Annotated in this window: 44 protein-coding genes and 2 pseudogenes; 23 read left to right on the forward strand and 23 right to left on the reverse strand. The window is 72.7% G+C overall.

Annotated elements, in window-relative coordinates:
* From ACFRMQ_RS02855 to ACFRMQ_RS02865, 3 genes and pseudogenes are all read right to left on the reverse strand, one after another.
* Positions 1-859 (reverse strand): annotated as a pseudogene (locus tag ACFRMQ_RS02855) (hypothetical protein); the annotation flags it as partial.
* Positions 856-1,122 (reverse strand): hypothetical protein, encoded by a 267-nt coding sequence (locus tag ACFRMQ_RS02860; RefSeq protein WP_380726198.1) that lies wholly within the window; start codon positions 1,120-1,122, stop codon positions 856-858. The pseudogene ACFRMQ_RS02855 and the gene ACFRMQ_RS02860, both read right to left, overlap by 4 nt.
* A gap of 405 nt (positions 1,123-1,527) precedes the next feature.
* Entirely contained in the window at positions 1,528-2,262 is a 735-nt protein-coding gene (locus tag ACFRMQ_RS02865; RefSeq protein ID WP_380726200.1) for a TetR/AcrR family transcriptional regulator, read from the reverse strand.
* Positions 2,263-2,374: 112 nt separating this feature from the next.
* Here ACFRMQ_RS02865 and ACFRMQ_RS02870 point away from each other — a divergent pair, with 112 nt between their 5' ends.
* Entirely contained in the window at positions 2,375-3,313 is a 939-nt protein-coding gene (locus tag ACFRMQ_RS02870) for an NmrA family NAD(P)-binding protein (protein WP_380726202.1), read from the forward strand.
* Between the two features lie 324 nt (positions 3,314-3,637).
* On the opposite strand, the gene ACFRMQ_RS02875 is transcribed toward ACFRMQ_RS02870, so the two are convergent.
* Positions 3,638-4,294 (reverse strand): ScbR family autoregulator-binding transcription factor, encoded by a 657-nt coding sequence (locus ACFRMQ_RS02875; protein ID WP_380726204.1) that lies wholly within the window; start codon positions 4,292-4,294, stop codon positions 3,638-3,640.
* Between the two features lie 139 nt (positions 4,295-4,433).
* On the opposite strand from ACFRMQ_RS02875, the gene ACFRMQ_RS02880 reads away from it, so the two are divergent.
* Positions 4,434-5,360 carry a ScbA/BarX family gamma-butyrolactone biosynthesis protein gene (locus tag ACFRMQ_RS02880; protein WP_380726206.1) on the forward strand — a complete coding sequence of 309 codons (927 nt, stop codon included), beginning with the start codon at positions 4,434-4,436 and terminating at the stop codon, positions 5,358-5,360.
* A gap of 79 nt (positions 5,361-5,439) precedes the next feature.
* Here the strand turns inward: ACFRMQ_RS02880 and ACFRMQ_RS02885 are convergent, their stop codons facing one another.
* The 7 genes from ACFRMQ_RS02885 to ACFRMQ_RS02915 all read right to left on the reverse strand — a co-directional run bounded on the left by ACFRMQ_RS02885 (position 5,440) and on the right by ACFRMQ_RS02915 (position 11,709).
* Positions 5,440-6,213, reverse strand: coding sequence for an SDR family NAD(P)-dependent oxidoreductase (locus ACFRMQ_RS02885; RefSeq protein ID WP_380726209.1), 774 nt, complete (start codon positions 6,211-6,213; stop codon positions 5,440-5,442).
* Between the two features lie 117 nt (positions 6,214-6,330).
* Positions 6,331-7,065: an SDR family oxidoreductase gene (locus ACFRMQ_RS02890; protein WP_380726211.1), complete on the reverse strand. Its 735-nt coding sequence runs from the start codon at positions 7,063-7,065 to the stop codon at positions 6,331-6,333.
* 232 nt (positions 7,066-7,297) lie between these two features.
* Positions 7,298-8,146 (reverse strand): cyclase family protein, encoded by an 849-nt coding sequence (locus ACFRMQ_RS02895; RefSeq protein WP_380726213.1) that lies wholly within the window; start codon positions 8,144-8,146, stop codon positions 7,298-7,300.
* Between the two features lie 135 nt (positions 8,147-8,281).
* Positions 8,282-8,587, reverse strand: coding sequence for a putative quinol monooxygenase (locus ACFRMQ_RS02900; RefSeq protein WP_380726215.1), 306 nt, complete (start codon positions 8,585-8,587; stop codon positions 8,282-8,284).
* Between the two features lie 82 nt (positions 8,588-8,669).
* Positions 8,670-9,878 carry an MFS transporter gene (locus tag ACFRMQ_RS02905; protein WP_380726217.1) on the reverse strand — a complete coding sequence of 403 codons (1,209 nt, stop codon included), beginning with the start codon at positions 9,876-9,878 and terminating at the stop codon, positions 8,670-8,672.
* 361 nt (positions 9,879-10,239) lie between these two features.
* Positions 10,240-10,704, reverse strand: coding sequence for a MarR family winged helix-turn-helix transcriptional regulator (locus ACFRMQ_RS02910; RefSeq protein WP_380726219.1), 465 nt, complete (start codon positions 10,702-10,704; stop codon positions 10,240-10,242).
* A gap of 351 nt (positions 10,705-11,055) precedes the next feature.
* Positions 11,056-11,709: a ScbR family autoregulator-binding transcription factor gene (locus ACFRMQ_RS02915; RefSeq protein ID WP_380726221.1), complete on the reverse strand. Its 654-nt coding sequence runs from the start codon at positions 11,707-11,709 to the stop codon at positions 11,056-11,058.
* 236 nt (positions 11,710-11,945) lie between these two features.
* Here ACFRMQ_RS02915 and ACFRMQ_RS02920 point away from each other — a divergent pair, with 236 nt between their 5' ends.
* Positions 11,946-13,139, forward strand: coding sequence for a hypothetical protein (locus tag ACFRMQ_RS02920; protein WP_380726223.1), 1,194 nt, complete (start codon positions 11,946-11,948; stop codon positions 13,137-13,139).
* Between the two features lie 296 nt (positions 13,140-13,435).
* Here ACFRMQ_RS02920 and ACFRMQ_RS02925 read toward each other — a convergent pair whose 3' ends face one another.
* On the reverse strand, positions 13,436-15,040 hold the full coding sequence (locus tag ACFRMQ_RS02925; protein ID WP_380726225.1) for an FAD-dependent monooxygenase: 1,605 nt from the start codon (positions 15,038-15,040) through the stop codon (positions 13,436-13,438).
* 128 nt (positions 15,041-15,168) lie between these two features.
* On the opposite strand from ACFRMQ_RS02925, the gene ACFRMQ_RS02930 reads away from it, so the two are divergent.
* The 5 genes from ACFRMQ_RS02930 (at position 15,169) to ACFRMQ_RS02950 (ending at position 20,542) form a co-directional block, all read left to right on the forward strand.
* The gene (locus ACFRMQ_RS02930) at positions 15,169-16,119 is read left to right on the forward strand and encodes an aldo/keto reductase (protein ID WP_380726227.1); all 951 of its coding nucleotides are present in this window, start codon (positions 15,169-15,171) and stop codon (positions 16,117-16,119) included.
* A gap of 122 nt (positions 16,120-16,241) precedes the next feature.
* Positions 16,242-17,309 carry an aldo/keto reductase gene (locus ACFRMQ_RS02935; RefSeq protein ID WP_380726229.1) on the forward strand — a complete coding sequence of 356 codons (1,068 nt, stop codon included), beginning with the start codon at positions 16,242-16,244 and terminating at the stop codon, positions 17,307-17,309.
* 59 nt (positions 17,310-17,368) lie between these two features.
* Positions 17,369-18,715 carry a ScbA/BarX family gamma-butyrolactone biosynthesis protein gene (locus tag ACFRMQ_RS02940; RefSeq protein WP_380726231.1) on the forward strand — a complete coding sequence of 449 codons (1,347 nt, stop codon included), beginning with the start codon at positions 17,369-17,371 and terminating at the stop codon, positions 18,713-18,715.
* A gap of 5 nt (positions 18,716-18,720) precedes the next feature.
* Positions 18,721-19,476, forward strand: coding sequence for an HAD family hydrolase (locus tag ACFRMQ_RS02945; RefSeq protein WP_380726283.1), 756 nt, complete (start codon positions 18,721-18,723; stop codon positions 19,474-19,476).
* The gene (locus ACFRMQ_RS02950) at positions 19,469-20,542 is read left to right on the forward strand and encodes a 3-oxoacyl-ACP synthase III family protein (RefSeq protein WP_380726233.1); all 1,074 of its coding nucleotides are present in this window, start codon (positions 19,469-19,471) and stop codon (positions 20,540-20,542) included. The genes ACFRMQ_RS02945 and ACFRMQ_RS02950 overlap by 8 nt, the downstream gene beginning before the upstream one ends.
* 33 nt (positions 20,543-20,575) lie before the next feature.
* Here ACFRMQ_RS02950 and ACFRMQ_RS02955 read toward each other — a convergent pair whose 3' ends face one another.
* Together ACFRMQ_RS02955 and ACFRMQ_RS02960 are read right to left on the reverse strand one after the other, a co-directional pair.
* Positions 20,576-20,887, reverse strand: a complete 312-nt coding sequence (locus ACFRMQ_RS02955; RefSeq protein WP_380726235.1) for a hypothetical protein — start codon at positions 20,885-20,887, stop codon at positions 20,576-20,578.
* A 200-nt stretch (positions 20,888-21,087) separates the two neighbouring features.
* Positions 21,088-21,366 (reverse strand): hypothetical protein, encoded by a 279-nt coding sequence (locus ACFRMQ_RS02960; protein ID WP_380726237.1) that lies wholly within the window; start codon positions 21,364-21,366, stop codon positions 21,088-21,090.
* A gap of 169 nt (positions 21,367-21,535) precedes the next feature.
* On the opposite strand from ACFRMQ_RS02960, the gene ACFRMQ_RS02965 reads away from it, so the two are divergent.
* Both ACFRMQ_RS02965 and ACFRMQ_RS02970 read left to right on the forward strand, forming a co-directional pair.
* Entirely contained in the window at positions 21,536-22,024 is a 489-nt protein-coding gene (locus ACFRMQ_RS02965) for a GNAT family N-acetyltransferase (protein WP_380726239.1), read from the forward strand.
* 96 nt (positions 22,025-22,120) lie between these two features.
* Positions 22,121-22,655, forward strand: a pseudogene (locus ACFRMQ_RS02970) (hypothetical protein); the annotation flags it as partial.
* A gap of 102 nt (positions 22,656-22,757) precedes the next feature.
* Here ACFRMQ_RS02970 and ACFRMQ_RS02975 read toward each other — a convergent pair.
* On the reverse strand, positions 22,758-23,309 hold the full coding sequence (locus ACFRMQ_RS02975) for a hypothetical protein (protein WP_380726241.1): 552 nt from the start codon (positions 23,307-23,309) through the stop codon (positions 22,758-22,760).
* Positions 23,310-23,323: 14 nt separating this feature from the next.
* On the reverse strand, positions 23,324-23,752 hold the full coding sequence (locus ACFRMQ_RS02980) for an ATP-binding protein (protein ID WP_380726243.1): 429 nt from the start codon (positions 23,750-23,752) through the stop codon (positions 23,324-23,326).
* Between the two features lie 224 nt (positions 23,753-23,976).
* Here ACFRMQ_RS02980 and ACFRMQ_RS02985 point away from each other — a divergent pair, with 224 nt between their 5' ends.
* From ACFRMQ_RS02985 to ACFRMQ_RS03025, 9 genes are all read left to right on the forward strand, one after another.
* On the forward strand, positions 23,977-24,807 hold the full coding sequence (locus ACFRMQ_RS02985; RefSeq protein ID WP_380726245.1) for a helix-turn-helix domain-containing protein: 831 nt from the start codon (positions 23,977-23,979) through the stop codon (positions 24,805-24,807).
* On the forward strand, positions 24,804-25,016 hold the full coding sequence (locus tag ACFRMQ_RS02990) for a DUF397 domain-containing protein (protein ID WP_380726247.1): 213 nt from the start codon (positions 24,804-24,806) through the stop codon (positions 25,014-25,016). The genes ACFRMQ_RS02985 and ACFRMQ_RS02990 overlap by 4 nt, the downstream gene beginning before the upstream one ends.
* Positions 25,017-25,027: 11 nt before the next feature.
* Positions 25,028-25,240 carry a DUF397 domain-containing protein gene (locus ACFRMQ_RS02995; protein WP_380726249.1) on the forward strand — a complete coding sequence of 71 codons (213 nt, stop codon included), beginning with the start codon at positions 25,028-25,030 and terminating at the stop codon, positions 25,238-25,240.
* Positions 25,241-25,401: 161 nt separating this feature from the next.
* Entirely contained in the window at positions 25,402-25,617 is a 216-nt protein-coding gene (locus ACFRMQ_RS03000) for a DUF397 domain-containing protein (RefSeq protein WP_380726251.1), read from the forward strand.
* A gap of 159 nt (positions 25,618-25,776) precedes the next feature.
* A complete protein-coding gene (locus ACFRMQ_RS03005) occupies positions 25,777-25,992 on the forward strand; it encodes a DUF397 domain-containing protein (RefSeq protein WP_380726253.1) in 216 nt (71 codons plus the stop codon).
* A gap of 214 nt (positions 25,993-26,206) precedes the next feature.
* On the forward strand, positions 26,207-27,073 hold the full coding sequence (locus ACFRMQ_RS03010) for a ribosome-inactivating family protein (protein ID WP_380726255.1): 867 nt from the start codon (positions 26,207-26,209) through the stop codon (positions 27,071-27,073).
* A 136-nt stretch (positions 27,074-27,209) separates the two neighbouring features.
* Positions 27,210-27,476: a ferredoxin gene (locus ACFRMQ_RS03015; RefSeq protein ID WP_380726257.1), complete on the forward strand. Its 267-nt coding sequence runs from the start codon at positions 27,210-27,212 to the stop codon at positions 27,474-27,476.
* Positions 27,466-28,833 (forward strand): NAD(P)/FAD-dependent oxidoreductase, encoded by a 1,368-nt coding sequence (locus tag ACFRMQ_RS03020; RefSeq protein WP_380726259.1) that lies wholly within the window; start codon positions 27,466-27,468, stop codon positions 28,831-28,833. The genes ACFRMQ_RS03015 and ACFRMQ_RS03020 overlap by 11 nt, the downstream gene beginning before the upstream one ends.
* A gap of 51 nt (positions 28,834-28,884) precedes the next feature.
* Positions 28,885-30,141, forward strand: coding sequence for a cytochrome P450 (locus ACFRMQ_RS03025; protein WP_380726285.1), 1,257 nt, complete (start codon positions 28,885-28,887; stop codon positions 30,139-30,141).
* 63 nt (positions 30,142-30,204) lie between these two features.
* On the opposite strand, the gene ACFRMQ_RS03030 is transcribed toward ACFRMQ_RS03025, so the two are convergent.
* Together ACFRMQ_RS03030 and ACFRMQ_RS03035 are read right to left on the reverse strand one after the other, a co-directional pair.
* Positions 30,205-30,924: a hypothetical protein gene (locus tag ACFRMQ_RS03030; protein ID WP_380726261.1), complete on the reverse strand. Its 720-nt coding sequence runs from the start codon at positions 30,922-30,924 to the stop codon at positions 30,205-30,207.
* Positions 30,925-31,102: 178 nt separating this feature from the next.
* The gene (locus tag ACFRMQ_RS03035) at positions 31,103-32,533 is read right to left on the reverse strand and encodes a uracil-xanthine permease family protein (protein ID WP_380726263.1); all 1,431 of its coding nucleotides are present in this window, start codon (positions 32,531-32,533) and stop codon (positions 31,103-31,105) included.
* Between the two features lie 378 nt (positions 32,534-32,911).
* Between ACFRMQ_RS03035 and ACFRMQ_RS03040 the strand changes: the two genes are divergently transcribed.
* From ACFRMQ_RS03040 to ACFRMQ_RS03055, 4 genes are all read left to right on the forward strand, one after another.
* Positions 32,912-35,803, forward strand: coding sequence for a BTAD domain-containing putative transcriptional regulator (locus ACFRMQ_RS03040; protein WP_380726265.1), 2,892 nt, complete (start codon positions 32,912-32,914; stop codon positions 35,801-35,803).
* Positions 35,804-35,986: 183 nt separating this feature from the next.
* Positions 35,987-36,472 carry a hypothetical protein gene (locus ACFRMQ_RS03045; protein ID WP_380726267.1) on the forward strand — a complete coding sequence of 162 codons (486 nt, stop codon included), beginning with the start codon at positions 35,987-35,989 and terminating at the stop codon, positions 36,470-36,472.
* A complete protein-coding gene (locus tag ACFRMQ_RS03050) occupies positions 36,469-36,765 on the forward strand; it encodes a hypothetical protein (protein WP_380726269.1) in 297 nt (98 codons plus the stop codon). The genes ACFRMQ_RS03045 and ACFRMQ_RS03050 overlap by 4 nt, the downstream gene beginning before the upstream one ends.
* A gap of 334 nt (positions 36,766-37,099) precedes the next feature.
* Positions 37,100-40,219 carry a phosphocholine-specific phospholipase C gene (locus ACFRMQ_RS03055; protein ID WP_380726271.1) on the forward strand — a complete coding sequence of 1,040 codons (3,120 nt, stop codon included), beginning with the start codon at positions 37,100-37,102 and terminating at the stop codon, positions 40,217-40,219.
* Positions 40,220-40,339: 120 nt separating this feature from the next.
* Here the strand turns inward: ACFRMQ_RS03055 and ACFRMQ_RS03060 are convergent, their stop codons facing one another.
* The 5 genes from ACFRMQ_RS03060 to ACFRMQ_RS03080 all read right to left on the reverse strand — a co-directional run bounded on the left by ACFRMQ_RS03060 (position 40,340) and on the right by ACFRMQ_RS03080 (position 44,292).
* Positions 40,340-41,350 (reverse strand): TIGR03571 family LLM class oxidoreductase, encoded by a 1,011-nt coding sequence (locus ACFRMQ_RS03060; protein ID WP_380726273.1) that lies wholly within the window; start codon positions 41,348-41,350, stop codon positions 40,340-40,342.
* Positions 41,351-41,426: 76 nt separating this feature from the next.
* Complete coding sequence (locus ACFRMQ_RS03065; protein ID WP_380726275.1) at positions 41,427-42,263, reverse strand: aldo/keto reductase; 837 nt, start codon at positions 42,261-42,263, stop codon at positions 41,427-41,429.
* A gap of 12 nt (positions 42,264-42,275) precedes the next feature.
* Positions 42,276-42,623 (reverse strand): nuclear transport factor 2 family protein, encoded by a 348-nt coding sequence (locus tag ACFRMQ_RS03070; RefSeq protein ID WP_380726277.1) that lies wholly within the window; start codon positions 42,621-42,623, stop codon positions 42,276-42,278.
* Positions 42,620-43,042, reverse strand: coding sequence for a heme-binding protein (locus tag ACFRMQ_RS03075; RefSeq protein ID WP_380726279.1), 423 nt, complete (start codon positions 43,040-43,042; stop codon positions 42,620-42,622). The genes ACFRMQ_RS03070 and ACFRMQ_RS03075 overlap by 4 nt, the downstream gene beginning before the upstream one ends.
* Positions 43,043-43,089: 47 nt before the next feature.
* Positions 43,090-44,292, reverse strand: a complete 1,203-nt coding sequence (locus tag ACFRMQ_RS03080; RefSeq protein WP_380726281.1) for an MFS transporter — start codon at positions 44,290-44,292, stop codon at positions 43,090-43,092.
* Between the last annotated feature and the right edge of the window lie 163 nt (positions 44,293-44,455).

Consider the following 44,455-nt stretch of genomic DNA (forward strand, 5'->3'; position numbering starts at 1 on the left):
GCACCGTGCCGAGGATGCGGTGCCTGGGAGAGGCGAGGACGGACCGGCGCCCGGGGGCGCCCGGCGCGGTCGTGCGGCTCACGGGCGCGACCAGGCGCAGGAGTTCCGCGACCTCGTCCGTGACGTCACCGGCGACCGGCCGCTGGGGGGCGTCCTGGGTCCGCCTGCGGAGCGGCGCGAGGAGGTGGATGGCCGACCTCATGCCGACCCCGAACATCCCGATGCGCCCATGCTCTTGAGGAGATGGCGCGGGTGGCGACGACCACTCCTCGAAGGTGCGGTCGAGGTACCGCATGTACTCGGCGAACCACCTCTTTCCCCAGGGAACCATGCGCGCGGGGAACTGCGGCGGCGCGTCGGAGTAGGAGGTGAGGCGGTAGGTTCGCGCGGCGGCCGTGGGCGCGGTGGCCGCCACGGACTCGGCCGGCTTCCGCGCCCGGTAGGCCGCTTGGCGGCAGGCGTTGCCGCAGAAGCGCCGAGGGCGTCCGGTGGCCGGCTGGGTGAACGGAGGCGACGGGCAGCCCTTCCTCTCGCACCGGTGGATCGGCACCGCGTTCCTCGAAGCCCAGACCTCGGGTGAGTAGCGCGGCCCGTGCGGATCGCTCAACTCCTCGCGGAGCGCCTGCGCGTGCTCCGACGCGGCCAGGCGTTCGAGCTGATGCGCCGTGTAGTCGGAGATGGAGGACGCGGGGACACGCGCCTGCTTGGCGATCTGGCTGATCGGCGCACCGTGGAGGAGGTGCAGCAGCAGCGTGCGGCCACCGCTTCCCAGGACCGTCTCAAGGGCCGGGCCGATGACGTCCTCGCCCAGGTGGCGGGAGACGGGGTCGTGATCGGGCCCGTAGATCCGGCGCCTCAACGTGCTTCTCCTTCCTCTTCGGTGGCGGAAGCCTGCCCGACGGGACCGACGGAGGCGTCCCGGGGGAGGGGCACCCGGCGACTGAAGAAACCGAACAAGCCCGTCAGCGTCTTCCCGCTGTCCGCCAGGAGCCGGGGCAGGTCCTCCGGACGCGCCCGGCTCATCGCGATCCTGGCCAGCAGGCCATGGATCACCATGGCCACGACGCAGACCACTGCCAGGACTCCCACCAGCACGACACACAGGAGCACCCGAACCGACACCTCGACCTCCCCGAACCCCGGGAACGCAGAAGACCCCCGCCAGCGTGGCTGACGGGGGTCTTCTGAAGCGGAAACGAAAAAGCCCGCCATCGAGGCGGGCACCGTGCCGGGCATACGTGTGCCCGACCGCCATCAGGCTACCACGGTGCGGTGGTGGGGTAGTTGGGGCGGCATCGGCGCAGGTCAGCGCTGTTGACCGGTGAGAAGCACCCATACCGAGAAAAGGACTTGTTTCGTAACAGCCCCCGGACCCGCCTTCGTCGGCAGTCCGGCCCAGGAGCCCCCGCGTAAGCGGAAGGACTCATTTCGGCCAGTCGCGTCGTAACTGACCTGCCGCGCACGGGCGTCGGCCCCCGCCGCACGGCGCGGGCCGGCACCCCTATGCGCGTTGTCCGTCCGCGCCGCTCAGCCGGCGAGGCGCCGGCGCCGGGCCCGCTGACGGCAGGTGGCACCGCAGTAGCGCACCGGACGGCCGGTGGGCCGGACCGTGAGCGCCGCCCCGCACTCCGCGCAGCCGCTCGCGAGACCGTCACGAAAGACCGGATGTTCCGTGACGGAACCGGAAGGCCGCAGACCCTCCAGCGCCAACCGCGCGAGACCGAGACCCGCCGCCCGGTCACGACGCGCACCGACCATCGACACGCACCCGGCGGCGAACGACGCGACGTCGTCGGGGCCGAGGTCGGCCCGCACCCCGCCCGCCCGCTGCGCCGCGTGCAGCAACGCCGTCAGCACCTGGCGGAAGCGCAGCACCGAGGCCGTGAGCAGCGGGTGCGGCCAACTCCCGTCCGCCGCGACGACCTCGCACACCGGCCCGCGCCGCCCGGACGTCCCGACGACCTCCAGCAGGAACCCGAAGAACGCCTCGGTGGGCGCGGACCGTGCCATCCGCCGCTCGCCGGAGGCGACCAGCTCGTCCAGCTGCCGGGCGAACACCGCCTCCAGCAGGGCCTGTTTGCTCGGGAAGTGCCGGTACACGGTGCCGGCGCCCACCCCGGCCCGGCGCGCCACCTCGCCGAGCGGGACGTCGATCCCGTGCTCGGCGAACGCCTCCCCGGCGGCCGCCAGCACCTTCGCCCGGTTGCGACGGGCGTCCGCCCGCTCACCGCCACCACCGCCGCCATCGGTCACCGACGTCATGTCACGAAACCCCTTGTCCCCCCGGAGCCAACCGGGTTGGAGTATCCCAGATACCCCGGGCCGGCCACACCGGCTCCCCGCCGACCGCGCCCCGGGGACGAGGAAGGACGACATGACCACCGCACCCACCCGCCGCCCCGGCATCGAAACCGACACCGCCCGGGGCCTCGTCGCCGTGACCGGCGCCACCGGCAAACAGGGCGGCGCCACCGCACGCCGCCTGCTGGCCGCCGGCCGCCCGGTCCGCGCCCTGGTGCGCGACCGCACCGCACCCGCCGCCGTCGCCCTCGCCCGCGCCGGAGCCGAACTCGCCCACGCCGACCTCGACGACCCCGCCGGCCTCGGACCCGCACTGGCCGGCGCCACCGCCCTGTTCGCCGTACCCCCGGTCGCCTACGGCCCGTCGGGAACCGACACCGAACGGGAATTCGCCCGAGGCCGCGCCCTGGCCGACGCGGCAGCCGCCACCGGCATCCGCCAGGTGGTCTTCACCGGCGTCGCCTCCACCACCGGAGCCGCCTTCACCGCACCCGGCAAACGCCGCACCGAGGAGTACCTGCGCGAACGCATCCCGCTCGTGACCGTGCTGCGCCCGGTGCGGTTCATGACCAACTACCTCGGGATCAACGGCTTCAGCCTCGACGGGATCGTGGACGGCGTCCACCGCCACCTCTTCACCCCGGGCGACCCCCTCCAGGTCATCGCCCTGGAGGACATCGCCGAGTTCGCGGCCCTGGCCTTCGACCAGCCCGAGCGCTTCGCCGGACGGACCCTGGAACTGGCCGGCGACGCCCCCACCCCCGTCGAGGCCGCCGCCGCGATCAGCGCCGCCACCGGAATCCCGGTGCGCTACCGGCAGCTCACCCACGACGAAGCCGCCGCACTGAACCCGGAGTTCGCCGAGGTCCGAGACCAGTGGGCCGCCGGACACCGCTGGCACGCCGACATCGAGGCCCTGCGGGTCATCCACCCCGGACTGCGCACCCTGGCCGGCTGGCTCGCCGAGACCGGCGCCGCCGCGCTGCGCACCCAGCTCCTCGGCGCCCCGTAGACCGCCCTCGCCCCGTACGAACGGCCCACCGGTGTCCGCCTGCGCACCGCCGCCTGGCTGGTCACCGCCACCCGCCCCTGACCGCGGTTCCCGGCCGACCCGGTGTCAGCGGAGGACGCTACGGTCCTCGGCCGTGGACGCTGACGACCTGAACCGGGGGGCGGAGGCCGCGCTGTGGGCAGTGCGGCGCGACACGTCGGAGCCGGCCGCGCTGCCCTCAGGACGGGGGCGGTGCGGCCGGCTCGGAGGACGGGCGGCGCGTGCGGCGCCGCGATGCCGGCGGGCGGGCCAACGGGGGACGTCCCGCCCTGGTCTGACGCGAACTCAGCTTGCGGCTCCCGCCTTGGTGGCCTCGACGAAGTCGGCGACGATCCGCTCGCCCCGGTCCGGCGAGGTGTCCAGGCGGGCCAGCGTCCCGGATACCGCGATCGCCGGCAGCAGGTGCGCGTAGAGCAGCGCGACCTGCTCCTCCAGCGTGGGCGAGTCCGGCAGGTCCTCGGAGAGCACCTGGACCCCGGTCCAGGCGCCCACCAGCAGCCGCGCCGTGGCCTGCGGGTCGACGTCCGGCAGCAGTTCCCCGGCCGCCTTGGCCTGGACGAGCAGGTCGGTCATCAGGCTGACCCAGTCCTGCCACCGGGTGCCGAACAGGCGGCGCGCGTTCAGGTCCAGCGAGAGCTTGAGCGAGGCGCTGAGCAGCGGTTCGCGCGGCAGCCGGTAGGCGAGGGCCAGCCCCACGTCCACCCACTCCTGCAGCTTCGACTCCTGTGGCAGCACGCCTTCGGTGGTCACCGCCTCCGCGAGCACCCCGCGGGCCAGCTCCTCCTTCGAGGTGAAGTGGAAGTAGAGGGCTCCCTTGGTCAGTTCGGCCTTGGCGAGGATCTGGGCGATGGTGGCCCCCTCGTAGCCGAACTCGTTGAAGACCGAGGCGGCGGCATCGAGGATCGCACTTCTGGTCCGCCGTCCCCGCTGCTGTTGCGCCATATGCAACTCCTTTCTCCGCTTCTGGTCATTCTCTAGTCATTGACTATCAAACCGGCTGGTCCGTATCTTACGGGTGTGGCCGGGGGGCGGCATCGACCAAGTGTCGCGAGCACCGGGCCAGCCTGAAGGGGGGAACATCATGTCCGAAGTTCTTCAGCGCACACCCGAGCAGGTCGGATTCTCCCGGGAGATCCGCAAGGAACACGTCCACCTCACGTCCGAGGCGGGGCTGATCATCACGGAGTGGGGGCGCCGCGGTGACATGCGGTTCGTTCTCAAAGTCGCGTGGCCGCAGCACAATGGCGGTTTCTTCCCGCCGGGGCACGGCCTCGCGGACGGGGTGATGATCACCCAGACGGTCCGACAGTGCGGCCTGCTCGTCGCCCACGCGGCCTTCGGGGTTCCGTTCTCGCACCAGACACTGCTCCAGAGCCTCCGCTTCCAGATCAACCAGAACCATTCCCTGTCGCATAACAAACCTACCATGCTGGATGTTGAGATGATCTGTGTTGCGACGGGTCATCGCGGTTCCGTGCCGACCGGTCTGAGGCTGGACGTCTTCATCCTGCACGAGGGCCAGGCCATGGCCTGGGCGGAAGCGGCGTTCACCTGGGTCGCGCCGGCCGTCTACCGCCGGCTGCGGGGCCGTCAGGTGGCCGTCCACCGCCAGCATCCGCTGCCCGAGCCGGCCCCGGCCCCGCTGGTCGGCCGCCACGACCCGGCCGACGTGGTGCTCTCCCCGACCGGAGAGCCCGGCCGCTGGCTGCTGCGCACCGACGCCGACAACCGGACCTACTTCGACCACCCGGTGGACCACGTGCCCGGGCTGGTGCTGATCGAGGCGGCCCAGCAGGCGTCGAGGGCGCTGACCCGGGCGGCTCCGCTCGAACCGTACTCGGTCTCCACCGCGTTCAGCCGGTACGTCGAGTTCGACGAGCCGTGCTGGATCGAGGCCGCCCCGGTGTCGGCCGACAGCAGGCTGAGCAGTGCGGTCCGGGTGACCGGCCGTCAGGGCGGGGCGGTGGCCTTCTCCACCGTGCTGATCGGCCCGGCCGCCGCCGACTGACCACCCGGCGGGCCGGGGGCGCGGGTGGGGGCCGCCGGGCCTGCGGCGGCCCCCACCCGCGCGCGTTCGTCCGGCCCGCTCAGCGCACCGAGTAGCCGCCGTCCACCGGCATGGCCAGCCCGGTGACGTACGAGGAGCGGTGGCTGGCCAGCCAGAGCGCGGCCTCGGCGATCTCCTCCGGCGCGGCCGTGCGCGCCTGCGGGGTCTGCTGGTGGATCGCCTCCTCCAGCCCGGGGTTGCGGTCGAACCAGTCCTCGGTGATCTCGCTGCGGGTGGTCCCGGGGGCCACCGCGTTGACCCGGATGCCGAACGGGGCGTACTCCAGCGCGGCCGCCCGGGTCAGGCCGATCACCGCGTGCTTGGAGGCCACGTAGGGCGCCGCCGCGGGGATCGCCACCAGGCCTCCCACGCTGCTGTTGTTGACGATGGAGCCTCCGCCGGCCGCCAGCATCGCGGCGATCTCGTACTTGAGGCAGTACCAGAGGCCGCGCACGTTGGTGTCCATGATGGTGTCGTAGACCTCGTCGCCCATCAGGTGCAGCGGCACCTGGTCGCCGCCGATGCCCGCGTTGTTGAACGCGGCGTCCAGCCGGCCGTGCCGCTCCACCGTGGACGCGACCGCCCGTTCGGCGTCCTGCGGGCAGGCCAGGTCGGCCACCACGTAGGAGGCCTGGCAGCCCTTGTCGCGCAGCTCGGCCACCAGCTGCGCGAGCCGGTCCTCGCGGCGGGCGGCCAGCACCACGGCCGCCCCCTCACGGGCGAAGACGCGGGCCGCCGCCGCGCCTATGCCACTGCTGGCGCCGGTGATCAGGACGGTCTTGTCCGCCATCAGATTTCTGTGACTATCCGTCATGTGAGCGAGTATGGCAGTGGATTGAGCGAGTGGGAGGCGGAGTCGGCGCGCCCGGACGGGACGTCCCGGGAGCGCCGTTGGGGAGGCCGCGCGGCGGCCTCGGCCGCCCCGCGGTCCTCACCAGGCCACGGGGCCGCTGTCGTCGAAGAATCCGCCGGTCGGGCCGTCCGCCGCGAGCGTGGCCAGGCGGACCACCGTGCGGGCGCCCTCCTCCACGGTGCGGTTGCCCTGGTGGCCGCTGAGGTCGGTGGGGACGGCTCCGGGGGTGACGGAGTTGATCTTCAGGGGCGTGTCCGCGAACTCGCGGGCGTAGTGCAGGGTCAGCGAGTTGAGCGCGGCTTTGGAGGAGTTGTAGGCGAGCAGCGAGCGGTGCGGGGCGTCGAGGTCGGCGGCCTTGCGCAGCGAGGCCAGCCGGCTGGAGAGGTTGACCACCCGCCCGGCCTCGGCCGCGCGCAGCAGCGGCAGCATGGCGTGGGTGACGGCGATGACGCCGAAGACGTTGGTGCGGTAGATGTGCTCGGCGGTCGCCACCGTGGTCTCGCTCGGCACCTCCCCGGACTCCACGATGGCGGCGTTGTTGATCAGGACGTCAAGCTGGCCGAAGTCCCGGCCGATCTCGGCCGCCGCCTGGTCGACGGTGTCCTGACGGGTGACGTCGAGCCGCAGGAAGCGGGCGTCGAGGCCCTCCTCCCGCAGCTCCCGGGCGGCCCGCTCGCCACGCTCGTCGTCCCGGGCGCCGACCAGGACGGTCATCCCGAGCCGGCCGAGCTGGCGGGCGGTCTCCCGGCCGATGCCCTTGTTGGCTCCGGTGACCAGGGCGGTGGGCTTGGTGGGTGCGGTGGTGCTGGTCATGACGCTGGGTTCCTCCGCGGATGTGGGTGCTGGGACGGATGGCGGCACCGGTGCCCGGACCGGGCACCGGTGGTGCGGCGCGGTACGGCGGCCGGCCGCACCGCGCCGTGAGGGCCTCCCGCGAAAGAGGGGCCCTCACCCCTGGACGGACGTCACCGGCCACCCGGACCGCAGCGGTCCGGGTGACCGTGACGCCCGTCCAGGGCAGTGGCGGTCGGCCGGCGGGTGCCGGTCAGTAGATGCCGAACACCCGGCACGGGCCGGCGAAGCCCTTGCGGTGGCGGATCATCCCGACGATCGCGGTGGCTCCGAGGTCCGGCACGGAGGACAGGTTGGCGATGTTCTCCACGCCGTAGCGCTGCTCGCCGAGCACGATCCGGTGCGCGCCCGGGTCCTCGATCTGGAGGTTCTTCGAGGCGTCCAGGCTGGGGGTGTCGGTGCCCGCGGCCACGATGTTGCGCTGGGTGATCAGGAACTCGGCCGCGTCGAAGCCCAGGCCGGGGAAGTGCGGCACGCCGGACTCGTCGCGGTTGATGTAGGCGCCGGGGGTGAGGATCCGGTCGCACCAGCCGGAGTCCATGACGACCAGGGCGCCGTCCGGGATGCGGCCGTGGCGGCTTTCCCAGGCGAGGATGTCGTCGGCGGTCAGCGTGGTGTCGGGGTCCTTGGCGGCCCGGTCGGCTATCCGGATCACGCACAGCGGGGCGATCAGCTTGTTCACCGGGATCTCGTCGGTGTAGATCGGACCGTCCACCAGGTGGGCCGGACCGTCCACGTGGGTGCCGGTGTGCTCGTCGATCTCCAGCTTGTTGGCGTTGAAGCCCTCGTCCGCGATGTGCGCGAAGTGCTCGATCTTCGGCTTGAGGACGATCGGCTCCAGGACGGGGAAGTCGTTGCCGAAGGCGTGGGTCAGGTCGGCGACCCGGCTGCCGCGGATCAGCGGGCCCGGCTCGGTGCGGACCGCGGGGGCGCCCTCCTGCTCCTGCTCCTGGGCCGGCTCGGCGGCCTGCTCCTTGGCACAGCCGCAGGCGGCGCCGGCGTTCTCTCCGTACACGAGGTTCATAACCTGGGGCCCGCACATGGCGAGTTCCTCCGTCTTCGTCAGGGTCCTGCGGGACTGGGGCTGGCTCTGGATGGTGCGGGTCGTGAGGGGCTCATGGCGCCGGGCGCGACAACGGGGGGCGACGAGCCCGGCGCCATGAGCGGTCGGGGAGGGTCAGGCGGCGCTGGTGTCCGGGATCCGGTGACCGCGGATCAGCCAGGTCGGGCCCTCGGCGATGTGACCGACTCGCTCGAAGAAGCGGGCGAAGTGCGGTCCGGTCATGTGCTTGTCGAACGACGCTGCGTCGTCGTAGAGCTCGTCCAGGTAGAAGCGGTTGGGGTCCGCCTCGTCCTGGACCAGCTCGAAGCGCTGGGTGAAGGGCTCGTCCACAGCGCTTTCCCGGGCGTCTTCGTGAGTGGCGGAGATGAACTCCTCGTGGTGCTCAGGAATGACGTCGAAGGCGACGGCGACGTGGTACACGGGTTCTCCTAGGGGGATTCGGGGAACGTGGGGGGTGGTGTCGGGTGCGGGGAGGCCCGGGGGGAGCACACGGCCTGGGGGATCAGTCGTCGAGCAGGGCCGGCTGCGGGGCGACGGTCGGGGTGGACTGGACTTGGGTGGTGCGGGTGCGCGGGCGGACGAACCGCTTGCGGCTGGACATCAGACCGAGCACCAGCTCGGGCAGGGTGAAGGCCGCCAGCAGGATGAGCGAGACGGTCCAGCCCTTGGTGGCTCCGTGCAGGACGCCCAGCAGCAGCGGGCCGACGATGCCGCCGACCAGGTAGCCGATGGTCTGGACCATGCCGGACAGCCGGGCGGTGACCTCCGGGTTGGGGGAGCGCACCGCGATCAGGGTGAGCGCCATGGCGTGACCGGCGCCCAGGGTGATGCCGAGCAGGGTGACCCACAGGGCGGCCGCGCCGGGCGCCGCGAGCAGGCCGATCAGCGAGACCGCGCCGATGACGGAGATCGCGGTGATCACCGGTCCGGTGCCGCGCTTGCCGGCCAGTACGGGGGCGAACAGCGCGCCGGGGACGCTGACCACCATGGCCAGCGAGAGCAGCCCGCCCGAGGCCGAGTTGCTGTAGTGGCCGAGGTCGGACAGGACGGTCGGGAGCCAGCCGAGCGCGGTGAAGTAGACCAGTGCGCGCAGGGCCAGGTAGCCGGTGACCTGCCAGGCCATGGCGTCGCCGAGCAGCGACCCCTTGTCCTGGGCGGGCTCGGCCGACTTCGCGGCGGCCGAGGGCTGAGGGCGCGGGGCGCGGCGGGCCAGCGGCAGCCAGACCGCCAGACCGACGACGGCCGGGATGGTCCACAGGGCCAGTGAGCCGCTCCAACTGCCCATCGCGTCGTTCAGCGGGACGGCGATGCCCGCGGACAGGGCGGCGCCGGCGCTGAGGATGGCCGTGGAGATGCCGGTGTAGAGCCGGACGCGGTCGGGGAAGGTGCTGCGGACGACGGCCGGCATCAGCACGTTGCCGAGTGCCAGGCCGGCACCGGCGAGTGCGGTGCCGAGGAACATCGCCCACACCGAGGTGTCCAGCCTCAGCAGGATGCCGGCGATCAGGGCCACGAAGCCCACCACCAGGGCACCGGCGGTGCCGAGGCGGCGGGAGATGGCCGGGGTGGCGGCAGCGAAGATGCCCAGGCAGAGCACGGGCAGGGTGGTGAGCACGCTGACTGCCGAGTCCGACAGGTTCAGGCTGCGCTGGATGTCGTCGAGGATGGGTGAGACGCTGCCGATGGCCGGGCGCAGGTTCAGGGCCAACACAAACAGGCCCACCGCTACGGCAGCCGTGCTCACCGGCTTCGGGACCCCGCCTTGGCGGTGGTTCTGGGACACGGAGATCCTCCAAATCAGAGCGGCGTGACAGCCGCTGTGTCGCTTGCGCCTTATGACCATAAGAGATCTGATGAGCAACAGTCAACCGACAGTAATCAGGTCTGATGATGGAGTTGTGGGCTCGGAGGGCGGCGGAGGGCTCGTCCGGAGGGCCGGGGGTGGGGTCCCAAAGCGGGCGTGACCATGACAAAAAGGTGCCCGTGGAGAACGGGCACCCTGGGGAGTGGGGGTCGATGGTCCGGTGGAAAAATTTCCGAGCCTCCTCCGCCCGGCGGAGGAGGAGGGGGTGTCAGTGCGCCCGGGCGGTGGCCTTCATCTCGGCGCCGGCGCCTTCCAGCGCGGCCGAACAGCGCGCCAGCTGCTCCAGCAGCGCCGCGAACTCATCGGGTGTGAACGCGTCGGAGAGCCGGGCCTCGACCGCCGCCACCGCGTCGTCCGCCCTGGTCAGCAGGGTGCGCCCGGTCCGGGTCAGCCGGGTCTCCAGGATGTGGCTGTGGATCGGATGCGGCTTGCGTTCCACCAGCCCGCGCCCCTCCAGGGTGCCCAGCACCGAGGACATCGTCTGCGGCGTCACCATGCAGCGCCGCGCCAGTGCCGCGCCCGACAGCTTCGGCTCCTGGGCCACCACGGACAGCACGTTGTACTGCGGTACGGCCAGGCCGTAGGGCTTGAGCACCGCGTGCTTGAGCGCGGTGAGCTCCTGCTCGACCCGCTTGAGGTGCTGGCCGAGTCGTTCGTCGCTGGAGAGCTTCATATCCCCAGGGTATACAGAAGAAGCCTTATAGTGCGAAGGCCTCGGACACGGTGGGGGAGCCGGGTGGCCGGAAAACGCGCCCTCGATCTGCCCGGCCCGGCCGGTGACGGTCGGTTTTTGGCCGTCCGCGTCGGCGGACGGCCCGTCGCGGGCCCGTCGCCGGGGCGTCGCGTCTGCCGCGCTCCCGCGGCCGGGGGCATCCTCCGGTACTGGGCCCGGGACCGGCGCGCCGACGGGTCGGCCCCCGCGCCGAGGTGGGGTCGGCGCGGGGGCCGGGAGGGCCCCGCACGCCCGGGCGCGGCTCCGGTGGGGGCGGGCGCGTCCGGGCGGATCGGGGTGGATCGGGGTGGATCAGGGCAGGCGGACTCGGGTGCGCTCCTCGGCGGAGGCCACCTGTGGCAGCACCACGCGCCAGATCCGGGTGAGCCATTCCTGGGGGCTGTTCTTGACGGGGGCCGCCCCGTCGGGGTCGGTGAAGGCCGGCTGGCTGCGGGCCAGCGCGTCCACGCCGATGGTCGCCATCCACACCAGTGCGGCGACGGTGCGGGCGCAGGTGCCGGGCAGCGCGCTGCCGTCGGCCTCGGCGCGCTGGTAGGTGTGCCAGAAGAGCTCCAGCCAGCACAGGTGGCAGTCGACGCTCGGGTCCCGCAGGGTCTCGAACTCGCGGGCGAGCCGGGCTCCGGCCCGGGTCACCGGATCGGTGTGCAGCAGTTCGGTCAGCAGTCCGGTCATGTCGACCAGCTCCTGGAGGGCCGAGGCCTCGGGGCGGCGCAGCGCGACCAGCTTCCTGCGGCTCTCGTCGCACGCCAGTTGCTGGACGGCGTGGGCCAGTTCGGCCTTGCTGGCGAAGTGGAAGGCGAACGCCCCCTTGGTGACGCCGGCCGCCTCGCAGATCGAGGCCAGCGAGGCCCGCTCGTATCCGACCCGGTCGAACACGGTGGCCGCACCCAGCACGATCGACCTGCGGGTCCGTTCGGCCCGCTCCTGTTTCGGCTGCTTCGACATTGAACTCCCCCTGTCGGGTCGGTGGCGGTCAGGGTCGCATCACGCTAGAAACAGACCTAACGGTCTGTCAAATTGATCGAGTTGGTCGAGGTCTCCGGGGCGGCCCGGCGGCTCCTTGCCCGTGAGCCAGGCGTGAGCTGCTGATTGTCGGGAGCTTCCTACCCGAAACCTTGATTGACAAACCGTCCACCTGGTTTGGTACCTTCGAGTCATGATGCGGACTCTAAGGGGGAGTCATGAGTGTCGTGGTGTCTGAGCACCGGGGCGGGCCGTCGGCCGCACCGGTCGGCCGCATTGCATCGGACTCGTTGCGCCGGGCGCTGGCCCGGGTGGCCTGCCTCCCGTCGCTGCGCCACAAGTACGCCGAACACCTGGACGCCGCCGTGGTCCCGGTGCTCGGGCGGTTGCCGGTGCTGACCCGGGCCGAACTGGCCGGGGCGGTCGCGGAGTCGAACGGGTTGCGGCGGGCGTCGAGGGGGGCGGGGCTGTACGCGGCCGGGGGTTCGATGGCGACACCATGGCTGGCCGCGGCGCAGGACGAGGGGGTCACGGCCGAACTGCACGAGAACTGGCGGCCGTTGTGGCGCGGGGACGTACTGGCGAACCTCTACCCGGCCGGGCGCATGCAGTGGGCGCACTACTTCTACAACGCGCTGGCCGTCCGCTCCGAGGCTGATGTGCTGCCGTTCGGCAGACTGGGGGACGACGAGCTGCTCCAGTGGCTCGACTTCTTCCGGGAGCGGCGGGTCACCGCGCTCGCCGCCCCGCCGGAGACCCTGGAACGGATCGTCCAGGTCTGCGCCGTCACCGGGCGCCGCCTCGACTGGCTGCGCAAGGTGCTGTGGCACGGCGGCGGCCAGGAGCACGACCGGCTGCCGGCCGAGCGGTCGCTGTCGGCGGAGCTGTGGAGCTGCTACGCCTCCGCCGAGGTGGGGGTGGTCGGTCACGCCGGACCGTTCTGCCTGCCGCGGACCTACCACCCGCTGCCCGGACGGGTGGTCGAGGTGGCGGGGGACGGCATGATCCTGCTCACCGTCCTGGACGAGGGCGCGCCGGTGCCGCTGCTGCGGTACCGGCTCGGCGACTTCGGTGCCGTGGTGCGCTGCGCCTGCGGCAGGCCGGAGCCGGCGCTGCGGGTCGTCCACGATGCGGCCGTGGCCGGTGTGACGATCCACGGGCAGCTGGTGCAGCCGGACGAACTGGTGCGCCTGGCGTCGGAGTTGGAGGAGGTCGCGGGCGCCGAGGTGGTGCTGACCGGCAACGGGTCCGAGCCGGACCGGATACGGCTGCGGATCTCGCTGCGGTCGGGGGTGCCGGCGGACGACTACACGTGCGAGTGGGTGCGCCACCACGTGCTCAGCCGGCACCTGGTGCTCGGCGCCCTGGTGGCCGAGGACGCGGAGGCCTTCGAGGTGGTCGTCTCGGGCTGATCCGGGGCCGCCCCGCGGGGCGGGAAGCAGGGGGGACGGGTCGCCGTCGACGTGCTGGTCGCGTCGGCGGCGTTCGCACGTTCTGGGACGGGACGGGACGGGACGGGACGGGACGGGGCGCGGCGGGGCGTGGCGGGACGCGGCGCCGGGCACGGGTGGTGCCGGTGGTGGTGTCGGGGCGTGGGTGCGGCCGGTCCGCGCACTCCGGTGGGGCGGAGCGCGCGCACCGGCACGCGGTCGTGACGGTGTCCGGGGCGGGGTGGTGTGGGGGAACACCCCGCCCGGTCACCGGCGGATCAGGTGGCCGTCGAGCGCGCGGCCGCGAGGCCGGCCACGGCCCCGAAGGCGACCCGCAGTTCGGCCCGCAGCCGGGACAGGTCCTCCCGGTGCCCGTGTGCGGCAATGTGCCCGTCGGGGCGGATCAGGTGGTAGCCGGCCTCGCGGCAGCCGGTGGCCCGGGCCGCCGGGGCCGCGGGCAGCTTCACCAGCCGTACCGCCGGCCGGTCGGCGATCGCCGTGGCCAGCTCGTCGAACCAGCCGACCGGCGTGCCCGCGGGGGCGGTGGCGGCCAGTGTCCAGCCGGTGGGCTGGACCTCGGGCCCCGCGAAGCCGTGCGCCAGCGCGAGTTCGCGGGGGAAGACCGCTCCCGCCTGGAGCCGACCGGGCAGCCGCGAGCGCAGCCGGCAGGCCCGACCGGAGGGATGCTGGGTCGGGCGCACCGGCGGGTAGGCCAGGCGCCGCCCGGCCATCACCGGTGCGTAGTGCTGGGCGAGCACCCCGCTCTGGTCCAGCAGGCGGAAGGCGGTGTCCCGGGCGGCCACCTCCAGGCGGCCCTTGAGCATCCAGGCCCGGGTCTGGATGTCGGCGTCGCGCACCACCCGGCGGGCCACCGCCGCGCGTTCGGGGCCGTAGCCGAGCAGCAGTTCCGGCGGCGCCTCGCCGTGGATCACCGCGGCGAGCTTCCAGGCGATGTTGTGGGCGTCCTGGAAGCCGGTGTTGAGGCCCTGGCCGCCGGCGGGGCTGTGGACGTGGGCGGCGTCGCCGGCGATGAAGACCCGGCCGAGCTGGAAGTCGTTGGCGTGCCGGCGGTGGACCCGGAAGACGCTCTCCCAGACCGGGTCGAGGATCTTCACCCCGACGGGGCCGCGCTCGTCGACGATGGACTGCATCAGCTCGACGCTGACCCGCTGGCCCGGCGGCAGGCTGGAGAAGAACCGGAAGACGCCGTCCGGCAGCGCCACGATCACCAGCGCGCCGGCCGGTGACTGGTAGTAGAGCGCCTGGTCCGACGGCAGGCTGCCCTCGATCCGGGCGTCGACCAGCGCGAACGCGCTCTCGTAGGTGCTGCCGGAGAACCCGGTGCCGAGCTGGGCGCGCACCGCGCTGCCGGCGCCGTCGGTGCCCAGGACGTAGGCGGCGCGCGCGCGTTCGATCCGTCCGTCCGCGTGCTCCAGGACGGCGGTGACCCCGTCGGTGGCCGTGAGGCTGCCCGAGTAGTCCAGGTTGTCGAAGGTCAGCAGCCGCACGCCGCGCTCCACCGTGCCGCCCAGCTCCGACAGGCGCCGGCGCAGGATCCGCTCGGTCTCGTTCTGCGGCAGGCAGACCGGGGCCAGCGACTCCTCGAAGGGCATCGTGGCCAGCGGCTTCCGGTCGGAGAAGTAGCTGAAGGAGTTGATCTGCAGGCCGGTGGCGCGCAGTTCGTCGAGCAGCCCCAGGTCCTCGAAGAGGTCGATGCTGCGCGGCCAGACGAGGAGGGCCTTGGGGAACGGCGAGGGCTCCGGGGCCCGGTCGACGATCCGCACCGGCACTCCCCGGCGCAGCAGCTCGCAGGCGGCGAGCATGCCGGTGGGGCCGCCGCCCACGATCAGTACTCCGGACGTATCCGGCAACGAAGAGCTCATCCTTGCACCGTCCTGATCATCAGATGTCCGATGAGACAACATCCGTCGAGACCTGTTGCCTATAAGGTCTCTTATGTATATTCGATTCAAGAGAGCCTGACCAGCCCCCAGTGAAAGAGGCAACTGGCATGCGGAGAAGAGAACTTGGAGCTACCGGGAGAGAGGTCGGAGCGATCGGCCTCGGCTGCATGGGCATGAGCTTCGCTTACGGCCCGAGCCGCCGGGACGACCGGGAGTCGACCGAGGTGCTGCACCGGGCGATCGAACTCGGCGTCACCCTGATCGACACCGCCGACGTCTACGGCCCGCACTCCAACGAGGAACTCCTCGGCCGGGCCCTGGCCGGCCGGCACGAGGAGATCACCCTGTCCAGCAAGTGCGGCCTGGTCATCAAGGACGGCGAGATCACGCCGGACGGCCGCCCCGAGCACCTGCGCGCGGCCTGCGAGGGCTCGCTGCGCCGGCTCGGCGTGGAGACGATCGACCTCTACCACCTGCACCGGGTCGACCCCGAGGTGCCGGTGGAGGAGTCCTGGGGCGTGATGGCCGAGCTCGTCGCCGACGGCAAGGTACGCCACCTGGGCATCTCGGAGGCCACCGTGGAGCAGTTGGACGCCGTGCACCGGATTCACCCGGTCGCCGCGGTGCAGAGCGAGCTGTCGCTGTGGAGCCAGGACCAGCTGGCCGGCGTCGTCCCGTGGTGCGGCGACAACGGCGCGGCGTTCATCGCCTACGCCCCCCTCGGCCGCGGCTTCCTGACCGGCGCCATCACCACCGCCGACCAGCTGGAGGAGGGCGACTGGCGCACCGGCAACCCGCGCTTCCAGGCCGAGGCCGTCGCCGCCAACCAGAAGCTGGCCGCAGCCGTCGCCGAGGTGGCGGCGCGCAACGGGGCCACCCCCGCCCAGATCGCGCTGGCCTGGGTGCTGGGCGTCGGCGAGCACGTACTGCCGATCCCCGGCACCAAGCGGATCCCGTACCTGGAGGACAACGTCGGCGCCGCCGACGTCGTGCTCTCCGCCGAGGACCGCGCCGAACTCACCCGCCTGGCCGACCTCGTGGTCGGTACCCGCTACTGAAGCAGCCGCTCCCGAACCGCCCCTGCCGGAACACCCGTTGCCGGCGCGCCCCTGCTGAGACACCCCGGCACACCGCTGCCGAGCACACCGCTACCGAGCACGCCACCAAGAGGAGAACCGTCATGCGTTACCGCTACCTGGGCGACACCGGCCTGTCCGTCTCCGAGCTCTGCTTCGGCGCCATGACCTTCGGCGGCGGGGCGTCCTTCCTCGGCGCCCCCGACCGCAACTGGTCCGAGTTCGGCACCGTCGGCGACGACCACGTGCTGCGGATGATGGACCAGGCGCTGGACGCCGGCATCAACTTCTTCGACACCGCCGACGTCTACAAGAACGGCATGGGCGAGGAGTTCTTCGGCCGCACCCTCACCAAGGTGCGCGACCGCGTCATCATCGGCACCAAGGGCCGCTGGCGGATCACCGACGAGCCCAACGACATCGGTGCCACCCGCCACCACCTCTACGCCGCCGTCGAGAACAGCCTGCGCCGCCTCAACACCGACTACATCGACCTCTACCACATCCACGGATTCGACCCGCGCACCTCGCTGGACGAGACCCTGCGCGCGCTCGACGACCTGATCCGGTCCGGCAAGATCCGCTACATCGGCGTCTCCAACTTCGCGGGCTGGCAGCTGATGAAGGCGCTCTCGGTCTCCGACCGGCGCAACCTCAACCGCTTCGTCTGCTACCAGGGCTACTACAACCTGGGCGCCCGCGACCTGGAGCACGAGATCATCCCGCTGGCGGTGGACCAGAACGTCGGCATCACCGCCTGGAGCCCGCTGGCCGGCGGCTTCCTCACCGGCAAGTACCGCCGCGGCGAGGGCTTCCCCGAGGGCAGCCGGCTCTCCGAGCGCACCCCGGCCGAGTCCGCTCCGCTGACCAACCCGGACCAGGCCTACGACATCGTCGACGAGATGGCCCGGATCGCCGAGGAGCGCGGGGCGAGCGTCGCCCAGGTCGCCATCAACTGGGTCCTGGCCAAGCCGGGCATCACCTCCGCCGTCATCGGCGCCACCAAGCCGCACCAGCTGGAGGACAACCTCCAGGCCATGACCTGGACCCTCACCGAGGACGAGGTCGCCCGCCTCGACAAGGTCAGCACCACCCCCGCCCCCTACCCGTACTGGCACATCGGCACCGTCGCCGCCGACCGCAAGCTGCCGGGGGACGTCTACCCGGCATGACGCGGGGGCGACCAGCCCTCCAGCACGGCAGAGCACCAGACAACCCAAGGAGCCCAACCGTGACCATCATTCCGCTCGCCCCCGCCACGAACCAAGGGAACGTCAAGAAGCAGGTCAAGAACCAGATCATCCTGCCCGAGGCGCCGGAGGCGAAGCCCCCGGCTGCGGCCAGGACCGTGACCGCGCCCAAGACCGTGGCCCCGCCCAAGACCGTGACCGCGCCCAAGACCGTGGCCCCGCCCAAGACCGTGGCCGAAGCTCCGGCCCCGCAGTCCGGGCCGGCCGCGGCGCCGCCCGAAGGGAGCGAGGAACACGCCCGTTCCGTCGAGGCGGGCCTGAGCTACGCCCGCACCGTGGACCGCTACCTCGTCCACCGCGAGTCGCTCGGCGAGGTCTTCCTCACCGACCTCCAGCGGATCGACGAGGACCGCTACGCGGTCGCGGCCCAGCTGCCGCGCTCGCACGCCTACTACGGCGACCACCTGCTGCGCCCCAACACCTACGACCCGGTACTGCTGCTGGAGGCCTGCCGCCAGGCCACGCTGGCCGGAGCCCACCAGTTCTTCGAGGTACCCGGCAACAACAAGTTCATCCTCACCCACCTCACCGCCAGCCTGACCCACCCGCGGTGGATCACCGTCGGCCAGTCGCCCTTCCCGCTGACGATGCGGGTGAGCACGGTCGACCGCAAGGAGCGCGAAGGCCGCACCACCGGCATCGACTCGACCATCGAACTCTCGGTGGAAGGCACCGTGCTGGGGCGGGCCACGGTCGGCCTGCGGTTCAAGACGCCGAGCGGCTACCTCGCGCTGCGGCTGAACAACCGCGACGGGGCCGCCCTGCCCACCTCGGCCGGCCACCCGACCCGGCTCCCGGGCAGCCCGGTGGCGCCGTACCTGGTCGGCCGCACCAATCCGGACAACGTCGTCCTGGTCGACGCGCAGACCGACGGCGAGACCGCCCGGGCCCGGCTGCGGATCCCGGCCGACCACCCGAGCATGTTCGACCACGCCCAGGACCACCTGCCGGGCATGGTGCTCGTCGAGGCGGCCCGCCAACTCGCCCTGCTCACCGTGCTCGACGCGCGCGGGGTCTCCGCCGTGAAGGCCTTCCCGATCGACCTGGACGCGATCTTCACCAGTTTCGGCGAGCTGGAGGAGGACACCGTCCTCACCGCGGAACTGGGCGAGCCTCGCGGGCTGGCCGAGGACGAGCGGTTCAGCTACACCCAGGGCGGGGTGCTCGACCTCGCGGAACTGTCGGACCACTACCACCACTTGGACCCGGGCACCGTCGCCGACCTCCTGCCGGTGCGGGTCGAGGCCCGGCAGGGCGACAAGCAGCTGTGCGTCTTCAAGGTGATGGTGAAGCGGATCCAGGCCGAGCCGCCGACTGAGGGGCGGTGAACGTGATGGGGGGAAGCCCGGCCGCGTTCTTCGACGTGGACGAGACCCTGATCGGGGTCAAGAGCATGTTCCGCTTCCTGGAGTTCCACCTGCGCCGCCAGGGCGAGCCGGCCGGGACCTACCGCGGGCTCACCGCCGAGCTGCGGGCCCAGGCCGCCGCCGGGGTGCCCCGGCACGAGATCAACCGCCGGTACTACCGGCTGTACGCGGGACAGAAAGCCGACCTGCTGCGGGAGTCGGGCAGGGAGTGGTTCGCGGCCGAGATGGCCGAGGGCCTGTTCGTGCCCGAGACGGTGGAGGCGCTGGACCTGCACCGCGCCGCTGGGGAAACGGTTCTGCTTCTCTCCGGTTCGTTCTTCGCCTGCCTGGAGCCGATCGCCACCTACCTCGGGGTGCGAGGGGCGATCGGCACCCGGCCGGTGGTGCGGGAGGGGCGCCTCACCGGCGAGGTGGTCACCCCGATGATCGGCGCCACCAAGGCCGCCGCGGCCCGCGCCGCCGCCGCCGTCCTCGGGCTGGACCTCGCGGCCAGCACCGGGTACGGCGACCACATCAGCGACCTGGACCTGCTGCGCACGGTCGGCCGGGCGGTGGTGGTCGGCGACGACCCCGAGCTGGCCGAGCACGCCGCCAGGTCCGGCTGGTCGCGACTGCCGGGCGCCCGCCCGCCGGCCGACCGGGAACCGTCGCGCGGGCCGGCCGGCGAACCCTGGCCCGAGCTGTCCGTGCACGCCGTCCCGACAGGAGAGATCCATGCGTGAGGAGACCCGCACGATCGGCATACTCGGCACCGGTTCCTACCTGCCCGAGACGGTCGTCGGAAACGAGGAGGTGGCCCGGTACGCGGGGGTCACCGACGAGTGGATCGTCCGCAAGACCGGCATCCGGGAACGACGCCGTGCCGCGGACCACGAAGCCACCTCAGACCTGGCCGCCGCCGCCGCCAGAGCGGCACTGGAACAGGCGGGAGTGCGGCCCGATCAGGTGGACTACATCGTGGTCGCCACCTCGACCCCCGACCAGCCGCAACCCGCCACCGCCAGCATCGTCCAGCACCTGATCGGGGCCTCCAACGCGGCCGCGTTCGACGTCAACACCGTGTGCAGCGGCTTCGTCTACGCGCTGACCGTGGTGGAGCGGCTGCTCCGGGCCGACCGCGACGGCGGCGGCTACGGACTGGTCATCGGCGCCGACATCTACTCCCGCATCCTCGACTACTCGGACCGCAAGACGGCGATCCTCTTCGGCGACGGCGCCGGCGCCGTGGTCCTCGGTCCCGTGGAGGCGACGCAGGGCCTGTTCCGGACCAGCCTGCTCACCCGCGGCGACCTGCACCAGATGATCGGCGTGCCGGCCGGCGGCAGCCGGCAGCCGGCCTCGGCCCGGACGGTGGCCGAGGGCGGGCACTACTTCCGGATGGACGGCCGGGGCGTCCGCGCCTTCGTGCACGACGAACTGCCCGCCGTGCTGCGGGGACTGCTCGGCAAGGCGGGCATCGAGGCCGACGCCGTACGGCACTTCGTCCCGCACCAGGCCAACGGGCAGATGCTGACCGAGGTATGGCCCAGCCTCGGCCTGGGATCGGCCGATCTGCACCTGGAGGTGGAGCGGTACGGCAACACCGGCGCGGCCTCGGTGCCGATCACCCTGGACCTGATCCACCGCAAGCGGCTGTTCGCCCAGGACGACGTGGTCCTGCTGGCGGCCTTCGGCGGCGGCATGGCGGTCGGCGCGACGCTGCTGCGCTGGGCCGCCACCCGCTACGCCGAGCGGCCGCGCCAGCAGACGCTCACCGGAGCGGGCAGGCTGGTGGCGGCGGTCCCCTAGCCCGCCGCCACCTGGACCGAGGGCCCGGACCGTTCACGGTCCGGGCCCTCGGTCCGCCCACGGGCGGGGCCGTCCACCACCTTGTGGTGGGGGTGGCAGAGCGGGAGCAGGCCGGAGAAGTGGTTGCGCTCGGCTTCCGACCAGGTGAGCTCGGCGGGGGCCGTTGTCCTCCAGGGCGCGGACGTGGGCGATCTGGAGGTTCTGGACGGGATCGCCCTCGATCATGCGGACGGTGGGCTCCTTGCACGCGGGCCAGTAGCAGCGGCCGCGGGCCAGGGTGAGGAGCCCGGCGACGGTGCCGCTGCCGCTGCCGTAGTTCCGCTGCGGCTTCTTCGGTGAAGTCATGGTGTGTCTCCTTGGGCGACGGTGCCTCAGCAACCGCAGGAACCGCCACTGACACCCAAAGTGTCCGGGCCGTGACGCATGGTGCGTAGGCCGTGCTTTCAAGCCAACCGAGACGGTGGTCCCGAGGTGCAGGAGGGCGGGGCCGAGCGGCACCGGAAGTCGGCGGGTCCGACTTCCGGTGCAGCCATGGACCCGAACCGTCAGTGGGAGCTGCCGGCGCCCTCCGAGCCATAGAAGCGGCCCCGGTCGCACAGGGCGTCGATCTCCGCGTTCTCCTCCTCGCTCAGCTGCGCGTCCAGCGCGACCCCGATGACGTGCCGGGCGCGGGCCGGCCGCCGGGCGACGTCCCGGTCGGCGACGAACCTGCCGACGGTGGACTCGTCGGCAGCCCCGGCCGCCTGGCGGGACCCGAGCCGATCGAGGGACACCACGGACTCGTTCAGGTCCCGGAGGACGGCGACGACCTCGTCGAGGGGCATGCGGATCTCGCGGGGCAGCATCCCCGTCGGCCGATCGGAACCGGGGCCGGGGCGCCGACGCACAGCCCGCTCCTGCCGGCCGGGGGCGCCCCGAAACCCCTTGGACGGCAGGGGGACCGGCTTGCTGCAATGGCGGACGGCCGCTGTCGGAGTCGAAGGGGTCGCGGCGATGACCGAGATCAGACTGCACCTGTCCGTGCGTGCCCTCACCGAAGCGGACCTGCCGTCCTGCGGGTGGGTCGGCTCCCCGAAGCACGTGCGCGAACTTGTCCACCAGATCCGCCGAGCGGAGGCGGGCGAGGTCGACTACCTGGCGGTCTGCGCGCCGGCCGGGCTCCCGGTGGCGGTCGGCGGCGTCGACTACACCGCCAAGCCAGGCGCCGGCACGCTCTGGCAGCTCGGCGTCCACCCGGCCCTGCGGTCCTGCGGGATCGGCACGCTGCTGATCCGCTCCGCCGAGCAGCGGATCGCCGCCCGAGGCCTGACCCGCGCCGAACTCAAGGTGGAGGAGAGCAACCCGCGTGCCCGCGCCCTCTACGAACGCCTGGGCTACCGGGCCTTCGGCCGCGAGCCCGACTCCTGGGACGTGGAGGCCGAGGACGGCTCGCTCCAGCGGTACGAGACGATGTGCACGCTGATGCGCAAGGACCTTGCGTGACAACGGAGTTCACGTCGGTCCCGTCCTCAACGGCTCCCGGGCTCCCGGGCTCACGACGTACGGCCACCGGCTCTCGGACCATGACCTCATCCTCGGCTCGACCTGGTCGTCACCACCCTGGAAAGGTTCCGCCGCCCCGCCGACTGGGAGCGGTACGCCATCGCCCGCTCCCGGGTGTTGCTCGACCGCCGGGACGGGGAAGTCACCCGGATCGTCGCCGGGATGGGACGGCCCGGTGTCGAGGAGGCCTTTCCGGTCCGGCGCCGCACTGCTGGACGCCTACGCCAACTCGCTCTACCGCTCGGTCAAGAACCACCGTGACGGCGACATGCTCGCCGGCCACCTCGACGCGGCGGCGAGTGTCGGATTCCTGCTGGACCTGCTCTTCGTCCTGGACCGTCGACCTCGTCCCTACAACAAGTACCTGGCCTGGGAGTTGGAGCGCTTCCCGCTGCCGGGGTGGGAGGGTGCCGAACTGCTGGGAGCGGTGGCCCGGATCGCGGCGACCGGCGGAGTGGCGTCGCAGCGGCGGCTCTTCGCCCGGATCGAGGCGGCCGCCCGTGCGGCCGGGCACGGGGCGGTGCTGGACGTCTGGGGTGAGGACCTGCTGCACAGGAAGTCGGCGGGTCCGACTTCCTGTGCAGGGCGCGGGCTTCCGGACATGGGGCTGCCGCTTCGGCCAGGCCGCTGCGTGGGAAGTCGGCCGGGCCGACCTCCCACGCCATCCCGGGGTTCAGGTGTGGGTGGCTTGGGTGCGGCAGTGGGTGAGGGCGTAGCGGATGCGGGGGTCGGGGCTGGGGGCGGCGGTGAGGAGTTCACCGGCGCTGGTGAGGGCGGTCCAGTAGGTGGTGGGGTTTCCGGTGCGGGGCAGGGGTGTGGTGGCGGCGAGGGAGAGGTAGGCGGCGGTGAGGTTGCCGGTGGTGAACCAGCGCTGGAGGCCGTGGTGGTGGCCGGGGCGGAGGCTTCCGTGGGCGTCGACGGCGGTGGTGAGGAGGGTGATGGCGGCGCGTTCGGTGGCGTCGAGGTCCTTGGGGACGTCGAAGACGCCGAGGGCTTCGAGGACTTCACCGGTGTCGGCCTCGGAGTTGGGGCGGGGGTCGGCGAGCAGGGCGTCGTAGCAGTCGTCCAGGCGGCGGGTGGTCTCGGCCGCCGGGATGTCGAGGGCGACGCAGACGGCCTGGGCGCAGGGCAGGGGCTGGTGTCCGAGCCGGGCGAGGAGGGCGTAGGTCGCGGCGGGGGTCGCGCCGCGCGAGAGCGTGTGGCGGGCAAGGGTGGCGAGGTGCATGGGAGTTCGGGCTTTCAGACGGTGGCGGTGGCCGGGGCGGGGGCGACGAGCACCCAGATGAACTTGCCGATTCCGCCGGGGCGGAGGGAGTGGCCCCAGCGTTCGGCGAGTTCGTTGACGAGGAACAGGCCACGCCCGCCCTCGTCGTCCGCAGAGGCGGTACGGAGGACGGGGAGGCCGCTCCCGGCATCGTGGACTTCGATGCGCAGCCGGGAGTAGACGAGCGCGAAGCGGATCTCGATGTGCCGGTCGTCGGGCGCGCCGGAGTACCGGACGGCGTTGGCGAAGAGTTCGCAGAGAAGGAGTTCGGCGGTCTCGGCGTAGCGCTCGCCGGAGGGAAGGCCGGAGAGGTAGGCGCGGAGCAGGTAGCGGGCCAGGGGTGCGGATTCGACACAGGAGTCGAGGCGCGCGACGAACATGCGGGGGCGGCGGGCGATGGGCATGGGGGAGTACCTCAAGGGGTGCGTGTGGATGGTGTGCGCGAAGTCCGGCGAAAATTAGGTGAGTTGGAAGTTCCACGGGGGCGTATGGGGCCTCCGAGGGTTGCACTGTGCTTCTGGCGAATTACCGGGTGTAGCCATGGTGGCGTTTCGCCCGCTACGATCGGAAGGCTTTCCCACTTGACATTTTCTCCGGGTGGTACTCACTCGGCAGTGGAGGTCTGGCCATGCGCGAGTCTCAGCTGGATCCATCGGCTTCACCCCTCAAGGCGTTTGGCGCCCAACTGCGCAGGCTGCGCAAGGCGGCCGGCTTGACGCAGACCCAACTTGGCGATCTGACCCAGCTAAGTGATAGTCAGATTTCTAACCTCGAACGAGGGACACGCAATCCCACGCTCGACTGGGTGCGTGTTGCCGACAGGGTCCTTGACACCGGCGGCACATTGGAACTGACGTACTGGAGCCTCAGGGGGTCTTCCTTTCTGCCGGGCTACCCGGAGTACGTAGCCAAGGAGCGGGAGGCCAGGGTCATCCGGCTCTTCGAATTGGGAGTCATCCCCGGTCTTGTGCAGACTCGCGCTTACGCTGAGGCCCTGGAGGCTGGTGCCGTGGCACGCGGAAGTGTCACAGCTGAGCAGGGGGCCGAACGCCTTCGGCTCCTACTGAACCGGCAGGATCGAGTCAACAGGGATCCTGCTCCGCTGGTCCATGTGGTCCTTGACGAGAGTTGTCTCCGGACCGTGGTTGGCGGAGGATCTGTCATGTCTCAACAGCTTGAGCATCTGAAGAAGTTGGCCCAACGGCCCAACTACGTGGTCCAAGTCGCGCCCTTTGACTTGGGCGCGCTTCGCCCGTTCATGCGGTCCATGTCGCTTCTTGATCTCGGCGACGGCGCCTCGCTCGGGTACACCGAGACGCATCAGCGTGGATACCTGGAGAACGACCGGGCAATCGTGTCCGCCTGGGCGAGGGAATACGATCTGCTTCAGGTGGAAGCGTTGTCGCAGTCGGCATCGTTCACAAGGATCAGCAAGGCACGAAGGGACTCTTCAGCATGAGCGAGAACGTTGACCTGACGGGTGCTTCCTGGAGTAAGAGTAGCTACAGCGGCAATGGCGGACAGTGCGTTGAGGTGGCTTCCGGCTTCCCGGGCCTGATGCCCGTCCGTGACTCCAAGGACCCCGACGGCCCGGCTCTGGTTTTCCGGGGCGAGGACTGGAGGTCGTTCGTCGCCGCTGTCCGCAGTGGCGAGTTCGGCGAGGCCTGAGAGGAAACGTCATGGCTGATCGCGTCGACCTGTCCGACGCCACATGGTTCAAGAGTAGTTACAGCAACAACGGCGGCAACTGCCTTGAGGTAGCACCCGGTTTCCCTGGTGTGATGCCCGTTCGCGATTCCAAGGACCCTGACGGCCCGGCTCTGGTCTTCCGGGGCGAGGCCTGGGCCTCGTTCCTCTCCGCCGTGCGGAGCGGCGAGTTCGGCGAGGTCTGAGCCGAAGCCCCGAAGTGGAACCCGGCCTGCGACGGTGTCTCAGGGGCATGGCGACGCGTGGTCGGCTGCCGGGGGCAGGCCGTGAGAAGTCAGTCGGACGCTCGGCTGGGGGGTTCCCTGGCCGAGCGTTTTGCGTGAGCGGGGGAGGGCACGGAAGGGCTATGAGTGCTCTGGAAGTTGATCTGACCGGCGCCCAGTGGTTCAAGTCCTCTTACAGCCAGCAAGGCGGCGACTGTGTTGAGGTGGCCTCCGAGTTCCCGGGCCTGCTGCCAGTCCGCGACTCCAGGGACCCTCACGGCCCGGCCTTGGTCTTCCTGCCCTCAGCCTGGGCCTCGTTCATCGCCGCCGTACGCAGCGGTGAGTTCGGCGATGTCTGAGCCGTAGTCCCGAAGTGACACCCGGCCTGCGGCGGTGTCCGGAGGTACCGCGATACGTGGTGGCTGCCGGGGGCAGGCCGTGAGGAGTCAGTCGGACGCTCGGCTGGGGGTTCCCCGGCCGAGCGTTTTTGCGTGAGTGGGGGAGGGCACGGAAGGGCTATGAGTGCTCTGGAAGTTGATCTGACCGGCGCCCAGTGGTTCAAGTCCTCCTACAGCCAGCAAGGCGGCAACTGCCTTGAGGTAGCACCCGGTTTCCCCGGCCTGACGCCCGTCCGTGACTCCAGGGACCCCGATGGCCCCGCCCTGGCCTTCCCCACCGACGCCTGGGCGTCCTTTCTCGCAGCCGTCCGCAGTGGCGAGTTCGGCGAGGCCTGAGCCGAACTGCGACGGCCTACTCCGCCCGCCCGGCTCCGGCCACCCGGGGGCGCCCGGACTGGGCCATTCACCTGCGAACCGACTTCGAACGGCGGCCCCCCGTTGGTGGGCCGCGCGCCGCTCGTGCCTGGATGGTGAGGCCCCAGCCGTGCGTGCCGGCGACTTCCGGCAGCCCGGCCCGTACGGCTCCCTCCGCGCCAACGAGGAGACCGCCATGCCCCGTCAGATCCCGCGCCTGCTCGCCCTCGCTCTCACCGCCGCCCTCGCCACCTCCGGCGCCGTCACCTCGGCCACCGCCCAGGCCACCGTCGCCGCCCAAGCCCCCCAAGCCGTCCGCGCGGCGCCGCTCGCCGCCTACCCGGACCCCGTCCTCAACACCGGCACCGCCGGCACCGGCGCGTACCGGGACTTCGTCCAGGCCCTGCGCCTGCGCGCCACCGACGGGCAGGTGTTCTACCAGGGCATCTACCGCACCCGCCCGACGGCCGTGAACGACCTGTTCCCCCTGCACCTGACCGCCGGGACGGGCGCCAAGGTGGACCTCGTCATCCGGGCCAGCAACCTGTACGTCGTCGGCTGGTACCTGCCGGCCACCGACACCTTCTACGCACTCACCGACACCCCCACGCCCGTCTACAAGCCCACCCCCAACACCACGACCGTCCCAACCGGCTTCGACGGCGGCTACGTCACCCTGGAGAACAAGGGGACCGTCAAGCGCGACACCGTCTCCCTCAGCCGGGACAAGGTCAACCAGTCCGTCATCGATCTCGCCGCCCCCACCACCGGGACGCCCCCGAAGCTGGACGTCCCGAAGGCCTGCAACGCGCTCCTCGTCCTCATCCAGGACGCCAGCGAGGCCGCCAGGTTCAGCGGGATCCAGAGCCTCGTCACCAACGGCTGGACGGGCACGGTCGGCAACCGCCCGTTCATCAAGGCCCTGGAGAACGACTGGGACGGCTTCTCCGGCTGGGCGATCAAGAAGCTGGCCGATCCCAAGACACCCCCGCACACGGTCGGCGGCGTCACCGTCACCACCCTCGCCGACGCCGCGAAGTACCTCGCCATCGTCAAGTCCTGACCCCCCGGTCCGGGCGGGCCCGGCAGGCTCCCGCCCGCGACGGCCACTCCCCGTAACCCCTCCGGCGGAGCACTCCCGGGCGCGGGGCCGGGGCGGCGGCGGTAGGACGGATACGCACCGGTCGGGAGGAGGGACCGTGAGAATCGTCGTCGACCTCAACCGCTGTCAGGGCTACGCGCAGTGCGCGTTCCTCGCGCCCCAGGTGTTCGAGCTGCACGGTGAGGAGGCCCTGATGTACACCCCGCAGCCCCCCGCCGGCCAGCGCGAGCGCGTCCTGCGGGCCGCCGCGGCGTGCCCGGTGCAGGCGATCCTGGTCGAGGACCGCCCCGAGGACCGCCCCGAGGACCGCCCCGAGGACCGCCCCGAGGCCCCCGGCGCGGAGGGCCGCTCCGGTGTCCGCTGACCTCCGCGCCGGCCGGATCGTCGTCGTCGGCGCCTCGCTCGCCGGTCTGCGCGCCGCGGAGACGCTGCGCGACGAGGGCTTCGACGGGCGGCTGACCGTGGTCGGCGAGGAGCGCCTGCCCCCGTACGACCGGCCGCCGCTGTCCAAGCAGGTGCTGCTCGGCCGGGTGCGCGCCGAGGAGACCGCGCTGCCGCGCCGGCGCGAGGTGGACGCCGACTGGCGGCTCGGCGTCCGCGCGAGCGGCCTGGACGGGGTGGCCAGGCAGGTACTGCTCGCGAGCGGCGAGCGGCTGCCCTACGACCGGCTGCTCATCGCGACGGGAACCCGGGCCAGGCCCTGGCCGGACCCCGCGCAGGCCGCCCTCGACGGGGTGTTCACCCTGCGCACCGCCGACGACGCGGCCGGGCTGGCCGAGCGGCTGGCGGCCGGCCCGAGGCGGGTGCTGGTGATCGGCGCCGGATTCACCGGCTCCGAGATCGCCTCCGCCTGCCGGGAACGCGGCCTGGCGGTGACGGTCGCGGAACGCGGCCCCGCCCCGCTGGTGGGCGCCCTCGGCGGGGCCTTCGGGGCCTTCGCGGCCAGTGTCCAGCGCGCCGCCGGGGTCGACCTGCGCTGCGGGGTGACCGTCACCGCGCTCGACGGCCGGCACGGCCGGCTCACCGGCGCCGAGCTCTCCGACGGCAGCCGGATCGAGGCGGACGTCGCCGTGGTCGCCCTGGGGGCCGTGCGCAACACCGAGTGGCTGGCCGACTCCGGGCTCGCCGCCGGTCCGCGCGGCATCGCCTGCGACGCGGGCTGCCGCGCCTTCGACATGTACGGGATCGTCACCGACGACGTCTTCGTCGCGGGCGACGTCGCCCGCTTCCCGCACCCCCTCTTCGAGTACCAACTGCTCTCCCTCGAACACTGGGGCAACGCCGTCGCGCAGGCCTCGGTGGCGGCGCACAACATGGTCAACCCGGGACCGCGGCGGCTGCCGCACCTGAGCGTTCCCGCCTTCTGGTCCAGCCAGTTCGGCCTCAACATCAAGTCCGTCGGCGTGCCGACCTTCTCCGACCGGGTGACGATCGCCCAGGGGTCGCCGCAGGAGCGGCGGTTCGTCGCGGTCTACGGCTACCGGGGCCGGATCACGGCCGCCGTGAGCGTGAACCGGGCCAAATGGCTGGAGCACTACCAGGGGCTGATCGAGAGCGCCGCCCCGTTCCCACCCGACTGGGACCGCGTGGAACGGCCGGTCTCCCGCACCCCCGTGCCGTCCGACGTGCCCGATCCGAAGGTGCTCTCGCACGGCCCCACCGTCGCGCTCACCGGCCACCTGCCCGACCGCCGGCTGACCCTGCGGCGCTGGGGCGGCTGAGCACCGCCCGTCCCGCGGACCACCTCCGCCGCGACCCCCGAGGAGCCCGCCATCGACGCCACCGACACCAGTACCAGCCCCGCCGACACCCCCGACACCCCCGGCACCCTGTTCCGCCGGATCACCGACTACGCCAACCGCGCCGATCCCTACCCCCTCTACGCCGAACTGCGCGCGCACGGCGGCGTGGCCCGCCAGGACGACGGCGGCTACCTGGTCGGCACCTACCACGAGACCGCCGCGCTGCTCCACGATCCGCGGATCAGCTCCGACCGCCGCAACCGCACCGCCCCGGACGAGGTGCAGGGCGTCCCCATCGCCTTCATCGGCCGGGACGACCCCGAGCACGAACGGCTGCGCGACATCGCCATGCGGCCCTTCGGCCCACCCCACACGCCCGGCCGGATCGACGCCATGCACGAGGAGATCACCGCGATCGCCGGGGAGCTGATCGACGGGCTGCGCGGCCGCGACCGGATCGACCTCGTCGAGGACTTCGCCTACCCGCTGCCCGTCACGGTGATCTGCCGGCTGCTCGGGGTCCCGCGCGAGGACGAACCGCGCTTCCACGCCTGGACCCAGACCCTGATCGAGGGCTTCGACCCCACCCCCGGCGCCGACCCGGCGGAGCGGCAGCGCGTGGCCCTCCAGGCCCGCACGGAGATGGGGCTGTACCTCGGCGAGCTCGCCGAGGGCCGCCGCGGCAAGCCCTCCGACGACCTGCTCTCCGCCTTCGTCAACGACCCCGGCCCGGACGGCGGCTTCACCCGGCCGGAGCTGATGGCCACCGCCGTCCTGCTGCTCATCGCCGGGCACGAGACGACCGTCAACCTGATCACCAACAGCGTGCTCACCCTGCTGCGCCACCCCGATGCCCTCCGACGGGTGCGCGAACGGCCCGATTCGATGCCCGGCACGGTGGAGGAGGTGCTGCGCTACGAGCCCCCGGTCCAACTGCTGCCGCAGCGCACCGCGCTGACCGACGTCGAGGTCGCCGGCGTCACCATCCCCAAGGGCGCGCCGCTGGTCCTGGTGCTCGCCTCCGGCAACCGGGACCCGCTGCGCTTCCGCGACCCGGACCGCTTCGACCCGACCCGGCGGGACAACCGGCACCTCGGCTTCGGCGGCGGCGTGCACAGCTGCTTCGGCGCGCCGCTCGCCAGGGTCGAGGGGCAGATCGCCCTCGCCGCGCTCGTCCGCCGCCTCGACAGTCCCCGCCTGCTCCAGGACCCGCCCGTGTACCGCCGCAGCCCGATCCTGCGCGGGCCCCGCCACCTGCCGCTGGCGATCTCCGGCATCACGGACTGAGCCCGCCGCCCGCCGCCCGCCGCCCGCCGCCCGCCGCCCGCCGCCCGTCGCCCGACGTCCGGCCTACGAGCCGGCGGTGGCCGCCTCCAGCGTCGTCGCCATCACCGGGCTGGTGAAGGTGTTCGTCGCGTCCGCCGTGGACTGGTGGTACGAGCCCCACTTGAGGTAGTTGCGGTCGCCGTCCCAGGTGGTGCCCGTGAAGGTGCCCGAGCCCGTCGTGAACGTCTGCTTCACGCCGTCGAACCAGAAGTCGATGGTGCCGTCGGTGCGGCCCAGGCGGATCTTGAGGGCGTAGGAGTGCCACGTGTTGTTCGTGGTCTGCGCCGTCCACAGCGAGTGCGACACGTGGTCGATGTCCCACTCCTGGAGGCGCACCCGCCCGTTGGTGATGTCGATCTCGATCGGGTGGTTGGCCGTGTCGGTGCTCGGCGAGCACTTCAGCTGGAACACGTACCGGCTGTTGGTGTCCTTGACGTCCACCTTGGACGACCAGCCCAGGTAGAAGGTGTCGCCCTCCTTCAGGTCCGGGCTGAGCGTCTCGCAGCGCTCCTCCCCGGCCGCCTGGAAGGCCCGCCACACGTTGCCCTTGACGGCGTCCTTGACGACGCCGAAGTTGCCGGCCGCGCACTGCACCGCCTTGAACGAGGACGGGCCCGTGCTGGTGCTCGGCGTCCACAGGACCTGGCCGGCCGCGTTGCTGGGCGTCACCCCGGCGCAGGTGAGCGCGAGGGTGCCGAGGGCGACGACGGCGGCGGCCTTGCGGCGGGGGGTCAGAAGGGACATGCCTCTCCCAGGGGGATCAGTGGCCGATACGGGCGAGCGGTGGAGCGAGTGGTGGAGCGAGCAGTGATTCGACCACCAACCGGCCCGCCGGGGAAAGACGGAGCGGCCGGCGGAAGATCCTTTTCGGACACTTCCGCCGGCCGCCCCGGTGGCCTGAACCCGGACCGGGCCCCGTCCGTTACGGCTGGCGCGGCCCCCCGCTCTCCGAAGCGCCCCCGGCGCTCCCGGCACCCCCGGCGCCCTCGTCGTACGAGGACGTGCCCTCATCCAGCAGCGGCTCCTGCGTCTTGAGGTGCGCCGGGGCCAGCGCCCGCAGCGTGTGGTAGCCGGTGATGACCACCAGCGTGCCCAGCGCGATGCCGCTGAGGCTGAAGTTGTCGCTGAACTTCAGCGTCACGTTGCCGATGCCGATGATGATGCCCGCCGCGGCCGGCACCAGGTTCAGCGGGTTGCTCAGGTCCACCTTGGACCGGACCCAGATCTGCGCGCCCAGCAGGCCGATCATGCCGTACAGGATCACCGTGATCCCGCCGAGCACCCCGCCCGGGATCGCGGCCACGATCGCGCCGAACTTCGGGCAGATGCCGAACAGCAGCGCGAAGCCGGCCGCGGCCCAGTACGCCGCCGTCGAGTAGACCCGGGTCGCGGCCATCACGCCGATGTTCTCCGAGTACGTGGTGTTCGGCGGGCCGCCGACCGCCGTGGAGAGCATCGAGCCGACGCCGTCCGCGGAGATCGCGGTGCCCAGCTTCTCGTCCAGGTTCGTGCCGGTCATCTCGCCGACCGCCTTGACGTGCCCGGCGTTCTCCGCGACCAGCGCGATCACCACGGGCAGCGCCACCAGGATCGCCGACCACTGGAAGGACGGGCCGTGGAAGGTCGGCAGGCCGATCCAGTCCGCCTTGCCGACGCCCGACAGGTCCAGGCGCCAGTGGTCGCTCATCTGCCCGTTGCCGCCCACCGAGTGGATCTTCCCGAAGACCCGGTCGAACAGCCAGGAGATCCCGTAGCCGAACAGCAGCCCCAGGAAGATCGCCACCCGCGACCAGAAACCGCGCAGGCACACCACCGCCAGACCGGTGAACAGCATCACGAGCAGCGCCGTCCACTGGTCCTGCGGCCAGTACGTCGAGGCGGTCACCGGGGCCAGGTTGAAGCCGATCAGCATGACCACCGCGCCGGTGACGATCGGCGGCATCGTGGCATGGATGATCCGCGCCCCGAACCGCTGGACCGCCAGACCCACGAAGAACAGCACCACGCCCACCACGAACACCGCGCCGGTCACCGTCGCGCTGGTGCCGCCCTGCGCCCGGATCACCGCCGCCACGCCCACGAAGGACAGCGAACAGCCCAGGTAGCTGGGCACCCGGCCCTTGGTGGCCACCAGGAAGATCACGGTCGACACACCGGACATCATGATCGCGAGGTTCGGGTCGAGCCCCATCAGCACGGGCGCCACGAAGCTCGCCCCGAACATCGCCACCACGTGCTGGGCACCGAGCCCTACCGTGCGGGGCCAGGAGAGCCGTTCGTCGGGACGGACGACCGCCCCCGGCGCGGGCGTGCGCCCGTCACCGTGCAGCTTCCAGCGCACGCCGAGATCCATGGTGCTTCGCTTTCTCTGTACTTCCGAAGAACTGTCCGCACCATTGTGGTGGCTGGCGGATGGCCCCGCGGCCACTGACCCCCCGCGTGAGCAGCGCCGACGGGTGGCGCCGGCCCCGGAGCCGCCTCCTTCGGCAACGAGAGCGCCGGAACGGGAAGCAACCCCGCGATGCCCCCGAAGGGTCTGTACATCGACGACTCGCTCAAGGCCACCTACTGGCGGCAGACCACGGACGACGCCGTCGCCGGGTGGCGCGCGACCGGCGGCGGGGCCGTACCCAGGCCCCGCCGCCCGTACGGCCCTCCGAGACCGTCGTCGGATTCCGAAACCGCCGGATCGCCTATTTTCGATGCTCGTCATATTCCACCTGGGGGGTGCGTGAAGTTCCGACTGCTGGGAACGGTGGCCGTCGTGGCCGAGGACGGCCGGGAACTCGCGGCCGGATCGGCCAAACGCCGCAGCCTGCTCGCCATGCTGCTGCTCAACCCCGGAGCACCGGTCACCGTCGAACGGCTCACCGAGACCCTCTGGGACGAGGAACCGCCCCGCCACTCACGCACCGTCATCCACAACCACGTCTCCGCGCTGCGCGCCCTGCTCACCGCCCACGACGCCCACGACGCCGGCATCGAACTCGTCACCGACAGCGGCGCCTACCTGCTGCGCACCCCCGACCTCGCGGTGGACGCCACCCGCTTCGAACACCTCGTGGCCCACGCCCGCCACCTGCCCGACGCCGGCCAGGCCGCCACCGCCCTGCGCGAGGCACTCGCCCTGTGGCGGGGGCCCGCCCTCACCGGCACCACCGCCGGCCTGCCACTGCGCTGCGCCGCCCTGGCCCTGGAGGAACAGAGGCTGAGCGCCGCCGAGGAACTGGCCCGCGCCCACAGCCGGCTCGGCGACCACGCCGCCGCCGCGGGCCTGCTGCACGCCGAGGCCTCCGCGAACCCGCTGCGCGAACCCCTGGTCGCCGAACTCATCCACGCCCTCGGCCGCGCCGGACGCCGCTCGGAGGCCCTGGACTGGTTCCACCGCACCCGCCGCGCCCTGGCCGAGGAACTGGGCATCGACCCCGGACCGGAACTCACCGAGGCCTACGACCGCCTGCTGCGCACCGACGCCCCGCCGCGTACCGACCCGTCCCCGCGTACCGACCCGTCCCCGCGTACCGACCCGTCCCCGCGCACCGACCCGTCCCCGCGCACCGACCCGTCCCCGCACCCCGCCACCCCGGCCCACCGCCCCGACCGGGTGCCGCCCGCCCGCCTCCCCGGCGACCAGGAGCAGTACGACCGGCTGCCGACCGCACCCCCCGCCCCCGTACGGCCCCCCACCCCGACCGTACGGCCCCCCGCCCAGCCCACCCCCTGGCCCTTCCCCCGCCGCCCGCGCGGCTTCACCGGCCGCCAGGACGAACTCGCCGCCCTCGACCGCGCCACCGACACCCCCGGCGCCCTCGCCGTCCTCACCGGCGGCGCCGGCGTCGGCAAGACCGCCCTCGCCGTCCACTGGGCCCACCACCGCGGCCAGGACTTCCCCGACGGCCGCCTCTTCGTCGACCTCTGCGGCCACAGCCCGCTGCCCGAACGCGACACCGCCGCCGTCCTGCGCGAACTGCTCCTCGCCCTCGGCCTGCCCGCCGAACAGATGCCCGCCACCCCCGAGGCGATGACCGCCCGCTACCGCGAACTCACCGCCACCCGCCGGATGCTGATCGTCCTGGACAACGCCCGCCGCTCCGACCAGGTCCGCCCCCTGCTGCCCGACGGCGACGACTGCGTCACCCTCGTCACCAGCCGCGACCGCCTCGGCGGCCTCGTCGCCACCGACGCCGCCCGCCCCGTCCCGCTCGCCGAACTCTCCTCCCCCCAGGCCGTCACCCTCCTCGCCGCCACCCTCGGCCCCGACCTCATCGCCGCCGAACCCCTGGCCGCCGCCCGCCTCGCCCGCCTGTGCGACGGCCTGCCCCTCGCCCTGCGCCTGGCCGCCGCCCGCCTCGCCACCGGCCCCGCCCGCACCCTGGCCGCCCTCGCCGACGAACTCGCCGACGAACAGGACCGCCTGGACCTCCTCGACGTCGAGGACACCAGCGTCGCCGCCGCCCTCGCCCTGACCGTCCAACACCTCAGCGAACCCGCCCGCCGCACCCTCCACCGCCTCGGCACCCACACCGGCACCACCCTCGACAACCGCACCGCCGCCGCCCTCGCCGGCTGCCGCCCCGAGGAAGCCGCCGACGCCCTGGCCCAACTGGCCACCGCCCACCTGATCGTCCGGATCGGCCGCGACGCCTACACCCTCCACGACCTCGTCCGCCTCTACGCCCGCAGCCTGCCCGGCGACACCGACCCCGACGTCCTGCCCCGCCTCCTCGACCACCTCCTCAACACCCTCCTCACCGCCTGCGCCGCCGCCGAACCCGGCAGCGAACCCTGCTGCGCCCTGCCGCCCGGCACCCGTCGCCCCGCCGAGGTCCGCCCCTTCCCCGACCGGGCGAGCGCCCTCGCCTGGTACGCCGCCGAACGCGACACCCTGCGCGGCGCCGTCGAGGCGGCCGTCGCCGCCGGGCTCCACGACCGCGCCTGGCGCCTGGTGCTGCTCCAGTGGCCGCTGATCGTCTGGCAGATCGGCGACGGCTGGGCCCCGCTGCTCGAACACGGCCTGGCCGCCGCCGAAGCCGACCGCGACCCCGGCGCCCAGTCCCGCGCCCGCGCCCTGCTGGGCTGGGTCCTGCTGGAGGACGGCCGCCCCGACCAGGCCCTCGTCCACCTGGAACGCGCCCCCGACCTCGCCGCCCGGGCCGGCGACACCGCCGCCCAGGCCGTCGCCCTGGTCAACCTCGCCGTCGCCCTCGCCCGCCACGGCGGCCACGACGACCGCACCCGGGTCCGCGTCCTGCTGACCCAGGCCCTGGCCCTGGCCGAACGGGCCGCCCGCGCCGACCTCGTCGCCCTCGCCCGCCAGCACCTGGCCGCCGAGTGCCTGGCCACCGACGCCCCCGAGGAGGCCGCCCACCACGCCGCCCGCGGCCTGGCCGTCGCCGACCCGCCCTTCCCCGTCACCCGCCGGGTCGTCCTCCAGACCCTCTACGGCCGGGCCCTGGCCGCCCTGGGCCGCCCCCAGGAGGCGGAGCTCCAGCTCGCCGCCGCCGTCCGCACCGCCCGCGCCCACCAGTACGGGGAGGGCGAGGCCCAGGCCGGCGCGGCTCTGCGCGCCCTGTCCGCCGCCACCGCCCCGACGGACCGCCACCGGACCGCGCCCCCGTACTGAGCCCCCGTACTGAGCCCCCGTACCGAGCCCCGCCCGCCCCTCCCGCGACCACTGCGACCACCGCCCCCACCAGCCGGATCGGCCCCGCACACCCCAGCGCGGGCGCAGCACTGGCGGGGCCGGCGGGCGGGAAGGATGCAGACACCGGGGGAGCCGGCCCACCGTCTGCCGAGGGAGCGCGCGATGACCACGCCGCCGGAGCCGAGCCGTCGCTCCGAACTGATGGAGCTGTACCTGCTCGCCGTGGAGATGGCCGACCGGATCTCCGAGCGCCGGGGCAGCGCCAACACCTTCTTCCTGTCCGTGCAGACCGCGCTGGTCACCCTGATCGGCTTCGGCATCCCCAAGCTCTCCGAATCCCCCTGGTGGGTGCCGGCGGCCGTGGCCCTGGCCGGCATCACCCTCTCCGGCGCCTGGTGGATGCAGCTGCGCAGCTACCGGGACCTCAACGGCGCCAAGTTCCAGGTCATCAACAACCTGGAGAAGAGGCTGCCGGCGCAGATCTTCGCCGAGGAGTGGGACATCCTCAGGAACGGATCGACGCCCGGCCGCCACCACCGGCACTACACCGAACTCGGCACCAGCGAACGGGCCGTGCCGGTCATCTTCGCCGCGGCCCACCTGATCCTGCTCACCGGCACCCTCGTCACCGGCACACTGGCCGTATGAGCCACCTCGATCCCATCGCCGACCTGATCCGCGCCTGCCTGCCCGACGAGGCGAGACCCCCCGCGGGCTCCGACGACCTGTTCCGCATCTACGCGGTGCTGCTCCAGGCCAAGGGCGAGCAGGTCACCGACGAGGACGTCCACAACGCCTGGACGGCCTGGACCCAGACCACCGACGACACCCACAGGTCCCTGGTGCCCTTCCACGACCTCGACGCCCCCACCCGCGCCCTCGACACCCCGTACACCCTCGCCATCCGCACCGCCGCCCGCAGGCTCCACCACCGCGCCTGACGACGGCGGCGGCCGCGGGCCGGGGGAGCGCCCCGGCCCGTCCGGCGGCCCGCACCCGGACCCGTCGCCCGGTCCCGGTCCCTCACCCGCGGCTCCCACCTGCGGCCCCGGCCCGGCCTCCTGACGGGCAGGGCGTTCCGGCGATCGCCCGCACCTTGATCAAATACCGTCAAGTTGTCTGTACAGCTCGGCGCTTCTTGCCGGTCATCGGCCCGTCATCGGACACCACGGCTGCGTCCACCTCGGTCACGTACACATAACGGGTCCGGTCCGAACCGCGCGGCCCGGCCCCCGAACCGAAGACCGCGGTCCGTCCACAAGGAGCCCCACCCCCATGAGTCCGAAGCCCGAACTGTCGCGCCGCAGCGTCCTCGGCGGCGCGGCGGCGGCCGCGGTGCTGTCCGCCCTCCCGATCAGCGTCCGGCAGGCACTCGCCGCGCCGGCCCGGCCCGGCAAGCTGGCGGACATCCAGCACGTCGTGGTGTTCATGCAGGAGAACCGCGCCTTCGACCACTACTTCGGCACCCTGGCGGGCGTGCGCGGCTTCGGCGACCGCACCGCCGTGCGCGGCGTCGACGGCCGCTCGGTGTTCCACCAGCCCGACCCCGGCCGCAAGGAGGGCTACCTGCTGCCCTTCGCGATGAACGCAGCCCACACCAGCGCCTACCAGCAGGGCGCGCCCTCCTTCGGCTACGGCGACTCCATGAGCGCCTGGAACGAGGGCCGCGCCGACGGCTCCGTCACCCGCCGCTCCTCCGGCTGGCTCGGCCAGGGCTACTACGAGTCCGCCGACATGCCCTTCTACCACGCCCTCGCCTCGGTGTTCACGGTCTGCGACGCCTACTACTCCTCGACGCAGTGCAACACCAACACCAACCGCGACCACGCGATGACCGGCACCAGCGGCGGCACCGTCCGGGACGTCCCGGTGACCGACAACACCGAGATCCCCGGCGGCTACGAGTGGACCACCTACGCCGAGCGCCTGGAGAAGGCCGGCGTCAGCTGGAAGACCTACCAGGCCCTGGACAACTTCGACGACAACGCCCTCGCCTGGTTCGCCCCCTTCGTCAAGGCCAAGCCCGGCGAGCCGCTGTACGAGCGCGGCATGCGGGCCGTCGGCGACCCGGCCAAGAAGAACGACCCCTTCGCCATGGGCGACGCCCTCGTCGAGGCCTTCACCGCCGACGTCCAGGCCGACCGCCTCCCGCAGGTCTCCTGGATCGTCGCCCCCGCGGCCCTGTCCGAGCACGCCAACTACGCCCCGCCGAACGGCGAGCACCTCACCGCCCGGCTGCTGTCCGCGCTCGCCGCCAAGCCCGAGGTGTTCCAGAAGACCGTCTTCATCCTCAACTACGACGAGCACGGCGGCTTCTTCGACCACCAGCTGCCGCCCGTCCCGCCGCTGGCCGCCGGCCGCGGCAAGTCCAGCGTGTCCGTGGACGGCGAGGTCGTCGTCCGCGTCGCCAAGGGCTCCGCCACCTACCACCGCGTCGTCGACCAGGACGGCAGGTACCGGGTCAAGGCCGCCGACGGCACCCTCACCTGGTCCGACACCCTGCCCGCCGGCGAGAGCCTCGTCTCCGGCCCCTACCCGATGGGCCTGGGCGTGCGGGTGCCGATGGTCGTCGTCTCCCCGTGGACGCGCGGCGGCGTCGTCGACTCCACCGTCTACGACCACACCTCCGTCCTGCGCTTCCTGGAACAGCGCTTCGGCGTCCAGGAACCCAACATCAGCCCCTGGCGGCGCGCCGTCTGCGGCGACCTCACAGGCGTCTTCGACTTCTCCGGCCGCAACCCCGCCTGGCCCCAGCTGCCCGACACCAGCGGCAACCGCCAGAAGGTCACCGACACCGGCAAGCTCCCCGCCCCCACCGTCCCCAGCCCGCAGACCTTCCCCCAGCAGCAGCGCGGCACCCGCACCGCCCGCCCCGCCCCCTACAACCTGCTCGTCAAGCCCCGCCTCAAGGGCGACGAACTCACCCTCGACTTCGTCAACCAGGGCCGCCAGGGCGCCGTCTTCGCCGTCTACCCCGCCTCCGGCGAAGCCCCCAAGCACTACACCGTCGCCGCCAAGTCCCGCCTGTCCGACGTCTGGAAGGTCGGCCCGGCCGGCTACGACCTGCGCGTCCACGGCCCCGACGGCGCCCTGTGGCACCTGCGCGGCGACACCGCCGCCGGCTACGAGGTCTCCCTCTCCGAGGAAGGCAACGGCAAGGTGCTGGAGGTCGACGTCATCAACCGCACCCGCACCGCCCGGACCTTCCTGGTCGGCGACCTCGCCTACGGCGACGGCCTGCGCGAGGTGCGCGTCGCGGCCGGCGACGACCGCACCGTCAACCTCAAGGTCGGCCCCGAGGGCTGGTACGACGTCGCCGTCACCGTCCAGGGCGACCTCGGCTTCCGCCGCCGCATCGCCGGACGCTTCCCCTGGGACGAGCGCACCGTCACCGACCCGGCCCTCGGCCTGGCCGACCCGCTCACCGTCGAACTCTCCCTCGGCGCCGCCTCCACCACCATCGACGAGGCCGTGCTGCTGCCCGGCCGCCCCGCCACCGTCACCGCCACCCTGACCGCCACCACCGCCCTCACCCGCCTGGAGACCCAGCCGCTGCTGCCGCCCGGCTGGAGTGCCACCGCCGTCACCCCCGCGCCCGACAAGCTCGCCGCCGGCGCCCGCGCCACCGCCGTCTGGCAGGTCACCCCGCCCGCCCGGCTGCCCGCCGTCCCCACCCACCGCCTGCTGGTCACCGCCCGCGCCCAGGCCGACGGCCGCCAGGCCCTCGCCGACGGCGAACTCGCCGCCCGCACCGCCCCGGTGATGACCGGCCACCTCCTCGACCAGGACTTCGAGTCCCTGGCCGGCGCCCTCAAGCCGGAGTCCGGCCTGCTCGGCTGGACCGCCCAGGCCCCCCAGGGTTGGACGGTCGTCAACGCCCCCGGCATGCCCCAGGGCACCGTGCGCCTCCAGGGCTGGACCTTCCACACCAAGCGCGAGTGGGCCACCCTCGGCGCCCAGGACCGCGGCAACTTCACCCGCGCCCTCGGCGTCGTCGCCGTCGCCGACCCCGACGACTGGGACGACACCGGCTCCCCCTCCCGAAAGGGCGTCTTCGACTCCACCCTGGTCTCACCCGCCGTCACCATCCCGGCCGGCACCGACACCCTCCACCTCGCCTTCGACTCCCACTACCGCCAGGAAGCCCCGCAGAAGGCCACCGTCACCGCCGTCTTCGACAACGGCACCGAGACCCGCCTGCTCACCTACAGCTCCGACCCGACGGGCAACGACAACGCCGGCAAGGACGTCCAGAACGCCCGGATCACCCGCGCCATCGCCGTCCCGGCCGGCGCCCGCGGCGTGACCCTCAGGTTCCGCATGTACGACGCCGGCAACAACTGGTTCTGGGCCCTGGACCACATCCGCCTCGACACCCGCCCCGTCACCGACTGACCCCCGCCCCTCACCCCGGCCCGCCCGAGCCCCCGCGCCCGGGCGGGCCTTCGGCGTGCGCGCGCTCGGCGCCGCTGCGCGGCGGTGCGCCGACCGGCGCGGGGTTCCCGCGCGCCCGGCCTAACCCCGCTGCCGCCCGACGGCGGTGCCGGCGGGGGCGGCGAAGCGCGGCAGGACCTCCTCGGCGAGCTCCTGGAGCAGCTCGTCGACGGGCCGGTCGTTGGGCCGCAGGTTGAAGGAGACGTGGGCGACGCCGAGGGCGTTCATCAGCTCCAGGTGCTCGATCAGCGCGGTGCGCCCGGTGTGCAGGCCGAGCCGGATGGGGCGGGGCGCGGCGGCCGGGTCCTCGTCGAGGGTGAGCACCATCGGGGTCAGGTACGGCTTGTCGCCGGCGAGGTCGCGCCACTGGCGCATCCGCAGCCGCAGCGCGCCGAGGTCGCGCGGGTAGTTGAGGGAGGCGTCGGCGTGCTCGGCGACCCACTCGGGGCTCTGCTGGGCGCCGCCGGCGACGGCGATCGGGATGCCGGCGGGGTGGACGGGCTTGGGTAGGACCTCCAGTTGCCGGTCGGCGCCGAGGCCGGCGGCGGGCAGTTCCAGCGGGCCGGGGCGCCAGGCGGCGCGCAGGGTCTCCACGCCGGTGCGGAAGGCCTCGCCGCGGCCCTGGAAGTCGCGGTCGAACAGCGGGTACTCCACGGGGCGGTCGCCGCTGGCCAGGCCGAGCAGCAGGCGTCCGCCGGAGAGGGCGTCGACGGTGGCGGCGGCCTTGGCGACCAGCAGCGGCTCGCGCAGCGGCAGGACGATCGCGCCGGTGGCGAGGACGGCGTCCTCGGTGAGGGCGGCGAGGTGGCCGAGGTGGGTGAAGGTCTCGAAGACGCTGCCGGCGTCGCCGAACTGGAGGGGGTCGTAGAGCGGGACGTCGCGCACCCACAGGGCGGCGAAGCCGAGGCGGTCGGCGAGCTTGGCGAGGCGGGCGTGCTCGGTGAGGTCGGGGACGCCGAAGGGCCGGCCGGCCGCGCGGTCGGCCCGGCCGCGGTCCTGGCCCCAGTCGTTGTCCAGGGGCAGTTCCAGGCCGATGGTCAGCCGGCCGTCGGCGGGGGCCAGTCGGGCGAGTGCGGGGTGGGGCAGTGCCATGGCGGGGGTCCTTACGAAAAAGCCCGTCCCGGGCGGCGGTGCGGACCGCCCGGGACGGGAGTGGTGGGGCGGTGGGTCAGCTCGCGTTGAACTCGTCCGGGTTCGGGCCGGTGCGCAGGTCGCGGTCGCCGGCGGCGATCGCGGCCATGTCCTGCTCGGTCAGCTCGAAGCCGAAGACGTCGAGGTTCTGGCGGATGCGGGCCGGGGTGACCGACTTGGGGATGACGATGTTGCCGAGCTGCAGGTGCCAGCGCAGCACGACCTGGGCCGGGGACTTGCCGGTGCGCTCGGCGATCGCGGTGATCGCCGGGTCGCCGAGGACGGCGCCCTGGGCGAGCGGGCTCCAGGCCTCGGTGGCGATGCCGTGCTTGGCGTGGAAGGCGCGCAGCTCGGTCTGCTGGAGGCCGGGGTGCAGCTCGACCTGGTTGACGGCGGGCACCAGCGAGCTGTTGTCCAGCAGGCGCTGGAGGTGGGCGGGCTGGAAGTTGGAGACACCGGCGGCGCGGATGCGGCCCTCGGCGGCGAGGTGCTCCAGGGCGCGCCAGGAGTCCAGGTAGAGGTCACGGGCCGGGGTGGGCCAGTGGATGAGGTAGAGGTCGACGTAGTCCAGGCCGAGCTTGGCGAGGCTGTCGTCGAAGGCGCGCAGGGTGGCGTCGTAGCCCTGGTCGGCGTTCCACAGCTTGGTGGTGACGAACAGGTCCTCGCGGGCCACGTCGGAGGCGGCCAGGGCGCGGCCGACGCCGGTCTCGTTGCCGTAGATGGCGGCGGTGTCGATGCTGCGGTAGCCGGCCTCCAGGGCGGAGGAGACGGCGGCGGTGGTCTGGTCGTCGGGGACCTGGAAGACGCCGAAGCCGAGCTGGGGGATCTCGACGCCGTTGTTCAGCTTCACGGTGGGGACGCTGGGGGTGGTCATGGTCTTGCTCCTTCAGGCGGTGCGGTGGTTGAGGGTGTAGTGGACGGTCTGGGCGCTGATGAGGCCGTCGCGGAAGACGAAGGTGTCGACTCCGTCGGTGACCTCGTGCTCGGTGGTGGCGGCGTTCCAGCGCAGGAGCAGCACGTCCCCGGCGAAGCCGGGGGTGAGCTGCCAGTCGGCGTCGGCCAGGTCGGCCAGGAGGCGGCCGATGACCTGCCGGACCCCGTCGTGGCCGTGGAACGCGCCCCTGGGGGTGATGAGGACGGTGTCCTCGGTGTAGTTCCCGGCGATGTGGTCGAGGTCCCCGGTGCCCAGGCGCCGCCCGTGGTCGGCGAAGACCTCCTGGGGGGTGCGGGTCACCGGGCGAGTTCCGTCAGCGCGGCGGTGGCGAAGGAGTGGTCCTGCTCGGGGGCGCCGCCGCCGACGCCGATGGCGCCGACGAGGCGGCCGTCGCGGTGGACCGGGATGCCGCCGGCGATGAACAGCAGCGGGCGGTCCAGCGCGGTGGGCAGGGTGTGGAACGGGCCGTCGGGCTTGACCAGGTCGACCAGGTCGGCGGTCGGGGCGTTCAGCTGGAGGGCGGTGTAGGCCTTGCGGGTGCTGGTCTCGCCGGAGATCAGCACGGCGCGGTCGTCGCGGCGGAAGGCGAGCAGGTGGCCGCCCGCGTCCAGGACGGTGACGCTGACCGTCACACCGGCGGCCTCGGCGGCGGTGCGGGCGGCGTCGACCAGGCGCTCGGCGTCGGTGATCGTGAGCGGGGCGACGGTGGTGGTGCTCATGGTGGTGCTTCTCCCGGTGGTGGGGTGGGTTCCGGTCAGATCGATGGTCAGTGGCGCAGGGCGGCGTGGCGGGGAGCCGCGCTGGCGGTGAGGGCCTCACGGGTGTGGTCGCGGCGCTCCAGGGCGGCGGACCAGAAGGCCAGCAGCAGGGCGGCGGCGGCGAGGACGGCGCCGACCCAGTTCGGGGCGGTGTAGCCGAGGCCGGCCGCGATCACCATGCCGCCGAGCCAGGCGGCGAGCGCGTTGCCGAGGTTGAAGGCGCCGATGTTGACGGCGGAGGCCAGGGTCGGGGCGCCGTGGGCGTGGTCCAGGACCCGCTTCTGCAGCGGGGGGACGGTGGCGAAGCCGAGGGCTCCGACCAGCATGACGCTGATGGCGGCGAGGACCTTGTTGTGGGCGGTGAGGGTGAACAGGGCCAGCACCACGGCGAGGCCGCCGAGGGTGGTGTAGAGCATCGGCATCAGCTTGCGGTCGGCGTAGCGCCCGCCCAGCAGGTTGCCGAGGAACATGCCGACGCCGAACAGGACCAGCAGCCAGGTGACGGAGCCTTCGGCGTAGCCGGCGACGTTGGTCATCATCGGGGCGATGTAGGTGATCGCGGCGAAGACGCCGCCGAAGCCGAGGACGGTCATCGCCATCGCGAGCAGGACCTGGGGGTTGCGGAAGGCGGTGAGCTCGCGGCGCAGGTGGGCGCCTTCGGGGCGGGGCATGGCGGGGACGAGCTTGGCGATGCCGAGCAGTCCGATCACGCCGAGCACGGCGACGCCGGCGAAGGTGGTGCGCCAGCCGACGGCCTGGCCGATGAAGGTGCCCAGGGGGACGCCGACGATGTTGGCGATGGTCAGCCCGGTGAACATGGTGGCGATGGCGCCGGCCTTCTTCTGCGGGGCGACGAGGTCGGCGGCGACGACGGAGCCGATGCCGAAGAAGGCGCCGTGGGCCAGCGAGGTCACGATGCGCCCGGCCAGCATCACGGGGAAGGACGGGGCGAACGCGGAGAGCAGGTTCCCGGCGACGAACAGGCCCATCAGCAGCATGAGCATGGTCTTGCGGCTGATCTTGGTGCCGAGGACGGTCATCAGCGGGGCGCCGATGACCACGCCGAGGGCGTAGCCGGTGACCAGCAGGCCCGCGTTGGGGATGGAGACGCCGTAGTCGCCGGCGATCTGGGGCAGGAGTCCCATGATCACGAACTCGGTGGTCCCGATCCCGAATGCGCCGATGGCCAGGGCGATGAGAGCGAGAGGCATGGGCCCGAACCCTTCTGTGATTGCTTGAGCTAGCGCCTTGCGTGCTTAAACAATAGTTGCAGACGCGCGATAAGTGCAAGCGCGGATATGGTGCACGCGCTCACAGGGGTCGGGTGGAGGGTTCCGCGGGGCGGTGGAACGCGACCGGGCCCGGCCCGTCCCC

This window comes from Kitasatospora sp. NPDC056783 (assembly GCF_042789895.1).
GTDB lineage: Bacteria > Actinomycetota > Actinomycetes > Streptomycetales > Streptomycetaceae > Kitasatospora.

Excerpts from the sequence above, each read along its gene's own strand:
- ACFRMQ_RS02865 (WP_380726200.1), bottom strand. The coding sequence starts at position 2,262 with ATGACGTCGGTGACCGATGGCGGCGGTGGTGGCGGTGAGCGGGCGGAC.
- ACFRMQ_RS02870 (WP_380726202.1), top strand. The coding sequence starts at position 2,375 with ATGACCACCGCACCCACCCGCCGCCCCGGCATCGAAACCGACACCGCC.
- ACFRMQ_RS02875 (WP_380726204.1), bottom strand. The coding sequence starts at position 4,294 with ATGGCGCAACAGCAGCGGGGACGGCGGACCAGAAGTGCGATCCTCGAT.
- ACFRMQ_RS02880 (WP_380726206.1), top strand. The coding sequence starts at position 4,434 with ATGTCCGAAGTTCTTCAGCGCACACCCGAGCAGGTCGGATTCTCCCGG.
- ACFRMQ_RS02885 (WP_380726209.1), bottom strand. The coding sequence starts at position 6,213 with ATGACGGATAGTCACAGAAATCTGATGGCGGACAAGACCGTCCTGATC.
- ACFRMQ_RS02890 (WP_380726211.1), bottom strand. The coding sequence starts at position 7,065 with ATGACCAGCACCACCGCACCCACCAAGCCCACCGCCCTGGTCACCGGA.
- ACFRMQ_RS02895 (WP_380726213.1), bottom strand. The coding sequence starts at position 8,146 with ATGTGCGGGCCCCAGGTTATGAACCTCGTGTACGGAGAGAACGCCGGC.
- ACFRMQ_RS02910 (WP_380726219.1), bottom strand. The coding sequence starts at position 10,704 with ATGAAGCTCTCCAGCGACGAACGACTCGGCCAGCACCTCAAGCGGGTC.
- ACFRMQ_RS02915 (WP_380726221.1), bottom strand. The coding sequence starts at position 11,709 with ATGTCGAAGCAGCCGAAACAGGAGCGGGCCGAACGGACCCGCAGGTCG.
- ACFRMQ_RS02920 (WP_380726223.1), top strand. The coding sequence starts at position 11,946 with ATGAGTGTCGTGGTGTCTGAGCACCGGGGCGGGCCGTCGGCCGCACCG.
- ACFRMQ_RS02925 (WP_380726225.1), bottom strand. The coding sequence starts at position 15,040 with ATGAGCTCTTCGTTGCCGGATACGTCCGGAGTACTGATCGTGGGCGGC.
- ACFRMQ_RS02930 (WP_380726227.1), top strand. The coding sequence starts at position 15,169 with ATGCGGAGAAGAGAACTTGGAGCTACCGGGAGAGAGGTCGGAGCGATC.
- ACFRMQ_RS02935 (WP_380726229.1), top strand. The coding sequence starts at position 16,242 with ATGCGTTACCGCTACCTGGGCGACACCGGCCTGTCCGTCTCCGAGCTC.
- ACFRMQ_RS02945 (WP_380726283.1), top strand. The coding sequence starts at position 18,721 with ATGGGGGGAAGCCCGGCCGCGTTCTTCGACGTGGACGAGACCCTGATC.
- ACFRMQ_RS02950 (WP_380726233.1), top strand. The coding sequence starts at position 19,469 with ATGCGTGAGGAGACCCGCACGATCGGCATACTCGGCACCGGTTCCTAC.
- ACFRMQ_RS02955 (WP_380726235.1), bottom strand. The coding sequence starts at position 20,887 with ATGACTTCACCGAAGAAGCCGCAGCGGAACTACGGCAGCGGCAGCGGC.
- ACFRMQ_RS02960 (WP_380726237.1), bottom strand. The coding sequence starts at position 21,366 with ATGCCCCTCGACGAGGTCGTCGCCGTCCTCCGGGACCTGAACGAGTCC.
- ACFRMQ_RS02965 (WP_380726239.1), top strand. The coding sequence starts at position 21,536 with ATGACCGAGATCAGACTGCACCTGTCCGTGCGTGCCCTCACCGAAGCG.
- ACFRMQ_RS02975 (WP_380726241.1), bottom strand. The coding sequence starts at position 23,309 with ATGCACCTCGCCACCCTTGCCCGCCACACGCTCTCGCGCGGCGCGACC.
- ACFRMQ_RS02980 (WP_380726243.1), bottom strand. The coding sequence starts at position 23,752 with ATGCCCATCGCCCGCCGCCCCCGCATGTTCGTCGCGCGCCTCGACTCC.
- ACFRMQ_RS02985 (WP_380726245.1), top strand. The coding sequence starts at position 23,977 with ATGCGCGAGTCTCAGCTGGATCCATCGGCTTCACCCCTCAAGGCGTTT.
- ACFRMQ_RS02990 (WP_380726247.1), top strand. The coding sequence starts at position 24,804 with ATGAGCGAGAACGTTGACCTGACGGGTGCTTCCTGGAGTAAGAGTAGC.
- ACFRMQ_RS02995 (WP_380726249.1), top strand. The coding sequence starts at position 25,028 with ATGGCTGATCGCGTCGACCTGTCCGACGCCACATGGTTCAAGAGTAGT.
- ACFRMQ_RS03000 (WP_380726251.1), top strand. The coding sequence starts at position 25,402 with ATGAGTGCTCTGGAAGTTGATCTGACCGGCGCCCAGTGGTTCAAGTCC.
- ACFRMQ_RS03005 (WP_380726253.1), top strand. The coding sequence starts at position 25,777 with ATGAGTGCTCTGGAAGTTGATCTGACCGGCGCCCAGTGGTTCAAGTCC.
- ACFRMQ_RS03010 (WP_380726255.1), top strand. The coding sequence starts at position 26,207 with ATGCCCCGTCAGATCCCGCGCCTGCTCGCCCTCGCTCTCACCGCCGCC.
- ACFRMQ_RS03030 (WP_380726261.1), bottom strand. The coding sequence starts at position 30,924 with ATGTCCCTTCTGACCCCCCGCCGCAAGGCCGCCGCCGTCGTCGCCCTC.
- ACFRMQ_RS03035 (WP_380726263.1), bottom strand. The coding sequence starts at position 32,533 with ATGGATCTCGGCGTGCGCTGGAAGCTGCACGGTGACGGGCGCACGCCC.
- ACFRMQ_RS03045 (WP_380726267.1), top strand. The coding sequence starts at position 35,987 with ATGACCACGCCGCCGGAGCCGAGCCGTCGCTCCGAACTGATGGAGCTG.
- ACFRMQ_RS03050 (WP_380726269.1), top strand. The coding sequence starts at position 36,469 with ATGAGCCACCTCGATCCCATCGCCGACCTGATCCGCGCCTGCCTGCCC.
- ACFRMQ_RS03055 (WP_380726271.1), top strand. The coding sequence starts at position 37,100 with ATGAGTCCGAAGCCCGAACTGTCGCGCCGCAGCGTCCTCGGCGGCGCG.
- ACFRMQ_RS03060 (WP_380726273.1), bottom strand. The coding sequence starts at position 41,350 with ATGGCACTGCCCCACCCCGCACTCGCCCGACTGGCCCCCGCCGACGGC.
- ACFRMQ_RS03065 (WP_380726275.1), bottom strand. The coding sequence starts at position 42,263 with ATGACCACCCCCAGCGTCCCCACCGTGAAGCTGAACAACGGCGTCGAG.
- ACFRMQ_RS03075 (WP_380726279.1), bottom strand. The coding sequence starts at position 43,042 with ATGAGCACCACCACCGTCGCCCCGCTCACGATCACCGACGCCGAGCGC.
- ACFRMQ_RS03080 (WP_380726281.1), bottom strand. The coding sequence starts at position 44,292 with ATGCCTCTCGCTCTCATCGCCCTGGCCATCGGCGCATTCGGGATCGGG.